This is a genomic window from Evansella sp. AB-P1, assembly GCF_029688925.1.
GTDB lineage: Bacteria > Bacillota > Bacilli > Bacillales > Salisediminibacteriaceae > Evansella.
In genome coordinates this window covers 1-57671 of record NZ_JARUKY010000006.1, presented here as the reverse complement: position 1 = coordinate 57671, position 57671 = coordinate 1, and the positions used below count along the sequence as shown (strand labels likewise).

At 39.3% G+C, this 57671-nt stretch carries 49 protein-coding genes and 1 riboswitch (1 of these 50 running past the window's edge); of the genes, 43 read left to right on the top strand and 6 right to left on the bottom strand.

Annotated elements, in window-relative coordinates:
- Window positions 1-44 carry the 5' end (the start) of a hypothetical protein gene (locus QA612_RS07410; RefSeq protein ID WP_278283154.1) on the bottom strand. The gene continues 238 nt to the left of window position 1, outside the view, so 44 of the gene's 282 nt are visible here — the first part of the coding sequence; it begins with the start codon at window positions 42-44; the stop codon falls past the left edge of the window.
- Window positions 45-633: 589 nt separating this feature from the next.
- Here QA612_RS07410 and upp point away from each other — a divergent pair.
- From upp to QA612_RS07350, 12 genes are all read left to right on the top strand, one after another.
- Window positions 634-1263 carry a uracil phosphoribosyltransferase gene (gene upp, locus QA612_RS07405; RefSeq protein ID WP_278283153.1) on the top strand — a complete coding sequence of 210 codons (630 nt, stop codon included), beginning with the start codon at window positions 634-636 and terminating at the stop codon, window positions 1261-1263.
- Between the two features lie 412 nt (window positions 1264-1675).
- Window positions 1676-3976, top strand: coding sequence for a S8 family serine peptidase (locus QA612_RS07400; RefSeq protein WP_278283152.1), 2301 nt, complete (start codon window positions 1676-1678; stop codon window positions 3974-3976).
- Window positions 3977-4875: 899 nt separating this feature from the next.
- Window positions 4876-5109, top strand: a complete 234-nt coding sequence (locus tag QA612_RS07395) for an AtpZ/AtpI family protein (protein WP_278283151.1) — start codon at window positions 4876-4878, stop codon at window positions 5107-5109.
- Complete coding sequence (locus QA612_RS07390; RefSeq protein ID WP_278283150.1) at window positions 5106-5486, top strand: ATP synthase subunit I; 381 nt, start codon at window positions 5106-5108, stop codon at window positions 5484-5486. Before QA612_RS07395 ends, QA612_RS07390 begins: the two co-directional genes overlap by 4 nt.
- A 63-nt stretch (window positions 5487-5549) precedes the next feature.
- On the top strand, window positions 5550-6275 hold the full coding sequence (atpB, locus tag QA612_RS07385; protein WP_278283149.1) for a F0F1 ATP synthase subunit A: 726 nt from the start codon (window positions 5550-5552) through the stop codon (window positions 6273-6275).
- A 180-nt stretch (window positions 6276-6455) separates the two neighbouring features.
- Window positions 6456-6671: a F0F1 ATP synthase subunit C gene (gene atpE / locus QA612_RS07380; protein ID WP_013490629.1), complete on the top strand. Its 216-nt coding sequence runs from the start codon at window positions 6456-6458 to the stop codon at window positions 6669-6671.
- Window positions 6672-6898: 227 nt separating this feature from the next.
- Window positions 6899-7396 (top strand): F0F1 ATP synthase subunit B, encoded by a 498-nt coding sequence (gene atpF / locus QA612_RS07375; RefSeq protein WP_278283148.1) that lies wholly within the window; start codon window positions 6899-6901, stop codon window positions 7394-7396.
- The gene (locus tag QA612_RS07370) at window positions 7393-7947 is read left to right on the top strand and encodes a F0F1 ATP synthase subunit delta (protein WP_278283147.1); all 555 of its coding nucleotides are present in this window, start codon (window positions 7393-7395) and stop codon (window positions 7945-7947) included. Before atpF ends, QA612_RS07370 begins: the two co-directional genes overlap by 4 nt.
- Window positions 7948-7958: 11 nt before the next feature.
- Entirely contained in the window at window positions 7959-9464 is a 1506-nt protein-coding gene (gene atpA, locus QA612_RS07365; protein ID WP_278283146.1) for a F0F1 ATP synthase subunit alpha, read from the top strand.
- A 178-nt stretch (window positions 9465-9642) separates the two neighbouring features.
- Window positions 9643-10536 (top strand): ATP synthase F1 subunit gamma, encoded by an 894-nt coding sequence (gene atpG, locus QA612_RS07360; protein WP_278283145.1) that lies wholly within the window; start codon window positions 9643-9645, stop codon window positions 10534-10536.
- A gap of 127 nt (window positions 10537-10663) precedes the next feature.
- Window positions 10664-12076 (top strand): F0F1 ATP synthase subunit beta, encoded by a 1413-nt coding sequence (gene atpD / locus QA612_RS07355; RefSeq protein ID WP_278283144.1) that lies wholly within the window; start codon window positions 10664-10666, stop codon window positions 12074-12076.
- 147 nt (window positions 12077-12223) lie between these two features.
- Window positions 12224-12625 carry a F0F1 ATP synthase subunit epsilon gene (locus QA612_RS07350; RefSeq protein ID WP_481804424.1) on the top strand — a complete coding sequence of 134 codons (402 nt, stop codon included), beginning with the start codon at window positions 12224-12226 and terminating at the stop codon, window positions 12623-12625.
- 963 nt (window positions 12626-13588) lie between these two features.
- Here QA612_RS07350 and QA612_RS22510 read toward each other — a convergent pair.
- Window positions 13589-14134 (bottom strand): transposase, encoded by a 546-nt coding sequence (locus tag QA612_RS22510; protein WP_481804419.1) that lies wholly within the window; start codon window positions 14132-14134, stop codon window positions 13589-13591.
- A gap of 1621 nt (window positions 14135-15755) precedes the next feature.
- Here QA612_RS22510 and QA612_RS07345 point away from each other — a divergent pair.
- The 30 genes from QA612_RS07345 (at window position 15756) to QA612_RS07195 (ending at window position 50725) form a co-directional block, all read left to right on the top strand.
- Window positions 15756-16127 (top strand): NADH-quinone oxidoreductase subunit A, encoded by a 372-nt coding sequence (locus QA612_RS07345; RefSeq protein ID WP_278283142.1) that lies wholly within the window; start codon window positions 15756-15758, stop codon window positions 16125-16127.
- Window positions 16118-16645 (top strand): NuoB/complex I 20 kDa subunit family protein, encoded by a 528-nt coding sequence (locus tag QA612_RS07340; RefSeq protein WP_278283141.1) that lies wholly within the window; start codon window positions 16118-16120, stop codon window positions 16643-16645. The genes QA612_RS07345 and QA612_RS07340 overlap by 10 nt, the downstream gene beginning before the upstream one ends.
- Complete coding sequence (locus tag QA612_RS07335) at window positions 16642-17187, top strand: NADH-quinone oxidoreductase subunit C (protein ID WP_278283140.1); 546 nt, start codon at window positions 16642-16644, stop codon at window positions 17185-17187. Before QA612_RS07340 ends, QA612_RS07335 begins: the two co-directional genes overlap by 4 nt.
- 14 nt (window positions 17188-17201) lie before the next feature.
- Complete coding sequence (locus tag QA612_RS07330) at window positions 17202-18311, top strand: NADH-quinone oxidoreductase subunit D (RefSeq protein ID WP_278283139.1); 1110 nt, start codon at window positions 17202-17204, stop codon at window positions 18309-18311.
- Window positions 18311-19273, top strand: a complete 963-nt coding sequence (gene nuoH / locus QA612_RS07325; RefSeq protein ID WP_278283138.1) for an NADH-quinone oxidoreductase subunit NuoH — start codon at window positions 18311-18313, stop codon at window positions 19271-19273. The genes QA612_RS07330 and nuoH overlap by 1 nt, the downstream gene beginning before the upstream one ends.
- Before the next feature lies 1 nt (window position 19274).
- Window positions 19275-19730, top strand: a complete 456-nt coding sequence (locus QA612_RS07320) for a NuoI/complex I 23 kDa subunit family protein (protein WP_278283137.1) — start codon at window positions 19275-19277, stop codon at window positions 19728-19730.
- The gene (locus QA612_RS07315) at window positions 19727-20233 is read left to right on the top strand and encodes an NADH-quinone oxidoreductase subunit J family protein (protein ID WP_278283136.1); all 507 of its coding nucleotides are present in this window, start codon (window positions 19727-19729) and stop codon (window positions 20231-20233) included. The genes QA612_RS07320 and QA612_RS07315 overlap by 4 nt, the downstream gene beginning before the upstream one ends.
- Before the next feature lies 1 nt (window position 20234).
- Complete coding sequence (gene nuoK / locus QA612_RS07310; RefSeq protein ID WP_278283135.1) at window positions 20235-20543, top strand: NADH-quinone oxidoreductase subunit NuoK; 309 nt, start codon at window positions 20235-20237, stop codon at window positions 20541-20543.
- Window positions 20544-20939: 396 nt separating this feature from the next.
- Window positions 20940-22799, top strand: coding sequence for an NADH-quinone oxidoreductase subunit L (gene nuoL, locus QA612_RS07305; protein ID WP_278283134.1), 1860 nt, complete (start codon window positions 20940-20942; stop codon window positions 22797-22799).
- Window positions 22796-24337: a complex I subunit 4 family protein gene (locus QA612_RS07300; RefSeq protein WP_278283133.1), complete on the top strand. Its 1542-nt coding sequence runs from the start codon at window positions 22796-22798 to the stop codon at window positions 24335-24337. The genes nuoL and QA612_RS07300 overlap by 4 nt, the downstream gene beginning before the upstream one ends.
- Before the next feature lie 5 nt (window positions 24338-24342).
- A complete protein-coding gene (locus QA612_RS07295) occupies window positions 24343-25797 on the top strand; it encodes an NADH-quinone oxidoreductase subunit N (RefSeq protein ID WP_278283132.1) in 1455 nt (484 codons plus the stop codon).
- 2042 nt (window positions 25798-27839) lie between these two features.
- Window positions 27840-28073: a DUF1146 family protein gene (locus tag QA612_RS07290; RefSeq protein ID WP_278283131.1), complete on the top strand. Its 234-nt coding sequence runs from the start codon at window positions 27840-27842 to the stop codon at window positions 28071-28073.
- A 388-nt stretch (window positions 28074-28461) separates the two neighbouring features.
- Window positions 28462-29235, top strand: coding sequence for a YwmB family TATA-box binding protein (locus QA612_RS07285; RefSeq protein WP_278283130.1), 774 nt, complete (start codon window positions 28462-28464; stop codon window positions 29233-29235).
- A gap of 33 nt (window positions 29236-29268) precedes the next feature.
- Window positions 29269-30594 (top strand): UDP-N-acetylglucosamine 1-carboxyvinyltransferase, encoded by a 1326-nt coding sequence (gene murA / locus QA612_RS07280; RefSeq protein WP_278283129.1) that lies wholly within the window; start codon window positions 29269-29271, stop codon window positions 30592-30594.
- Window positions 30595-31538: 944 nt separating this feature from the next.
- Entirely contained in the window at window positions 31539-31730 is a 192-nt protein-coding gene (locus QA612_RS07275) for a hypothetical protein (protein ID WP_278283128.1), read from the top strand.
- A gap of 43 nt (window positions 31731-31773) precedes the next feature.
- Window positions 31774-32859 (top strand): stage II sporulation protein D, encoded by a 1086-nt coding sequence (gene spoIID, locus QA612_RS07270; protein WP_278283127.1) that lies wholly within the window; start codon window positions 31774-31776, stop codon window positions 32857-32859.
- Between the two features lie 1017 nt (window positions 32860-33876).
- On the top strand, window positions 33877-34674 hold the full coding sequence (spoIIQ, locus tag QA612_RS07265) for a stage II sporulation protein SpoIIQ (protein ID WP_278283126.1): 798 nt from the start codon (window positions 33877-33879) through the stop codon (window positions 34672-34674).
- A gap of 1186 nt (window positions 34675-35860) precedes the next feature.
- Window positions 35861-36142: a sporulation transcriptional regulator SpoIIID gene (spoIIID, locus tag QA612_RS07260; RefSeq protein WP_278283125.1), complete on the top strand. Its 282-nt coding sequence runs from the start codon at window positions 35861-35863 to the stop codon at window positions 36140-36142.
- 141 nt (window positions 36143-36283) lie between these two features.
- Window positions 36284-37288 (top strand): rod shape-determining protein, encoded by a 1005-nt coding sequence (gene mreB / locus QA612_RS07255; protein ID WP_278283124.1) that lies wholly within the window; start codon window positions 36284-36286, stop codon window positions 37286-37288.
- A gap of 91 nt (window positions 37289-37379) precedes the next feature.
- Complete coding sequence (locus QA612_RS07250) at window positions 37380-38204, top strand: flagellar hook-basal body protein (RefSeq protein ID WP_278283123.1); 825 nt, start codon at window positions 37380-37382, stop codon at window positions 38202-38204.
- A gap of 292 nt (window positions 38205-38496) precedes the next feature.
- Window positions 38497-39315: a flagellar hook-basal body protein gene (locus QA612_RS07245; protein ID WP_278283122.1), complete on the top strand. Its 819-nt coding sequence runs from the start codon at window positions 38497-38499 to the stop codon at window positions 39313-39315.
- Window positions 39316-39359: 44 nt separating this feature from the next.
- Window positions 39360-39971 (top strand): DNA-directed RNA polymerase subunit beta, encoded by a 612-nt coding sequence (locus QA612_RS07240; RefSeq protein WP_278283121.1) that lies wholly within the window; start codon window positions 39360-39362, stop codon window positions 39969-39971.
- 1053 nt (window positions 39972-41024) lie between these two features.
- Window positions 41025-41459: a 3-hydroxyacyl-ACP dehydratase FabZ gene (fabZ, locus tag QA612_RS07235; protein ID WP_278283120.1), complete on the top strand. Its 435-nt coding sequence runs from the start codon at window positions 41025-41027 to the stop codon at window positions 41457-41459.
- Window positions 41460-41798: 339 nt separating this feature from the next.
- Entirely contained in the window at window positions 41799-43460 is a 1662-nt protein-coding gene (locus QA612_RS07230; RefSeq protein ID WP_278283119.1) for a sensor domain-containing protein, read from the top strand.
- A gap of 923 nt (window positions 43461-44383) precedes the next feature.
- Complete coding sequence (locus tag QA612_RS07225; RefSeq protein WP_278283118.1) at window positions 44384-44512, top strand: hypothetical protein; 129 nt, start codon at window positions 44384-44386, stop codon at window positions 44510-44512.
- 116 nt (window positions 44513-44628) lie between these two features.
- Entirely contained in the window at window positions 44629-44754 is a 126-nt protein-coding gene (locus QA612_RS07220) for a hypothetical protein (RefSeq protein ID WP_278283117.1), read from the top strand.
- 189 nt (window positions 44755-44943) lie between these two features.
- Window positions 44944-45414, top strand: a complete 471-nt coding sequence (locus QA612_RS07215; RefSeq protein WP_278283116.1) for a hypothetical protein — start codon at window positions 44944-44946, stop codon at window positions 45412-45414.
- Between the two features lie 564 nt (window positions 45415-45978).
- A complete protein-coding gene (locus QA612_RS07210) occupies window positions 45979-47748 on the top strand; it encodes a C40 family peptidase (RefSeq protein WP_278283115.1) in 1770 nt (589 codons plus the stop codon).
- Between the two features lie 1099 nt (window positions 47749-48847).
- Window positions 48848-50176, top strand: coding sequence for a hypothetical protein (locus tag QA612_RS07200; protein WP_278283113.1), 1329 nt, complete (start codon window positions 48848-48850; stop codon window positions 50174-50176).
- Between the two features lie 117 nt (window positions 50177-50293).
- On the top strand, window positions 50294-50725 hold the full coding sequence (locus QA612_RS07195; RefSeq protein ID WP_278283112.1) for a VOC family protein: 432 nt from the start codon (window positions 50294-50296) through the stop codon (window positions 50723-50725).
- 150 nt (window positions 50726-50875) lie between these two features.
- Here QA612_RS07195 and QA612_RS07190 read toward each other — a convergent pair whose 3' ends face one another.
- Window positions 50876-52207 carry a TrkH family potassium uptake protein gene (locus QA612_RS07190; protein WP_278283111.1) on the bottom strand — a complete coding sequence of 444 codons (1332 nt, stop codon included), beginning with the start codon at window positions 52205-52207 and terminating at the stop codon, window positions 50876-50878.
- A 2-nt stretch (window positions 52208-52209) separates the two neighbouring features.
- Window positions 52210-52875: a potassium channel family protein gene (locus QA612_RS07185; RefSeq protein ID WP_278283110.1), complete on the bottom strand. Its 666-nt coding sequence runs from the start codon at window positions 52873-52875 to the stop codon at window positions 52210-52212.
- 188 nt (window positions 52876-53063) lie between these two features.
- A riboswitch (cyclic di-AMP (ydaO/yuaA leader) is annotated at window positions 53064-53268 on the bottom strand.
- A gap of 535 nt (window positions 53269-53803) precedes the next feature.
- Between QA612_RS07185 and QA612_RS07180 the strand changes: the two genes are divergently transcribed.
- Window positions 53804-54433 (top strand): NAD(P)/FAD-dependent oxidoreductase, encoded by a 630-nt coding sequence (locus QA612_RS07180; protein ID WP_278283109.1) that lies wholly within the window; start codon window positions 53804-53806, stop codon window positions 54431-54433.
- A 445-nt stretch (window positions 54434-54878) separates the two neighbouring features.
- Here the strand turns inward: QA612_RS07180 and QA612_RS07175 are convergent, their stop codons facing one another.
- Both QA612_RS07175 and QA612_RS07170 read right to left on the bottom strand, forming a co-directional pair.
- A complete protein-coding gene (locus QA612_RS07175; RefSeq protein WP_278283108.1) occupies window positions 54879-56552 on the bottom strand; it encodes a GMC family oxidoreductase in 1674 nt (557 codons plus the stop codon).
- Window positions 56536-57147, bottom strand: a complete 612-nt coding sequence (locus QA612_RS07170; RefSeq protein WP_278283106.1) for a gluconate 2-dehydrogenase subunit 3 family protein — start codon at window positions 57145-57147, stop codon at window positions 56536-56538. The genes QA612_RS07175 and QA612_RS07170 overlap by 17 nt, the downstream gene beginning before the upstream one ends.
- Window positions 57148-57671: the final 524 nt, after the last annotated feature.

Genomic DNA, 57671 nt, shown 5'->3' with positions numbered 1-57671 from the left:
ATAATCGGAAAGATATAAATGGGAAAAAATAATAAAGAGTTCATGTCCTTCGTCCTTTACTGTCCGTATTGTCCCCTTTTAATGAATGGAACTTACCTATGACCAATACTTCTGAGCTAAAAGAAGGTTCAGATAAAAAATAAGCATTAAGTTTATCATTCCCTTGATATTAACAAATTTTTTGTGAAAACTATATGTATGTGTTTGAAAAGAGTTTCACTGAAAGCTTGAATTACGTCCCACCTTCATAATGAAAGCAAAAAAATGTGTCACCTTATCGTCAATTCTTTATATATTATGGCTTGAATCATTACTCCTTTTTATGTAGAATTTTCAAAGGGCATGGATGAAGCCTTTAAAGAAGAGAATATAGATAACTATACAGAAGGACAAGCAGTGAGAAATATTGAATGTTCATCTAAATAGAAGCTTTTAATGCTTTTCCATTCACTTACCCTGCCCATTCGATTAATTACAAAAAATAACAAAGACATCTATGCTAATTAAATGTGTACTATGATAGTGAAAAAGGACATACCACTAAGTTTTTCTTCACTTTTAGTGTTTAATTAGGAAAGACAATGTTTTTCTAGGGTTACCAAAGTACAATAAATGTAAAAAGGAGCGCGAAAAATGAGTAGAGTATATGTGTTCGACCATCCCCTTATTCAACATAAGTTAACGTACATACGTGATAAAAAAACAGGTACAAAGGAATTTCGTGAATTAGTTGATGAGGTAGCAGGTTTAATGGCCTTTGAAATTACGAGAGATCTTCCTTTGCAGGAAGTAGAAGTAGAAACCCCAGTAGGAATGGCGAAAAGCAAGCTATTAGCTGGGAAAAAATTAGGCTTAGTTCCTATTTTAAGAGCTGGTTTAGGTATGGTAGATGGCATTTTAAATTTAATTCCAGCTGCAAAGGTTGGACACGTTGGTCTCTATCGTGATCCTGAAACATTAGAGCCGGTAGAGTATTACGTAAAGCTTCCAAAGGACATTGAAGAAAGAGAGCTTATTGTCATTGACCCGATGCTTGCCACTGGAGGATCTGCTGTGGAAGCAATTAATTCAATAAAAAAACGTGGTGCAAAAAACATTAAGTTAATGTGTCTCGTAGCGGCACCTGAGGGAGTAGCTGCAGTAGAAAAAGCACATCCAGAGGTGGATATTTTCCTTGCAGCAATGGATGAAAAATTAAATGAAAAAGGCTACATCGTCCCTGGCTTAGGAGATGCAGGAGATCGCCTTTTCGGAACAAAATAATTAATTAGTTAATAAAGACTAAATTACTTCGAATAACAGAAGTGATTTGGTCTTTTTTACTTGATAAAGCGAGAGCCACCGCATTTTTGTGAAACCTCATCAATTTCCCCCATCATTGCATGAAATTACTTGAATCATGGAATGATAAGTGAAAACTAAATGTAACAACTCGAAAGTATGTAGTGGAATTGCACATCGTAACCTAAAGGTCTAATTCCGAATCCTAACTATAAACAATTCCTAAAGTACGGGAATCATGTGAACCCTAAAACGTGTTATTTTCCCATAATTAAAGACTGAGTTAAAGAATAGTGTTGATTTGAAGCGTTCTAGACGAACGGAAGGCAGCAAAATCGAGAAAAATAAAATTAGAATCCGTTCGTTCACTACTAAATAGAGGTGATGGGTAAAGATGACCAAAACAACTTGGAAAACAATCTTATTTGTTTTTCTAACGATGACGATAGCCGTTTCACCCATCCATCAAATGGGGTCGGCTGAACCACTCTTAGATACACAATCAACAGACACCGTATTTTATCCAAACCGACCAGACTTACCAGATAGAGAAAATGAGTCGGCTATTTTTATTATAGAAACGAAGGAAAACCATAGTGCATTAGAAGCCATTGAAAGAGTGCAATCGGAAATACCGTCAATGACAGTAAGAAAAACATTTACAACCCTTTATAATGGGTTTTCTGTGGAACTTCTTCGGAAGGATGTCGAAAGACTTAAAAGCCTAGAATGTATTAATCGCATTGATGAAGTAGCTTATTATGAACCTTCATTAGATGAGAGTGTACCGTTTATTGGTGGAGATGAAATCCGCCAAATGCTTGATGAAGAAGGGGAAAACTTAACAGGAAAAGGGGTAAAAGTAGCAGTTATAGATACTGGAATGGATTACGAGCATCCAGATTTAAAGGACAGCTATTATGGCGGTTACGATGTTATAGATGAAGATGATGATCCAATGGAAACGAAACAAGAGCAAGGGATGCCCACTATTCATGGAACACACGTGGCAGGAATAATTGCTGCGAACGGAAAATTAAAGGGCGTCGCACCAGATGCAGAAATCTACGCATATCGAACCCTTGGGCCAACAGGTATGGGAACAACAGAGCAAGTCATTTCCGCTATTGAAAAAGCAGTAGAGGACGGAGTGGATATCCTAAATCTTTCTTTAGGGAACACGGTTAACGGACCTGACTGGCCAACGAGTGTGGCCCTAGATAAGGCAGTGGAAAAGGGAGTAGTAGCCGTTACCTCTAATGGAAATAGTGGGCCAAATTTGTGGACAGTGGGCTCCCCTGGAACTTCAACAAAGGCCATTTCTGTAGGGGCATCCACTCCACCAATGAGAGTACCATATTTAACATTAGGTCCAAACGATGATCATGAAGTTCCAATCCTTCCAATGCAGAGATCTCAAAAATGGGAATTTAAGCGGTCCTATCCGTTAGAATTTGTAGACTTAGGGAAGGAAGAGGATTACGAGGATAAAAATGTGGCAGGGAAAATCGTCCTTGCTGAACGGGGGCAAATTAGTTTTACCTATAAAGCAAAAATAGCAAAAAAAGCTGGAGCTGAAGCTGTCATTGTTTATAACCATTCAGACGGAGAGTTCGCAGGTATGCTTGAGGAGCCAGTAGATATTCCAGTAGTAAGTGTATCAAAGGAAGTAGGCGAACGATTTAAAGAGGAGTTAAACAAGAAAAAGGACGTTTTCATTCAAACGATCTATCGAGAGGAAGAGGATTTCATTGCACCATTTAGCTCTAGAGGTCCCGTGACACATACTTGGGATATTAAGCCGGACTTAGTTGCACCAGGTGTGGCCATTGATAGTACAATTCCGAGAGGCTATCTTGATTTAAATGGAACAAGCATGTCGGCTCCACACGTGGCTGGTGCTGCTGCTTTAATAAAACAAAAGCATCCAGATTGGACACCAGAGCAGATCAAGGCTGCATTAATGAATACTGCAAAACCGATTGTCGATCGTGAAGGCAAAGAATATCCACCTCACGTTCAAGGAACTGGTCGACTGCAGTTGTTGGATGCATTAAATGCAAAAACACTCGTTTATCCGGGATCCCTTACGTTTGGGAAATGGTTAAGGACAGACAGTCGTTTAGAAAAAACAGTAGAAATTACGATAGAAAATAACTCAGGTGAACGGAAGCGATATACAGTAGAGCCACCATTTCAAGTACCAGACGGCATTCAATGGAAGGTACCATTTTCTCTCTACTTATCACCCGGAGAAAAAAAGACTGTTCCTATTACGATGGACGTTTTCCCATCTGTTTTTACAGAAGGAATTTATCACGACGTCATTAAAGTAAAAAGTGGCAGTGAAACAGTTCGAGTTCCATATATGTTTTTTGTGGAGGAGCCAGAGTATCCAAGATTAATGGCCTTTAACTTTGAACAAAAAACAGAACCACAGACATTCCATTATGAAGTTTACTTTCCAGGTGGAGCTGATCAATTTGGTATTGCTTTGTATGACCCTGACACGTTCCAATTTATTAAATATATAGATGTTCAATCAGAAATTGATCGTGGTATGTTTGAGCAGGATGTAAGTGTCGAAGGAATTGAACCTGGTATCTATAAAGCCCTTATCTTTGCTGAAAAAGAAGGACACGAAGATACCATCGTAAAAGACATTTATATCGGTGGTTGGGAGCAGTTGGATTAAAAAAATAAAATCCTGTGAGATGGGGAGGGGAATGATAAAATTCCCTCCCCATCTTAGTTAAGTAATTTCTAACGTATATATTACGGCTGAACTGTGGCGTAATTAATTCATCAGTAACCGATGAACCTTAGTAAGAACATATTCATCCTCTATAGCAAAACGAACCGGGTACAATCGAAGCAGGTACCAAAACCCCCGGTTCAAACCGAGAGCATAACAGAGCCTGAGGTAGTATGAACCAGGGCAAAACGAAGCAGATTAAAATCACCAATATAGAAAAGGAAAAACCCATTAAGCAAATTTCCCCTTCTGCATGTAACGTATGAACACCTTAGAAAGAAAATATCCATCCCCCATGCTGCAAAATCCCCCACTTGCACTCACACTATACAAAAACCAAAACCCCCAGTGAAAATAAAAGCATACAAGAATCCCCTTATCCCCTTAAACCCTCTTCTACAAAAAACTACACTAACCAATACATATTATGACAAAAACATCCATAAAATAGAAAATAGTCCAGAACAACATTTCCAAATCCGAAAGAAAAAAACATCGAATAAAGGGGCATCACACAAATTTTACATTGATTTAACAATGGAAATAGGAATAATAAAAAGACAGAAAATTCAAACTTTATTTTATTGATAAAATAGTAGGACAGTAGTCCATTTTTTATGTATAATATGAATTGTGTCCTTTATGTGAATTATATATCAAATTTTTGTGAACAAGAAAGCGCTTAACATCGTTACATCACTGTTTTTTCTTCGTTTGTATCATTTGAATATAATTGACAGAAGTTAAAATCTATTGGTACGATTACATAGGATATTGCGCATGTAGAATAATATCGTTACATAGTACACATTACTCGCGTCATACTAAGGGTGAGGTTGATGTCAGATTCTACTAAATTTCGCAAGACGATAAAAGGTATTGCGTTAATGACAACAATAAGCTCTTACTTAGTAGGATCCATTTTAGCAGGGGTGTTCCTCGGGAGATGGATTGACGAAAAGTACGATGGAAACGGAATTTTTCTTGCACTAGGGGCTGTACTTGGGATTAGCTCTGCGATTGTTGGAATTTATTTTGCAGTCCGCAAATTTTTAGGAGACGAATCGACATGATGGATTACAGTGCAGTAGCGAAAAGGTACACAATTTTTACCGTCTCAATTATATTACTTTTCCTACTAGTAGCCTTACTATTTCCGAACTCTCCTTTATTTTTAGGAATCGCATTCGGAGCAAGCTTTAGTTTACTAAATTTAATCAATACATATTTACAAGTAAAACGAATCGGTGAAGCAATGGACGGAATGAAAAAACCTGGTTTATTCATTTTCGGAACATTAACGCGAATTATCGCCGCAGTAGCCGCAGTGGCTGTCGCAATGCGTTTTCCAGAATATCTACAGATCGAAGGTGTTCTCATAGGCTTAACAGTAACCTATGTGATTATACTATTAGAACCTATGTTCCACATGAAGCGCCTAAATCAATAAGTGTTCATATTTTTCTAAAATATGCACAAACCTAGAGTATCATAGAAAAGAGGTGAGTCTCGTTTGGATAACAAAAAACCAGTAATAGAACTTTTTGATAACCCTTGGTTGAAGGTAGACCTTACAGGAATCTTTATGACAACAGTCGTCATGCTCATTGTCTTTTTGGTCCTCTTCTTTATGTCAAGGAAGATCAAAATGTATCCTACGGGTGCGCAAAATGCCTTAGAGTATTTAGTCCAATTTATTAAAAACATTATTAGTACAAATATGGATTGGAAGCAAGGTAAGCATTTCGTAGTACTAGGTGTAACATTAATTTTATACGTATTTGTAGCCAACATGGCGGGGTTACCGTTTGAGTTAGCTACAAAAACAGAACACTATGTGTATTGGCACTCGCCAACAGCAGATCCAGTACTAACTATTTCATTAGCAGCTTTCATTATCATATTAACCCATTATTATGGACTAAAATTAAAAGGGCCAAAGGAATACGGGAAGGACTATTTCCGTCCAGTACCATTCTTATTCCCATTTAAAATTATTGAGGACTTTTCCAACACCCTCACGCTTGGAATGCGTTTATATGCAAACGTATTTGCAAAAGAAGTGCTCATGGTTATGTTAGTTGGACTAGGTGCAAGTGCTGCAGCCTGGGGTGTGGCAATGTTCTTACCGCTTGTTGCATTACAAGTATTCGGTTTGTTCATTGGTTCCCTTCAAGCATTCATATTCTGTATGCTAACAATGGTTTATATGTCACATAAAGTGAGTGAAGACCATTAAAGGACAGGTGAAGAATATTCGCCCGTCAATGAGACAAGCTCTGATAGTGTAAAAAGAACACGAAAGAAAAATCAACAATGTTTCAACGTAAATCACGGTAATATTGCTCTTATACATAGGGGCGTTACAAATAAAAAAACTAATTATATTGTATGGGAAACTAAAGGAGGATATTAAATCATGGAATTTCTTTCAGTAGCAATAGTTGCAAGTATCGCTGCGGTGGCAGGTGCATTTGGTGTAGCAATCGTAGTACGTAGTGTAGTTCAAGGAGTAACTCGTCAACCAGAAATGAGAGGGCCACTTCAATTACTATTATTCATTGGTGCTCCATTAGTAGAGGCGATTCCTATCTTTGCTATCGTTATTGCCTTCATGTTATTAGGTAATATTTAAGATACCCCTTTTTGAAATGATGCTAATTTGGCGGAGAACGTTATACATACACTCTTCGCCATTCCTTTTATCCTTTAAAACTCTAACTAGATAATGAGAGGAAATAGGAAAAGAGGAATGCTGTCTGTAGGAACTAGGCTTAAGCTTAGTTATCATCAAACACATAATTAATACATCAGACACTGATGTTTTTCTTACCATTATTGTAGATGAAGGGGGCGAAATCGTTGTTTGATCTTCAAGATATTGCATGGATTAACGCTGGTTATCAGCTTTTAGCTTTTTTATTCCTTATGTTCTTATTGAAAAAGTTTGCACTTGGACCAATTATTAACATGATGGAAAAACGTGAAAATCATATCGCTGATCAAATAGCTTCTGCGGAAAAAAACCGTAAAGAAGCAGAAAAATATTTAGCAGAACAACGGGAAGCTATTCAAGACGCCCGTCGTGAAGCAAAGGAAATTATCGAAAATACAACTAAATTAAGTCAGCAACAAGCGGAGGAAGTCATTGCAGATGCAAGAAAAGAAGCAGACCGCTTGAAGCGATCAGCACTAGCTGAAATTAACCAAGAAAAAGAACAAGCCATCTCTGCGCTTCGTGAGCAAGTTTCTACTTTATCAATTCTTGTAGCAACAAAAGTGATTGAAAAAGAGTTAGACGAGAAGGAGCAGGATAAGCTCATTCAAGAAACTCTTAAAGAAGTGGGCGAAGAACTATGAGAAGGCATCCAATAGGTTTTCGTTATGCCAGTGCTCTTTTTGAGTGCGCACAGGAAAAAAATCTTCTAGATCAAATGGAACAAGAGCTAGAAGCTGTGTTACGAGTTTTTAAAGATACGAACCTTCTTGACGAAGTGTTTAGACATCCGAAAATCACAAACGAAGAAAAAAAGAAGATGGTTACAGATCACTTTTCTGGTCATGTTAGCCCATACGTATTAAATTTGTTGCTTCTTCTCATCGATAAAAAACGTGAAGATATTTTTCCAGCTATCGTGAAAGACTTTAAAGGTCTAGTAAACGATGCAAAAGGTATCGCAGAGGCAACCGTTTTTACGGCTAAGGCTATGTCAGATGAACAAAAAGCAGCCGTAAGCCAGATCTTTTCTATTAAAACTGGAAAGCAAACGCTTCTCATTAATAATATTGTAGACAAAGATATTATCGGCGGACTAAAAGTTAGAATCGGTGATAGTGTTTATGATGCAAGCGTATCCAGCCAATTGGAACGCTTACAACAGCGTATGATTTATGGGAACGTTAGTAGATAGGGGTGAACGTAATGAGCATCAGAGCCGATGAAATCAGCTCTTTAATAAAAAAGCAGATTGAAGGATATCAATCTGAAATGGAAGTCAGCGATGTTGGTACCGTCATCCGTGTTGGTGATGGAATCGCAGTTGCTCACGGTCTCGAAAACGTTATGGCTGGTGAGCTATTAGAATTTACAAACGGTGTTATGGGGATGGCACAAAACCTCGAAGAAAACACTGTAGGTATCATTATCCTTGGACCTTACACAGAAATTCGTGAAGGAGACGAGGTTCGCCGAACTGGACGTATTATGGAGGTTCCAGTAGGAGAACAACTTTTAGGACGTGTAGTTAATCCATTAGGTCAACCATTAGATGGACAAGGACCAATTGAAACGTCCAAAACTAGACCGATTGAAAGCGAAGCACCAGGAGTTATGGATCGTAAATCTGTACACGAACCACTACAAACAGGTATTAAATCTATCGACGCTTTAATTCCTATCGGTCGTGGTCAACGTGAGTTAATTATCGGTGACCGTCAAACAGGTAAAACGGCTATCGCCATCGATACAATTTTAAATCAAAAAAACGAAGACATGATTTGTATTTACGTTGCAATCGGACAAAAAGAATCTACGGTAGCCGGTGTAGTTGAAACATTACGCAAACACGGCGCTTTAGATTACACAATCGTTGTAACAGCAAGTGCATCTCAGCCTGCACCATTATTATTCCTAGCACCATACGCAGGGGTAACAATGGGAGAAGAATTCATGTATAACGGAAAGCACGTACTGGTAATTTACGATGACTTAACAAAACAAGCATCAGCATACCGTGAGCTTTCCCTATTATTACGCCGTCCTCCAGGTCGTGAAGCATATCCAGGGGATGTATTCTATCTTCACTCCCGTTTACTTGAACGTGCAGCGAAGCTAAGTGATGCAAAAGGAGCAGGTTCATTAACAGCCCTTCCTTTTATTGAAACACAAGCTGGGGATATCTCTGCATATATTCCTACGAATGTAATTTCCATCACAGATGGTCAAATTTTCTTGCAGTCAAACCTTTTCTTCGCGGGTATTCGTCCTGCCATTGACGCAGGTTTATCCGTATCTCGAGTTGGTGGATCTGCACAAATAAAAGCAATGAAAAAGGTTGCCGGTACTTTACGTCTTGACTTAGCTTCTTATCGTGAATTAGAGGCATTTACACAGTTCGGTTCTGACTTAGACAAAGCAACACAGGCTAAATTAAACCGTGGTGCCCGTACCGTTGAAGTATTAAAGCAAGGACTTCACCAACCACTTGCTGTAGAAAAACAAGTAGTTATCCTTTTCGCATTAACAAAAGGTCATTTAGATGATATTAATGTAGAAGACATTCAACGCTTTGAATCAGAATTATTTACTTTCTTAGAGCACAACAACCGTGAGCTTCTAGATGTAATTAAGAATACTGGAAATCTTCCTGATGCAGGAGATTTATCGAAAGCGATTGATACATTTAAACAAACATTCACTGAAGCTTAAAACCTTCGGATAATAGATAATAGTAAACGAACGGCAAGCGATAATGACAGAAAAGCTTAGACTGTGAGAAAAGGAATACGAGCTTCAAAGTACGAACAAAGTACCAACCTGAAGATCGTCCTTTCTCCTCCCTTTTCTATCATTTAATGGAGTTTGTAAGTAAAGGTGGTGAACAACGGTGGCATCATTAAGAGATATAAAGTCAAGAATTGGGTCCACGAAGAAAACGAAGCAGATCACAAAGGCCATGCAAATGGTTTCAGCTGCAAAGTTGAATCGTGCTCAAACAAAGGCTACATCCTTTGTCCCGTATACGGAGAAAATTCGCGAAGTAGTATCTAGTATTGCTTCAGGAACAGAAACAGCAATCTCCCACCCTATGCTGGAGTCACGGGATGAAGTGAAGAAAACTGCATACATTGTCATCACGTCCGATCGTGGACTATGTGGTGCGTATAACAGTGGACTTCTACGTAAAACGTTGCAAATTATAAACGAAAGACACGAATCTCCTGAAGAGTACGGTTTGATCGTCATGGGAAGAATCGGGCGAGATTTTTTCAAAAAACGAGGTATGCCAATTTTTCAGGAAATTGTGGGCTTACACGATCAACCAGAATATGCAGACATTAAAAACATTGCATCTACAACGATCGACATGTTTTCAGACGGCATATTCGATGAAATCTATCTCCATTATAACCACTTTATTAGTGCCATCAGTCAGCAAGTAACGGAAACGAAGCTTCTACCACTGAACGAATTTGGTGGCAATGGAGAAGACAACGATAGCGAAAACACAAATGCGAACGTAATGGAATATATTTATGAACCGAATCCAGAAGAAATTCTGGAGCAAATGCTACCGCATTATGCTGAAAGCTTAATTTACGGGGCATTACTTGATGCAAAGGCAAGTGAGTTCGGAGCTCGAATGACTGCCATGAGTGCTGCAACAGATAACGCATCGGATCGCATTGATGAATTAACATTAATCTATAACCGTGCGAGACAAGCAGCCATCACACAAGAAATCAACGAAATCGTTGGTGGAGCATCAGCCCTCGAATAATAAAGTATTTCAATCAATTGGATATTAGTGGAATTTCTGCACTGCCTTTGTGGATTTTGTGTAGCTAGTATTAACACCCATTCATGCCATAAAAACAGTGTTATTTAGGAAGTAAGGAGGAACGAAGATGAATAAAGGAAGCGTCACTCAAGTAATGGGTCCGGTTGTAGACATTCGTTTTAACCGTGGCGAATTACCTGAGATCTATAATGCATTAACTGTAAAACACCAAGCTAAATCTTCAGGTGAAGTTGACGTTGACCTTACGTTAGAAGTAGCACTACACCTAGGTGATGACTCTGTTCGTGCCATCGCAATGGCATCTACAGACGGTCTTGTAAGGGGAATGGAAGTAGTGGACACAGGAAGTCCTATTTCTGTTCCAGTTGGGGACGTCACTCTTGGTCGTGTATTCAACGTATTAGGTGAAAATATTGATTTAGATGAACCATTAAGTGCTGACGCAAAGCGTGATCCAATTCACCGCCAAGCACCAGTATACGAAGAGCTTTCAACTGAAACAGAAATCCTTGAAACTGGAATCAAGGTTGTAGACTTACTTGCCCCTTATATTAAAGGTGGTAAAATTGGTCTCTTCGGTGGTGCCGGTGTAGGTAAAACCGTATTAATTCAGGAGTTAATCAACAACATCGCCCAAGAGCACGGTGGTATCTCCGTATTCGCAGGTGTTGGAGAACGTACTCGTGAAGGTAACGACCTTTACTTTGAGATGAAGGATTCAGGCGTTATTAACAAAACAGCAATGGTATTCGGTCAAATGAACGAACCACCAGGAGCACGTATGCGTGTTGCCTTATCTGGTTTAACAATGGCTGAGCATTTCCGTGATGAAAAAGGGGCTGACGTACTTCTTTTCATCGATAACATTTTCCGTTTCACTCAAGCAGGTGGTGAGGTTTCCGCACTATTAGGTCGTATGCCTTCTGCCGTAGGTTACCAGCCAACACTTGCTACGGAAATGGGTATGCTGCAAGAACGTATTACATCAACGAAAAAAGGTTCCGTAACATCGATCCAAGCGATTTACGTTCCTGCCGATGACTATACTGACCCAGCACCAGCAACAACATTTGCTCACTTAGATGCAACGACAAACCTTGAACGTAAGCTATCAGAAATGGGTATCTACCCTGCGGTGGATCCACTAGCTTCCACTTCTCGCGCATTGTCACCGGAAATTGTTGGAGACGAACACTACAATGTTGCACGTGAAGTTCAAACGACACTGCAAAAATATAAAGAACTTCAAGATATTATCGCCATCCTTGGTATGGACGAACTATCGGAAGAAGATAAATTAACAGTACACCGTGCCCGTCGCATTCAGTTCTTCCTTTCTCAAAATTTCCACGTGGCGGAGCAATTTACAGGACAAAAAGGGTCTTATGTACCGGTTAAAGAAACTATCAAAGGCTTTAAAGAAATCATCGAAGGTAAGCACGATGATATACCAGAAGATGCATTCCGCCTCGTAGGTCGTATTGAAGAAGTAGTAGAGAAAGCGAAGCAAATGCAATAAGAAGCGTCTAGTAGTTAGTATTTAGTGATTAGCAGTTAGGCTAAGGGTGTGCCTTTGGCAACGTATTGAATGTCTCCTAACAACTAACCATCTAACCCCTAACCAACTATGTTACGCTTCGTTAAAGGAGGGTGAACCGTGAAGACGATGCAAGCAAATGTCGTCACTCCTGATGGCAGCGTATATGAAGCGCAAGTTGAAATGGTCAGTGTTAAAACGACAGAAGGTGAACTTGGTATTTTGCCAATGCATTTACCGTTAGTGACTCTTTTAACAGTTGGCGCTGTCCGCGTTAAAAAGGATTCTAAGGTTCAGCTCATTGCTGTCAGTGGCGGTTTTATGGAAGTTCGCCCTGACGAAGTAAATATTCTTGCTGAATCTGCAGAATTACCGTCAGAAATCGACGTAGCAAGAGCTCGCGCTGCGAAGGAACGAGCTGAAAGACGCCTAGAACAAGCAAAAAAAGATAACCTAGACTTCCGAAGAGCAGAACTTGCACTAAAACGTGCAATCAATCGCCTCGACGTAGCTGGCGGCAGTGGCAGGTAACAAGGAACGATAACTATCTTTCCTCAACCATACCTCTAGCTCCTTAAGTACACTTCTGCGGGATAAAATGTGTACGTAGTACTTGTACGGTGTCGCGTGCCACAAATCTTCAATGAAGTTCATTAGACACAATTACCTAGCCGTTCAGAGAAAACCACTCTGAACGGTTTTTAATTATGGGTTTGGGTAAGATACGTCGCTTCCCGGTTCTGGCTAGACCCGGTACAAAAGTATCTAGATCAATCCGGGAGTATGACAGAGCAAGAGGTAGATTGAACCAGGGGAAAATGAAGCAGGTACAGGTGAAGCGGGTACAAAAACCCCCGGTTCAATCCGGGAGTATGACAGAGCAAGAGGTAGATTGAACCAGGGGAAAATGAAGCAGGTACAGGTGAAGCAGGTACAAAAACCCCCGGTTCAATCCGCGAGCATGACAGAGCAAGAGAGAGATTGAACCAGGGGAAAACGAAGCAGGTACAGGCGAAGCAGGTACAAAAACCCCCGGTTCAATCCGCGAGCATGACAGAGCAAGAGAGAGATTGAACCAGGGGAAAACGAAGCAGGTACAGGTGAAGCAGGTACAAAAACCCCCGGTTCAATCCGGGAGCATGACAGAGCAAGAGGTAGATTGAACCAGGGGAAAACGAAGCAGGTACAGGTGAAGCGGGTACAAAAACCCCCGGTTCAATCCGCGAGCAAGAAGGAGCAAGAGAGAGATTGAACCAGGGGAAAACGAAGCAGGTACAGGTGAAGCAGGTACAAAAACCCCCGGTTCAATCCGCGAGCAAGAAGGAGCAAGAGGTAGATTGAACCAGGGGAAAACGAAGCAGGTACAGGTGAAGCAGGTACAAAAACCCCCGGTTCAATCCGCGAGCATGACAGAGATCCGAGAGTATTATCCTCCCCCGAAATCAGACCAGGACTAATTTACAGTCCCCCTCCAAACCTATTACATGATTTAAACTACATACACCACTCCTTAAATTTTACTTTCTGTTCAAAAACGGAACCCTTGAATTGGTTGAGGACGGGTGAAAGATTCATATATGGAGGTAGAGGTAATTGGGAAGATGGAGAAAAATAAGCAGAACTACTCCATTTGTACGACTCTGGATTTGAAACAATATTTGCGTGAACAGGATTAAAGTGAATATACCGACTTACGTGAAGGGTACCTCGCGAATTATCAACTTCTTTAGAGACATATTTACGCTGGAAAAGTGATCCTTTCATTTTATAGGTGCGATTATAGTATCTACAATAGAGCATATTAATGAAATGCATAACGGAAGGGATTATAGGGTGATCTGATCTTATAAGGATGTGGTAATGATTAGACATGAGACAATAGGAGAATATTTCGAATGGATATTTTCTATGGGCTTTTTCTATCAGACTCAAAAAAAATAAGTAGTCTTTTTCCTGTTTGAACAACTTGTCCTTTCGAATGGCATGATTGATAATGTGATAATGTTTAGTGGGACTCCATGATCTTTTGGTCGATGGCATAAATGAGTATCACTCCTTTAAGTGGGGATTGGGAAGGTTGGAAGGTTATCTGTGGGATCAGGAAGAATAGGAATTTATAGCTTTATTATACGACAAAGTTCTAAAAAATCTACTATTAATTGTCAAAATTAGAACATATTTGAGTGTGCTTAAATCCAATTGAATAATTTGAGTGCCACTTGAGTGCAACTTGAGTACTGCTTGCGTACTATTTGAGCACCATTTCACTACAACTTCAGTACAATTTAGGCTTGCAATCCTCAGTGTCGTTGATTTTAAACAGAACCATAAATATATTTTTTTGAAAACGCATAAACTAAATCCCTTTAACAACCAAAGTTAATTCGATAGATTTATAATAAATTTGTAACTTCCCGACTCATCGATGCGCCTTTATACTACTAAACCAAAATTATTTTAGAAAAAACCTATAAATCGTCAAATAATATTTGTGAAATAGCCAACAATTTTATAAAATTATATAGTATAATGCATATTTTTATAATGCAGTGAATGGACTATAGAGAATGGACTTGAAAATTGTTATTTTAGTAAACGAACGAAGGAGAGTTCCTATCGTAATGGGTGTTGAGTTATTAGTTAATTTCATGCAGGGTCAGGGTTAATAAAAAGACTTTAGTTGAAAACGTTACCCAATATTAGTTAGACTGTAATTAGTTGAAGGGGGGATGGATATATAGGAATGAATATGGAAGCTCCTATTTTTAGGGTTGATAAGTGAAAAAGCGAACAAAGTGAAATAGTTTCTTTTCATAAAAGGAACCTAAGCTGTTAGTCACATAGCTTATCGTGACGTAAAAACTTTTAGATCATGTCATCACTATTTAAATCGTCCATTTTTTGTTTCCAAACCTGCAGATGAAAATGCAATTATTTCTTAAACATCAAAATGATTTTTAATTCCTCTATACAAATCAGTAATTTGACAATCAATCTTAGTTTTAACATCAAATTATCTTCTACATCGTAAGCATGAAAGTGTTTACCTGCAATAAGCATCACGATAATCAACTTATATACCAACAAAAACTACTTTTTTTAATACAAATTCGTCAAAGCAGTATTTTCCATTATTCAAACCACAAAAAACGACAAATTTTTTCGTAATATCATACTTAAATGTTGAATATGTGTAGATATTGAACTGTTATAATGTTATACGGGAAACTGTTATACTTTTGTTTTGCCAAAACAGTTATCTGTTAAAAAAGTGAAATATAGGAAAGTGTGCTGAAAAGTATAGCTTATTTCTGTATCAGAAATATCTTCATTGAAAGTAAAAATACGGTAATATCAAAGGTTACTATAAAACAGAATAGATTTTCAATGATAACACATTTAGTTTCCTGTAAAAGTTTTAATTTTAAGAAATTATAGTCATTATAATTTGATTCTACTGGGTTTATGTCGTATAAACATTGATCTACCAGTGTTTATTGGAGATTGTATAATTTTATCAACTAGGATAACACTATTAACATCGTTATTACACTGTCAACCTGATAATTCAGAATAATATGGACAATAAATTAGCCGCTTTGTTATAATTTGAATGGGTGATGTATTAAAACAGAATCACTACATGGAGGGGAGTGAATGTATGGGACTGGGAGTTTATTTTGACAACTACATTTTTGTGTTACTATTTATGTTTTTAGGTGTTGCACTTCCAGTAGGGGCTCTCACGTTTGGTCGTTTAGTTAGACCAAATAACCCGTATCCTACTAAGTTAACAACTTATGAGAGTGGGATTGAACCAACGGGAGATGCTCAGGTTAGGTATCACGTAGCCTACTATATTGTAGCGCTGGAGTTCGTCATTTTTGACGTTGAAACCGTTTTCTTATACCCGTGGGCTGTAGCACTTGGTGAGCTCGGTTGGGTAGGTCTTAACGCAGGATTAATCTTTATTGCTATATTAGGGTTAGGACTTGCATATTCTTGGAAAAAGAAGGTGCTAGAATGGAACTAAAAGGATTTAGAGAAACGGAAGAATATGATCCGCGTATTCTTGAAGATGTAAAAAGAAGTGTATTTTTTACAAAGGTCGAACAGCTAAAGGCATGGTCTCGAACAAGATCTCTTTGGCCATTAAGTTTCGGTCTTGCTTGCTGTGCCATCGAAATGATGGGTACTGGAGCAGCTAGATATGACTTTGATAGATTTGGAGTTATTTTCCGGGCTTCACCACGTCATTCAGACGTCATGATTGTAGCAGGAACAGTAACCTCTAAAATGGCACCTGTTCTTCGTAGACTATACGATCAAATGCCAGAACCAAAGTACGTGATTTCAATGGGCTCCTGTGCAACATGTGGTGGTCCTTATAAAGAAGCATACAGTGTTGTAAATGGTGTTGATAAAGTTGTTCCTGTTGATGTTTATGTACCTGGTTGTCCTCCAACACCACCAGCTTTACTAGATGGTGTTGAGTTGCTTCGTGAAAAGATTCGACGTGAAGCAAAAGGAGAGAAGGTGGGACAGGAATGAGTCAAGAAACATTGGACTTAATTATATCGAAGGTGAACAATGCTTTAGATGAAGAAGTTCTAGTAGTTAAACCGCCAGAAACAGATGAGGAAGCAGAGGGTGAAAAGGAAGAAAAAGAAGAGATTGAGGAAACGGCTAAGCTTAATTTTGGTAAACCGATGATCATTTTAGATAGTGAAAAATGGTCAATGGATCTAGCAAAAATGCTTCGTGATGATCCTCAGCTACACTTTGATTTCCTACAATGTGTTACTGGCGTTGATTATGATGAACATATGGAGGTAGTTTACAACTTATACTCCACAGAGAAAAAGCATTACTTATACGTGAAAGTAAAAACGCCTAGGGAAACCCCATCTGTAGTGTCTGTAACTCCTGTATGGAGGGCAGCAGATTATATGGAACGAGAAATCTTTGATTTGCTCGGTATTGAATTCCCTGGTCATTGGAACTTAAAGCGAATATTATTACAAGACGAGTGGGAAGGTCATCCACTCAGAAAAGATTATATAACAGATAAAAAAGCTCTTGGACTGGATTAGGGGGTGCTGAACGGATGGCGATAAAAACGGAAACGATGACCTTAAATATGGGTCCACAACACCCTAGTACTCATGGAGTATTTAGATTAGTAGTTGATGTAGATGGTGAAACAATTAAAAGAGTGGAGCCTGTAATGGGGTATTTACATCGTGGATCTGAGAAGCTAGCAGAACGATTTGTTTATACACAATTCATTCCTTATACGGATCGACTAGACTATATGAACGCAATGACGAACAACTATGTTTATTGCGCTGCAGTTGAAAAGCTATTAGAATGGGAGATTCCTGAAAGGGCTGAATATTTACGAGTCATTACGATGGAACTAAACCGAATTGCTAGTCACCTCGTTTGGTGGGGAACGTACTTACTTGACATTGGTGCACTAAGCCCATTCCTTTATGCTTTCCGCGATCGTGACCATTGTTTAGATTTATTAAACGAAATCAGTGGTGCTAGAATGACATTTAACTACATGCGAATTGGTGGAGTGAAATGGGATTCACCAGATGGTTGGATTGACAGAGTAAAGGAAAAGGTTAAAGTTTTACGTGAAAATATTAACGAATACGACACACTTGTAACAGGAAATGAAATCTTCCAATCACGTACGATTGGAGTAGGTAAATTAACAAAAGAACAAATCCTAGATTGGGGAATTTCAGGTCCATTAGCTAGAGCAAGTGGTTTGAAAATGGATATAAGAAAAGACGAACCATATTCTATTTATGATCGTTTTGATTTTGATATCCCAACTCAAGAGGAAGGGGACGTATACGCACGCTATAAAGTAAGAATTGCAGAGCTATATGAGTCCTTGAAGATTATTGAGCAAGCATGTGAACAAATTCCTGAAGGGGACATTATTACAAAAAAAGGTAAGCGTATTATGATGATTAAGCCACCAGCGGGAGAAGCTTACACTCGTGCAGAGGCTTCAAAAGGTGAAATTGGCGTATATGCAATCAGTAACGGAAAGAATAAGCCATACCGAATCAAACTACGACGTCCTTCCTTTGTAAACGTTGCAATACTACAGGAATTGTTAATCGGTAAAAACATTCAAGACCTAGTTGCAATCTTCGGTAGCTTAGATATTGTACTCGGGGAGGTTGATGCGTAATGGATCTCCTATTTATGGCCATTTATGCGGTGGCAGTTCTTGGAGGACTATTAGGGGCTGTAACCTATGCCATTCTCTTTGAACGGAAGGTCATTGGGTATATGCAAATTCGTACTGGTCCAAACAGATATGGACCGTGGGGAATGTTCCAAACGATCGCAGATGTTATGAAGCTATTAATGAAAGAGGATATCATTCCTGCACAAGCAGATAGAAAGATATTCGTATTAGCTCCAGTCGTTGCCTTTGCTCCAGCCTTTATGGTATTTGCTGTTATTTCTTGGAGTGAAAATTTATACGCAGCTGATTTAAACATTGGTGTTCTTTATTTCTTAGGGGTATCCTCTATGACGATGCTAGGTGTTTTAATGGGTGGTTGGAGTTCAAACAATAAGTATTCCCTACTTGGAGCAATTCGTGGGGTTTCACAAATGATCAGTTATGAGCTTCCACTTGTTCTATCTGTCCTAGGTATTGTTATTTTAGTAGGATCATTGAATTTAAGAGATATTGTATTCTTTCAACAAGATGTAGGATTGTGGTTCATTATTCTTCAATTCCCTGCATTTATCATTTATATGATTTCAGCAATTGCAGAATTAAACCGATCTCCATTTGACTTACCTGAGGCAGAATCAGAGCTTGTATCAGGTTATCATACGGAATATTCAGGTTTCCGCTATGCTTTTTACATGCTAGCAGAATATACTTACGCAATTGCCATTGCAGCCTTTGCTACAACACTATTTTTCGGCGGATGGTTAGGACCAGCCTTTTTACCAGGCATCGTTTGGTTCCTCCTGAAAATGTGTTTGTTTATGTTCGTTTGGTTCTGGCTTCGCGCTACGTTACCGAGAGCACGTGTAGAAAACTTGATGCAGTTTTGCTGGAAGGTGCTCATTCCGTTAGCGTTACTAAACATTGTAGTTACAGCGATTATTAAAGTGTGGATGGGGTGGTAAAATGTTTCGATTATTAAAAGGATTCGGCGTAACCTTTAATTACTTTAGGAAAAAGAAAATAACCATCCAATACCCTGATGAAAGAGTAGTTATGCCGGAACGTTTTCGTGGAATCCATCGATTTTTCCCAGATAAATGTATCGTCTGTAATTTATGTGTAACAGCATGTCCGACAGATGTAATTACGTTAACAGGGAAAAAATCAGAGGAAAATCCTAAGAAAAAGATTATAGATACGTACAATATCGACTTCCAAGGCTGTATCCTTTGTGACTTCTGTACAGAGGTTTGTCCAACGGATGCAATCGTTATGACAGCTCGCTATAATAACCTAAGCTCCTTTAACCGTTCAGAGCAATTTAAAGATATTGAATGGCTTTCTGACAACCATGTTTACGGTTATTATGAAGAATCGGATCGAGTTCCAGAAATGGGAGAAAGAGGTGAACAGAAGTGAATCCACAAATGATCTTCTTTCTCGTTTTAGCAGTATTAGCCATAGCGTGTGCTGTTCTCGTTCTCCAACTTAAACGGATCTCTCACCGAGTTGTTTCTATGGCATTCTGTTTCTTTGCTATTGCTGGTCTTTACTTTCTGTTAGGTGCTGAATTTATCGGTATTATTCAAATCATCGTTTATGCTGGAGCTGTTACGATCCTATTTATCTTCGGTATGATGATGACAGAACATCGTAATATTACATTTAGTGCCCATCCTAGAAAACTACACCGTGTACTTAGTTTCGTAGGTGTTGGGACACTATTAGGCTTTATGTTATATGGTATTTTAAATATGGATCTACCTCAAAATGGCAGTCCAAGAGTGTATGAAGAGGGAACAGCACATGAAATAGGTCTCGTACTTTATGGACACTATGTAATTGCTGTCATCGGAATGGCATTCTTACTAACGGCAGCCCTCATTGGAGCTATCGTAATAGCTCGAAAGGAGGCGAAATAATATGGTGCCAATTACGCTATATTTATCTCTAGCAGCCATTTTATTTTGTGTCGGACTTTATGGGGTGTTAACGAGACGACACCTCGTTATCGTTCTTGCCTCTGTTGAGTTAATGTTAAATGCAGTAAACATCAACCTAGTTGCATTCTCCAGTATTGGGCCATATGCAGATATAACAGGTCAAGTGTTTACACTGTTTATCATCTCAGTAGCAGCAGCGGAAGTAGCAGTCGGTTTAGCAATATTAATAGCTCTTTATCGTAACCGAGAGTCTATCGACGTTATCAAACACGATTTATTACGATGGTAAACCACTACTAAAAGCACAACCTTTAAAGCAACAGGAGTTGGCCATACATATAAGCCACCCTGTGGCATATGACAGGTACAAAGATTCAAAGATACAAGATAAGAGAACGGAACGTCTTCTGCTGTTTTAGAAAAACAGATGTGAAAGTGTTGCGGCATAAGACAAATAACCAAATTAAAAGAAAGGGCCTCAAATGAAATAAGGGCTTTTCTTATAAAAAGCATTAATAAATTTTTTAGCAAAAAAAGGTGTCTAGCAACAGACGCCCTACGTTTTCTGATAAAACAGCACATTCGAAAGTAAAAATACTTTTAATCTTAAAACAGGAGATTGAATTATGTATAGCAGAACCCACATTCTATCTGTAAACAGATTAATAGAGGAAAAGGTGATGGTATGATACAAAATGCCTGGTTAATCCCGGTTTTTCCGCTAATCGCCTTCATCATCCTGTTATTCTTCGGGAGATTCCTTAAGGAAAAAGCATCCTATGTTGGAATAACAGCCTTGGCACTATCGTTCATATTATCAGTAATCGTTCTGATTGAACGTATTGGTGGAGAAACTTATTCATTTGTAATTGAATGGCTTACTTTCGGTGAAAGCACAATCACAATGGGTTATGAAGTTACCCCATTGAACGCAATGATGCTAATCGTTGTAACCGTAGTAAGTTTACTAGTACATGTTTTTTCAAAGGAATATATGCGAGAAGATGCTAGAATTCACGTATTCTATTCCTATTTAGGACTTTTCTCATTTTCTATGCTCGGATTGGTCCTTGCACCAAATATTTTACAGCTATTCATTTTCTGGGAGCTTGTAGGTCTTTGTTCCTTCCTACTCGTAGGCTTCTGGTACTTTAAGCCTGAAGCAGCTGCAGCAGCGAAAAAAGCATTCTTAACAACTCGTATTGGGGATGTTGGTCTACTAATCGGTTTAGTCCTTCTATTCAATGCAACAGGAAGCTTCGATTACGCTGACATTTTTGCAGCAGTTCAAGCAGGTTTAGTAAATGACACAATGATTACGATCATTGCTATCTGTATTTTCTTAGGCGCAGTTGGTAAATCAGCACAATTTCCACTACATGTGTGGTTACCAGATGCAATGGAAGGTCCAACACCAGTTTCAGCATTAATCCATGCTGCAACGATGGTTGCTGCAGGGGTATACTTAGTTGGTGTTATGTACCCATTATTCCTAGCATCAAGCACAGCGATGACAGTTGTAGCTTACACAGGTGCAATTACAGCGATCTTCGCTGCAACGATTGCCCTTGTTAACACAGATATTAAACGAATTTTAGCTTATTCAACCATCAGTCAACTCGGTTTTATGATGCTAGCATTAGGTACTGGTGGGTATGTGGCAGGTTTATTCCACTTAATGACGCACGCATTCTTTAAAGCACTTCTCTTCTTAGGAGCAGGTAGTGTCATTTATGCAGTGCATCACCGTCAAGATATTCGTGAAATGGGCGGCCTTTGGAAACGTATGAAGCTTACCTCCATTACTTTCTTAATCGGTGCCTTAGCAATTGCGGGGATTTTCCCATTAGCTGGTTTCTGGAGTAAAGAAGGAGTTTTAGCAGCTGCGTGGGAAGGTGGAGATATCTTCTTATTCACCATTGCCGTAATCACTGCCTTTATGACAGCATTCTATATGTTCCGCTTATTCTTCACAGCCTTCACTGGCACATTCCGTGGAGATCATGAACCGCATGAAAACACAAAGCTTATGACGATTCCATTAGCAGTGTTAGCCTTTTTGGCTATCGTAGCAGGTTTCGTGAATACACCATTAGGATTTGTTCTTGAAGACTTCTTAACACAAGGTCTCAATGTGGGCTACCAAGCACACGGAGAATTATGGCTTGCTATTTTATCTTTAGCTGTTGCCATTGGTGGTATCGCACTTGCGTGGGCTATGTATTACAAAGGGGCTATTGCAAAGGATGCATTCTCCAGCAAATTACCTGCAGTTCATAAGCTTCTATTAAACAAATATTATATGGATGAACTATATGCAAAGGTCTTTGTTCAGCCTACAGTGGCTATTGGAAAATTCCTATGGGATATCGATCGGAACATTGTCGATGGTATCGTAAATTTAGTAGGGCGTTCTTCGAAAATAACAGGACGTACTTTTGCCAAGCGTCATGACGGGCAACTTCAAACATACGGCCTTGTGACCATCATCGGAGGACTTGCGATCATCGCATTAGCCTTCGTGCTAAGGGGGTATTTCGGATGATCCCAAACCTACTATCATGGCTTATCTTTTTACCATTAGCAGGGGCATTGCTCATCTTGACAGTTCCGAAAGAAAATAAAAATGTTATCCGTTCCATTGCGATTGGAACATCAGGAGTAACGTTAATTGTCTCTCTCATTCTTTGGGGAGCATTTGATCGAGCATTTTCAGGCTTACAATTTTACCAAGCTGCACCTTGGATCGATCTTGGTCTTGTACGATTAAACTATGAAATTGGTATTGATGGTCTATCATTACCACTTATTATCTTAACGACAATAGTAACAACGTTATCCCTATTCGCTTCATTAAACATTAGTGAACGAGTAAAAGAGTTTTATATTTGGACGCTTGTACTACTTACAGGGATGCTAGGGGTTTTTGTTGCTCAAGATTTATTCCTTTTCTTCCTGTTCTTCGAATTAACACTCATTCCAATGTTTTTCATTATTGGAATTTGGGGTGGAAAAGAAAAAACATATGCAGCATTTAAGTTCCTTGTTTATACAGGACTAGGAAGTGCCATTATGTTCTTATCATTCCTAGGAATGTACTACTATGCATTCCAGGCAACTGGTCTACAAATGCTTGGAGGATCTGGATTCAGTATTCCGATCCTGACACAAATCTTTGCTGAACCAGCATTTGCTGAAGTTTTAACAACAGGCGTTAGAGGAGCTTTATTCTTAGGCTTGTTCGTGGCATTTGCCATTAAATTACCGGTTTTCCCATTCCATACGTGGTTACCGAATGCCCACGTAGAAGCACCAACTGCTGCAAGTATGATTCTTGCAGGTGTCCTTCTAAAAATGGGTGGTTACGGTTTAATTCGAATCGGTGTAGGCATCTTACCAGACCAAGCTAGTCGCTTCGCATTGTTAATTGCTATTCTCGGTGTCATTAACATCATATATGGTGCCTTATTAGCACTCGTACAAACAGATTTAAAACGACTTGTTGCTTTCTCAAGTATCAGTCACATGGGTATCGTTTTATTAGGAATTGCATCCTTCACCGCTTCAGGAATGCAAGGAGCAATATTCCAGCTTGTATCTCACGGGTTTATCTCAGCTCTACTGTTCTTCATGGTTGGAGCAATCTATGAACGTACAAAAACGAGAACCATTTCCGAGCTTGGAGGACTATCTAAGTCCGTACCAGTGTTAGCTGGGTTTACACTAGCAGCAGCCATGGCTTCTGTTGGGTTACCAGGCCTTTCTGGATTCGTAAGTGAATTGCTCGCATTTATCGGTATTTTTGGAGCAGACGCTTCCATTCTTCCAGCAGCAAAAACACTTGGTGTTATTGCCGGTATCGGTATTATCCTTACAGCTGCATATCTACTTTGGGCTATGCAACGTACAACGTTCGGTCAATTGGATGATAAATATAAAGAATTATCGGATGCCCGTCCATTAGAATACGTCCCAATGATTGGGTTGCTAGGATTCAGTATTCTTATTGGAGTATATCCGAACATCTTAAGTGACGTTATCAACATTACAGTAATCGACATCTTGTCAAGGATAGGGGGTTAAAGACAATGTCAGCTTATAATGCAAACTGGTCTTTAATGACTCCGGAAATCGTTTTAGGAATCCTAGCACTAGTGATTTTCACGATCGACTTTATGACAGGGGTTAAAGGAAAAAAGCCTTTCCTCGGACGAATGAGTATTATTGCTTTACTTGTAACAGCCGTTCTTGTGTACATTAATCGAGGGGCTGGAACCATCGCAGACATCTTCATCGTCGATCACTTTTCAACGATGTTCAAGATCATCCTACTTGTAGGTGTTGCCATCGTTATTGCAATTAGCATGCACTATCTCGACAAAAACGATGACGTGTATCAAGGGGAATTTTATTCCTTAATGCTATTTGCTGCACTAGGTGCTATGCTGATGGTTTCCTCAGCTGATTTAATTACGCTATATATTGGTCTTGAGCTTCTCAGTATTTCTTCCTACTGTTTAGCTGGCTTTAAAAAGCATAATCGTAAATCCACAGAAGGTGCAATTAAATATGTTGTCCTTGGTGGAACAGCGTCAGCCTTTATTTTATACGGTATGTCATTCCTATACGGTTTGACTGGAACGACGAGCATCATCGATATTTCACAAGTCATTAGCAGCTTGTATGTAGATTATCCATTTATCGTTGTCATGAGTATTCTATTCATGCTTGCAGGTTTTGGTTTCAAAATTTCTATCGTTCCATTCCATATGTGGGCACCAGACGTATATGAAGGTTCACCAACACCAGTTACGGCATTTCTATCTGTCGTTTCTAAAATAGCTGGTTTTGCTATTGTCCTACGAGTGTTCTTCACTACCTTCCTTGGTTCTGAAGGTGTATTATACGATGAGTGGACATGGATAATCGCTATTATTGCAACAGTTACAATGATAGTAGGTAATCTAATTGCACTGACGCAGAAAAATATTAAGCGTCTAATGGCATACTCTGGAGTGGCGCAAGCAGGTTACTTACTTGTTCCAATTGCAGCCATCTTTATTCCGAGTTACTCCATTGGTGTCATCATTTTCTATAGTATCGTCTATGTATTTATGACACTTGGAGCATTTGCAATCATCACATTAGTAACAGAGGATTCCGGTCGAGATGACTTCTCTAGCTTTTCCGGTCTGTATAAACGATCTCCATACATGGCGATTGCAATGAGTGTTTTCCTACTCGGTTTAGCTGGACTTCCATTAACAGCAGGTTTTGTAGGGAAAGCATGGATCTTTATTAGTGCAGCACAAGCAGGCATGCTTTGGTTAGCCGGTGTCATGTTTGTAACAAGTGTTATTTCTTTCTACTACTACTTCGGTGTCATTAAGCAAATGTTCATGAATGAACCAAACCCGAATGACGTAGAATTAAAAGCACCACTCAGTATTTCTGTCGTAGTTACAATTGCCCTTGCAGTAACGATCATCCTAGGTGTTTTACCTGGCTTGATGATCGACTGGATCGCATATATTCAGTGGTAAGCATTAGCCAAACACCTTTGTTGTAAAAAACGAAAGTGGAAGCTATGCGAACTAAGTGAACCCCTTTCATCGTTTCCAGCTTACAATTAAGTAAGTTGGCCACGGTGGAAGGGGTTTTTTATATTTAGTTCCTCAAAAAGATCGGCTGCAATCAAATGCAGTGGAAATACGTACATCCCAATAATTGGGGAAGTCTGCGCAAAGTTGCGGCAAAAACAATGGCAAAAAAAATTGGAAGTTGACGGTAAAGGCATGTCACGGTGCAATTACAACAAAAGTACATGCTATTAAAGAAAATGATAAGGAAAAACATAGATTCAAACTTCAAATCAGAAAACAAACTTCTATTGTATTCAAAAAAAGAAAAAATAGAACAATTACCGATCTTTTTAAAATAATTGTTAAGAAACTGTAATTAAATGTGTGTCCTAGTTAATATAATAAGGTAAACAGTAACGAAGTTTGTATGTAGAAACGAAAATGTGGAGTTGACGACTCGAAGATATAAACCTCAGTCAATTGCTTAGTAATGGATAGTTATGAAAATTGTCATTTCAAAAAATGGTAAATAACGGCTATTTATTTTTTGATCCTTCCCTGGTTTAATGAAAAAGTAAATTCCCTCATCTAAGGCTACATGTAACCTATATTACTTTTTATACTAAATTTATTTAAATAGTGTTGTTTTATTGGAGCATGAAAATACAGCATGCAGGAAGAAAATACTCATCAAGAAGTTCATCCGAATCTTTTCCTCAGGAGTCGTCGCATGTCACTCCTGAACCTGTGTATTTTCAGGGTAGACGAAAGAAAGAGTCGTCCAATGAGCCTGCAAAAGGATAAAAATAAATTTGCAGGCACATAGAAGGCGCCAATGAACCTGCAAAAGGGAAAAAGCAAATTTGCGGGTTCATAGAAGGTCGCCAATAAACCTGCAAAAGGGAAAAAGCAAATTTGCGGGTTCATAGAAGGTCGCCAATAAACCTGCAAAAGGGAAAAAGCAAATTTGCAGGCACATAGAAGACGCCAATGAACCTGCAAACCAACAATGCGCAGGATCTCGATCGTTCAGCCGTCTTCTTCACTATCATATATCTTGAATTTTTAGAATTGCCAGTTGTCGTGCACACTTTATTATCTACCTATGTATAGTGTTGCTCTGTAGCTTCATCCGTCGAGACAACCGATAGTGGATTTGAAGTTTCATCGATTGAGTCGTTACCCTTCTCTACTGAACCGTTTTCTATTTTCAGGGTAGACCTCACATGCAAGTGATTATTTTGCACCATGAGGTATGAAAATTAATTTTAATCCAATAGCAACAAAGTTCCCGAAAACAGCCTACTTATAAGTTTGATAACGGCTATTTTCAGGGTAGATTTGCAAGTCGTATAGACTACCGTATTTATCGTTTTCACTGCTTTCCGTTCGTCTAGAACGCATCTTTCTCTACTTCTGTAAAGTGTTGTTCTGTATCTTCATCAGTCGAGACAACTCCTAGTGAATTCCCGAGGAGAGGATACTCATCACTGGGGTTGGCGTCTTTCACTTCCTGATCTATTTTTGCACAATATGTTCTCTAATATTGGCCATTCAAATTTTTAGGGGTGACTTTTTCACAAATTTGTAAGAATTTTTAAAAAAATAGTGCCAATTTATCCCATGAAACCACTTAAAAGTTAATTAGCTTTAAAGTAAAATATTTGAAGCTTTAATATTAAAAAATAATATAATTACTATTTTATTAATAGAAATCCCTATAATAAAGGGTTTTGGAGAGATGATGAAATTATATAAAGAAACAAAAGTAGGGATTTGTGTGTGGTAAATTTCCACATATTTCTACAAGTTGTTCAAAAATAAGGACAATTTTCGTGAAAAATTAAATAGCATTTTTATCAAAAATTAGCTATTATAAAAAATGTGGCCTTTTATTAAAGGTTTGGACTATAATTTTTAAATATTTACAGAAAATGAAGTTGATTAGATAAAATAATAAAAGTCATATGGACGTCGTACAGTGTTACATGGAGGGAATGTCAATGTTAGAATCGCTAGGACAACAAGGCCTATTTAATATCATTATTAACTTAATGGTATTAACAATAGTTTGGTGGTCTGTTCAGTCTTTTAAAATAGACTTATTTGTCAAAAATCCGCATGGACCAAAAGCGAAAGCATTACTCGTTCTCATTACCATTGCAATAACACACTTGGTTACTAGTTTTTTATTAAATTATTTAAATTGGTCTTTAATGCTCAGGCATTTATTTTAAAACATGATATGTACTAAAAAAATATTTTGATACTAAAAGGTTTCATTTACCACGAAAAAGTAAAAACACTATATATACTTAAGTAGCTTTTAAAGTATACCCAATATGAATGACTACATTCATTATTTTTTGGTGAAGCTGGATTTTTTATACTGAATTGCAAAAGTTTTACGTGTATAAAATTCATTTTCCATATCAAAAAAGGTGTACCAACCAAGAGGCAACATACATCCAATTTGTCTTTAAAAGAACTGGGTGAATTATGCAAAAAATAGCACGATATGTCGGCTTTTAGTGGATACTTCCATGTATGCCTCATCTCCCAAAAGGCAACAATGCTAATAAGAGATGATCGTTCTTTTGAACGGAAAAAAGGGAGAGTTTTTACATGGGGAATAAATGGCAGTTTTTAGCTATCATTACAGGAATTTTAGTATGTTTCACGTTTGTTATTGAGGGAAGTATTACTCGTTCTGAGGAAAATGAATTGCTCCAACCACATGACATATTTCTTCTAATGGAAGAACGTTTGAATGAAGTGGAAGTGGAATCAAAGGAATTTCATATTTATGCAAGGAATCACCAAGAGTCGATTCATTCATATAATGAAGTGATGAAATATTTGGAGCAATGGAAACAGTCAAATGAACGACAGGAATGGGAAGCAGAGTACACTAATAATCAAACAAAATGGATAGGTACATTTTCTGATCATAACGGAATGTATAAAGAAAAGCACACTATTTTTATTACACCAAGAGCAAATGATCAATATGATGTATATACCATTTTTGAAGCTTCCTTTTCAGCCGACACTCAATGGCAAGAAAATCTATCCGAGCTGCTGCCAGTATCACAAATGTCTATGTTCCATCCAGAAGACATATTTTTGCGAATGGAAGGGACAGTTACAGGGGATGAAGCAGACAACGTGAAGCAATGGGGTCAAGTGATCATAGATGCTTTATCCGCTGATGTTGTAGAAGACCTTCAAGAAGAAACGTTTGTCTCATTGTCTGCCCACACACCATTATGGGAACAAGAGATTGTTACCAACGGAGAAAAAATGAATGTTCAAATAGCATTACGAAGCATAAACAATGGATTGGGCGGAGAAACAATCGTAACAATTGGAACGCCACTTATAACCACTGAATATTAATAATATAGAAAACTGGACGCGGAGGGGAATACTTTGGAAAAAATCATCGTCCGCGGTGGCAGGAGTCTAAACGGCACTGTCCGAGTCGAAGGAGCTAAGAACGCCGTTTTGCCGGTCATCGCTGCATCCATCTTGGCCAGCAAAGGTAAGAGTACAATTTATGATGTACCAGCACTTGCTGATGTATACACAATTAACGAAGTATTAAGAAACTTGAATGCAGATGTAACGTATGAAGATGGTAATATATCAGTCAATGCTGAGGGAACGCTGAGTACCGAAGCACCTTTTGAATATGTTCGAAAAATGCGAGCATCGTTTCTTGTTATGGGACCATTATTGGCCCGGGTAGGGCACGCGAGAATCGCATTACCAGGAGGATGTGCCATAGGATCTCGTCCTATTGATCAACATCTAAAAGGTTTTGAAGCAATGGGTGCGGAAGTGGAAATTGGTAATGGTTTTATTGAAGCAAAGGTAGACGGTCAACTTGTTGGAACGAAGATCTATTTAGACTTCCCAAGTGTTGGCGCTACGGAAAACATTATGATGGCAGCGTCAATGGCAAAAGGAACTACAATCATTGAAAATGCTGCAGAAGAGCCTGAGATTGTTTGTCTTGCAACTTATCTGAACTCCATGGGAGCAAAGGTAATCGGTGCAGGAACAGGTACGATTCGCATTGAAGGCGTAAATGAATTAGTTGGTGCAGAGCACACGATTATTCCTGATCGAATTGAAGCAGGTACATTCATGGTAGCAGCAGCTATTTCTCGTGGTAATGTTCTTGTAGATAATGTCTTGCCAGAACACCTTCGCCCACTCATTGCAAAAATGACGGAAATGGGCGTCGAAATTACAGAAGAGGGCAATGGCCTCCGTGTTATTGGTCCTGAAAAGCTAAAATCTGTTGATATTAAAACGATGCCACATCCTGGTTTTCCAACAGATATGCAAGCACAAATGATGTCCCTACTCCTCTGCTCAGAGGGCACTGGCGTCATTACAGAAACTGTGTTTGAAAATCGTTTCATGCACGTGGAAGAGTTCCGTCGCATGAACGGCAATATCAAAATCGAAGGTCGAGCTGCAATCGTATCAGGACCAACTGACCTACAAGGGGCAGAAGTAGCCGCAACTGACCTACGTGCAGGTGCAGCCCTCGTATTAGCAGGTCTCGTAGCAGAAGGCTATACACGTGTCACAGAGCTCAAGCACATTGATCGAGGATACGTGGATTTTGCTGAAAAACTAAAAAATCTAGGCGCTGATATTGAACGGGTCTACGAAATTGATGAAAGTGAGCTAGAAAATCTCGAAGCTCCAGCACCATTAAAAATGGATCCAAACTTTGCCTAAAACACAAAACAAACCTAAACAGCCATCACAAAAAATTTGTATCAATTTTTTGTGATGGTTTTGCTTTTGCACTTGCTCTTGCACCGTGTTATTGCCAATTCGCTTGCTCTTTCTCTATCTCTTTACATATTTGCTTAAACGTATCCATTACTATGCTGCACATTAGCTGCGGCGCATGCGAATGCAACTAGCGCAAAAGGTGTTGGCGCGATTCAAGATCAGATCGGCGCGATTAATGTGGAAAGTAGCGCGATTCCAGTAAAGATTGACGCAATTAATAAGAAAAATGGCGCGATTCCAGTAAAGATCGGCGAAATTAAATCATATTTGGTGCAATGAAAGGGAGATCCAACGCAATTAATATGATAACTAGCGTAATTAAACGAATGAATAGTGCATTCAAAGGAAAATTAAGCATAAATTTTATGAAAGCTAGCAGCCATCTTGAGTCAAAAGTTAAATCCTAATAAATTTAGTGTGATAATAAAAGCGTATGTTACAAAATTCATCCTTATGATACATAAAACGGAATTTTTTCTTATATAATCAGTCCTTCACAATGCCACCAGTTGTGAAGGGCTATTTTTGTTTAGCTCTGATGAAGAATAGTGCTATGTTGAAGAACCATAATTGCAAACATAAATATGCATAGGAATCTCCAATGACATAACATAGACATATCTATTGAACAGTTCCATGAAGTTTAAGACAACTTCACATTTTGGAATTTTGACTACTGCATTATTGCTGCTTTTAAGTGATGTAGAAAGCGCCTTGGTTACTGCATACCCTGTTGTTATTGACATATTGTTTTTGCTTTGGGGGATTACGGCATTGCCTATATTGTGGTGCGTCCTGGTGTAGTGAATGATGTCTTGTGATGGTTTTCTGGTTGAGGTGCGGAGTCTTCGCCACTAGGGAAGTGGGTGGCTGGGGGCTTTCTATTGAATCGGGAGCTGTTTGGACGTGGTTGGTATAGGAATGCTTGGGAATTAGTAGAGTTTGTTGTTAACCCGAAGTGGTGTTGTTTGTTGGGGCGTTGTGGTTATTGGGGGTTGTGGGTTTCTAGTAGGGATTGTGAAATTTTTGGTAGTGATAGAAATAATCTAGTATATTATTTGGTATTTTTGTTCTAACTAGTAAGGTGGATTCATAGATATGTGGTGTGAGGATAAGTTGATGGTGATTTTGATGTGGAGAGGTGTGTTGGTTATGAAGGGTGTTGTTGGGGTTGGTTTAATTTTGGTGACGTTGATTTTGGTTATTCCGTCTGTTCTTGTTGTTGGGTTTTCTAATGATGAGGCTGGGCTTACGTCATATGATTCTAGTGAGAAGGCTCCTTCTCTGCTTAAGGGTGATGGGGCTGGGATGTTAGATGAGGATGAGGCGGTTGTTCGTGTGTTTCGTTCGGAGACGGAGACGGTAGAGGAAGTTAATTTTGAGGATTATATTGTTGGTGTTGTTGCGCGGGAGATGCCGGCTACGTATGAGGTGGAGGCGTTGAAGGCGCAGGCGTTAACTGCTAGGACATATATTATACAGATGATGACTTCAGGTAGTGATATTCAAATTCCTTCTGGTGCTGATATTACGGATACGGTGCAGCACCAAGTGTACTCCAATGAAGAAGAGCTTCTGGAAAGGTGGGGAGAAGAGGATTTTGAGTGGAAGCTGGCGCGGGTTAAGCAGGCTGTGTACGAGACGTCGGGTCAGGTGATTACGTATAATGGTTCTCCGATTACGGCGACGTATTTTTCTACGAGTAATGGCTATACGGAGAACTCGGAGGATTATTGGCAGAGTGAGATTCCCTATTTGCGTAGTGTGGAGAGTCCGTGGGATGTGAATTCTCCTCGTTATTTAGGGGAAAAAACAATAGAAGTGTCTGTGTTTGAAAGTATTCTTGGTGTAACGTTGTCAGGTGAAACGGTTGGGCAAGTGGTAAATCGTACGCCAGGTGGTCGTGTTGCGTTAGTGAATATTGGGGGCAAAGAATTTACAGGTCGTGAAATTCGGGAGTTATTGGATCTAGATTCTACTGACTTTAGTCTGACGCGGAGGGGGAACTCCGTCATTATTGAAACTCGTGGATGGGGCCACGGTGTTGGTATGAGTCAGTTTGGTGCTGACGGAATGGCGAAGGATGGCTACACTTACGAAGACATCATCGACCACTATTATTATAATGTAAAAATTGAGGAGGTCGACCAGGTACTTGGTGCCATGATGGCTGCAGAAAGTGTAGAAGAGTCGGATGGGACGTGAGGGGAAGTTGGGGGAATGATAAGAGTAGGGGTAGTTGACTGTGGATGAAATATCCGGGGTCAGCTGCCCTTATTTAGTTTTTGGAGGAGGGAGAGGGGGAGGATGAGGAGTTAATTGGATGGATTAGTGGCTTTGGAGTAGAGGTGGGGGCTGGACTGGATTGGACTGGACGGGACTGGACGGGACGAAGCAGGTGCAGGTGAAGTAGGTACAAAAACTCCTGGTTCAAACCGCGAGCATGGATGAGTGCGAGGGAGATTGAACTAGGGGGAAACGAAGCAGGTACAGCCGAAGCAGGTACAAAAACCCCCGGTTCAATCCGCGAGCATGGATGAGTGCGAGGGAGGTTGAACTAGGGGGAAACGAAGCAGGTACAGTTGAAGCAGGTACAAAAACCCCCGGTTCAATCCGCGAGCATGGATGAGTGCGAGGGAGGTTGAACTAGGGGGAAACGAAGGAGGTACAGTTGAAGCAGGTACAAAAACCCCCGGTTCAATCCGCGCGCATGGGGGAGAATGAAAGAGATTGAACTAGGGGGAAACGAAGCAGGTACAGTTGAAGCAGGTACAAAAACCCCCGGTTCAATCCGCGAGCATGGGGGAGAATGAAAGAGATTGAACTAGGGTAAAATGAAGCAGGTACAGTTGAAGCAGGTACAAAAACCCCTGGTTCAAACCGAGAGCATAACAGAGTGTAACAGAGCTTTAAGCAGGATAAACGCCCCCTCAGCCTCAGCCTAGCTCCTAACCCAAATAAAACAAACAAATCAATCTCGACATTCCGCATTGAATAAGACTCTCTGTGTTGTAGTTAGCCTAAATCTAAAAGCATACGGTGAATCTTCCTACGTAGCTAAAATCTCCCAATGCCTCACCTAAAATTCCTTATGCTAGACTGAAAAATTCCAATGAATATCTATGAATATCACTTTCGAAAAAGTCGTGATCGAAAAAATTTTCAGAAATATGTATAAAGTTTAATCAATTTGATCAGAATGGTTGCTGAGGTGGTGATCAAATGAGTAATCATGAGGAGAAACATGGTTCCAAAAACGAAACGATGCAGGCTAAAATGAAGCGCCTAATGAAAAAGCGTTGGGCAGTACCTGCATTATACTTAGGAATGGCAGCTGTAGTTTTGACGACATTCATTTGGGTAGCTGGTACAGGTGAAGACGTGACAGAGGATCAACGAGACTCAGAGTTTGATATTGCAGATCCTGATGGTCTTGATGAACCAATGGCAAATGATGATGAAGACGCTGTACCTGTAACAGCAACGAATGAAGTCTTTCAGCTTCCAGTGTTAGATGAAAATGAAGTTGCAGTTGTTGGTACATTTTATGATTATGAATCTTCTACAGAAGAGCAAGAAGCAAGTTTAGTCCGTTACAACAACTATTTTTACACAAACAAAGGGATTGACTTATCTTCTGAAGAAGGTGAAAGCTTTGATGTAAGTGCTGCTATGAGTGGTACTGTCGTGAAAGCGGAGGAAGATGCTTTATTCGGTCAAGTTGTTCATATTGAGCACGACGAAGATATTGTCACAATCTACCAAAGTCTTGATGGTGTTCTAGTAGAAGTTGGACAAACAGTGAAACAGGGCGACGTAATTGGTAGAGCTGGTAGAAACCTCTATAATAGCGATGCTGGTGTACATGTACACTTTGAAATTCGCAAAGAAGGGGTTGCGGTGAATCCACTAGATTATATGGAGCAGCCAATGAACTCTTTGCCAGAAATGGACCCTGAAAGAGTAGCTAACGAAACGGAAGCGGAAGAGTTGCCAAATCCAAATGTTGAAATAGAATAGACAACTTCATAATCTAAAAAAATATGAAGCTAATCTAATCTATGAAGTGGACACTGATCTATTGAATGTAAAAAAGAATTATAAGTCTCTGCTAGAATTTGAAGCCATTACTAGAATGGGAAATTTGAGAGAATTCACGTCTAAATTAATGGCGAAAGGTACAGCTACTACATTCTAAGTTGAAAAATAGCATTCGCAATTTGCTACAAAAGTATCTTGAACCATTTGTAAAAAACAAGTAGAAGGTTTTCAAAATTAGGTTTTTATACTGAATGAAATGGATAGTGGAGATCAGTTAGCTGATCAAACCTATCGTCATAGTGAAAAACGAAACAGGCTTGTATAGTATATGGAAGTATCGTAGATGTTTAAGATCAAGGTGTAAAAAATAGAGTTGATAGCTTGTGAAACATGAATAAAAAATTAATCTGCTGTTGACATAAAACAACTCTAAACTTGACTAAACATATGTGAGTAGACTGTATACTTGAACGAACACAAAGACCTAATATTACATACTAATGTGTATAATGTGTATGTAATAGTTGGATGAAATCTTAATTTGTAAAACAAATGGTCAAGATGAGGAAAAAGTAAATGTGACTATTCTTTCAGGAATGTAGTAGAAAGTCCATTTGTATCTTAAAATAACCTTCGATAGATAAAGGGAAGCTTCAGAAGTGTAACTCGAAGTTGAAGAATCAATACTTGTTTCATTAACACAGGAAGCAAAGAGCACATTCGCCAAAAAAACTCAAGTCAATTAACAAAAAGTTCAGGGACCATGTCCCTGAACTTTTTGTGTCGTGAACAAAGTAAATAAAAATATTTTTAATCTTAGGTAAATGTTGGGTGGTTGTTCTGGGGGAGGGGTTGGTGAATGAGACTGTCATTGTGGTGATGGCTTTTTACATAATATTATTATGGATTATTTTTATCGGAATTTTTAAATTATTTTATAGTTGGATGAGCTTTGTTCGTTGAAAGTATGCATATATGTGAACCTCCCTTAATACTATTTAACAAACCTTACCATAATCTTAGGTCGTTCAAGAAGAATGAGGAGGGTGGCAGACAACCTGCAACCACCGGGGATCGCAGCTGAGACATCATGAGAATCAAGTAAGGGGTGCTGTCTTTTCTTTATCTTTTTGGACTCCAGAAACACTCTAGGGAGGCGAGAGGTGTGCACGATTACATCAAGGAGAGAACAATCAAGATTGGAAGGTACATCGTTGAGACGAGGAAAACTGTTCGTACAATTGCAAAAGAGTTTGGCGTGTCAAAAAGTACTGTGCATAAAGACCTAACAGAAAGGCTTCCAGAAATTAATGCTGAACTTGCGACTGAAGTAAAGGAAATCCTCGATTACCACAAGTCAATTAGACACTTGCGAGGTGGCGAAGCGACTAAGGTGAAGTACCGAAAATCTGATGGAAAAAAAGAAGAAGAGGTAGTAGAAACATAAAGTTTAAAAAATGTTTATTCCTTCCACTAAAATGCGCCATTATATGATAAAATAGTACAATGGACATAAGTATGATGTAGAATCGGAGTAATTATAAAAAAAAGTGGACGATATCCATATCGCATCAGGGAGGAAAAAGGTATGTTTGGAAGGGACATAGGTATTGATTTAGGCACCGCAAATGTGTTGATTCATGTAAGAGGAAAAGGCATTGTTCTAAACGAACCATCCGTCGTGGCTATTGATACGAACACTAATCGAGTCCTTGCTGTAGGGGATGAGGCATTTCGGATGGTTGGTCGAACGCCGGGGAATATTGTTGCAATACGTCCATTGAGGGACGGAGTCATCGCTGATTTTGACACAACGGAATCTATGTTAAAGCACTTTCTTAACAAGATACGAGTAAAAGGTTTCTTAGTTAAGCCAAGAATTTTAATTTGCTGTCCTACAAACATTACATCGGTAGAACAAAAAGCCATTAGAGAAGCGGCAGAAAAAAGTGGCGGTAAAAATATTTATTTAGAAGAGGAGCCGAAAGTTGCTGCTGTTGGTGCTGGTATGGATATTTATCAACCAAGTGGAAACATGGTCGTTGACATAGGCGGTGGAACAACGGATGTAGCCGTTCTTTCCATGGGAGACATCGTCACCGCCTCATCAATCAAGGTTGCAGGAGACCGCTTTGATAGCGATATCCTCAACTACATTAAGAAAAAGTACAAGCTGTTAATTGGAGAACGTACGGCAGAACAAATAAAAATTAACGTAGGAACGGTTTTTCCAAACGCCCGGAATGAATCCATGGATATTCGTGGACGAGATATGGTAAGCGGTTTGCCACGAACAGTTGAAGTAACTTCAGAAGAAGTGCGAGAAGCTTTAGAGGAAGCAATCTTCCACGTTGTACAAGCTTCAAAAAATGTATTAGAAAAAACACCACCTGAGTTATCGGCAGATATTATTGACAGAGGAATTATACTGACCGGTGGTGGTGCTTATTTACATGGTATAGAGCAGCTACTTGCAGATGAATTAAAGGTTCCTGTATTTATTGCTGAAGACCCAATGGGTTGTGTGGCTAAAGGGACAGGAATGCTGTTGGAAAACTTAGATCGTGTTACAAGAGAAAAGATAAAATTCTAAACTTTAATGTTAAGAATCTAGTAGGAATACTATTCCCAGAAATACAATTTTAAAACATACATACATATTTTTATAAAAAGAGGTGGAGAAAATGCTCCGAGGTTTATATACGGCAGGTGCGGGTATGATTGCCCAACAGCGTCGACAGGAGATGCTAACAAATAATATGGCGAATGCTGATACGCCAGGCTTTAAAGCAGATAAAGCTTCTTTAAGGTCTTTTCCGAATCAGTTACTACAAGCGATGGGGACAAATCATACGCAAAAGTATGGAACAAACCGTATTGGGGAGCTTTCCACAGGTGTTTATTTGCAAGAAAAGACACCAAATTTTCGCCAAGGTGACATTCAGGAAACATTTAATACGACAGATATGGCACTACTTCAAAGTGTGGTTCCGCAAGATGAGGAAACTGGACAAGATGCCATGCTTGCCTTTGTCGTGCAAAATAGTGATGGGGAAACTCGATACACTAGGAACGGGAACTTTACCTTTGATGGACAAGGCTTCTTAACAACATCACATGGACATTATGTCCTTGATATAAATGGAGAACCAATCAATGTAGGATCTGAGGACTTCCGTGTTAGCAGAAACGGTGAAGTTTTTGATATAAATGATGAGGTTATTGGTCAAATGAATGTATCTGTGATTCCAGACCCTACACAGCTAGTGAAAGAGGGGAATGGACTCCTCCGTTACGATGGGGAGAATGATATTGTCACGGCTTTGGGGAATGAAGAGGTAACATTTCAAATTGCTCAAGGATTTGTGGAACGATCGAATGTTGATGCATCCCAAACGATGACCGAAATGATGAATGCCTTACGTTCCTTCGAAGCAAATCAACGAGTGCTACAGGCGTACGATCGAAGCCTTGAACGGGCAGTGAACGATGTTGGACGTATTGGCTAAATAAAAGAATTACCTTTAAAAACATGAAGGAAAAAACTTATACGATATACAGCTAAGAGTAACCAAAAGTAATATCTAAAGAATATCTAATCTAAAGGATTTCTAATTTAGTGAATTTCTAATTTTAAGGATAACTAATTTAGTGGATATCTAATTTAAAGGGTTTTGTAATTTAGAGGATTTAGAATATAGAGGATATTTGGTTTAAGGTATTTCTAATATTAAGGAATTCCAATGTAACGGGAAAATTTCGTTTGTGAGAATAGGGTAGGTGATAGGAATGAACCAGTCAATGATTTCGTCTGCCGTAACAATGGGGCAGCTACAGCAAAAGTTAGATACAATTGGTCACAATCTAGCAAATTCCAATACAACAGGATACAAGCGTCGGGAAACGTCGTTTTCTGATCTTCTTGTGCAACAAATTAATAACCAATTTGTGAATCATCATGAGGTAGGACGGGATACGCCATACGGCATTCGTCGTGGTTCAGGTGCTGCTATTGCACAAACGGCAGTGCGCTTTGAGCAGGGCTCCATCCAAAATACGGACCGCCTTCTCGATTTGGCTTTTACAGAAAAGGGATACTTTTTTGAATTGTCACCTACGGAGGATGGGGATCGTCGTTTTACGAGAGACGGTGCGTTTTATTTTGCTCCTAACCCTGATAATGAAGAAGAGAATTTTATTGTTAATCAAAACGGTGATTATTTATTGAATGTTAATGGGGAACGAATCGGGTTGCCTGCCGTTTATGATGATATATTGATTCGTGATAATGGTATAATAGAAGCAACGGTAAACGGGGATGAGAATGTTGTGGTGGGGCAAATAAACATTGTTCAGGTAACGAAGCCGCAGCTTTTGACTATGTTCGGGGAGAATACTTTTGTTTTCCCAAATCTAGAAGATCTTGATCTTGAAATGGCTGATGTGTTAAATGAGGCTGCTGGGGCGGAGGTTATTCAGCAGCGGGCGTTGGAGATGTCGAATGTGGATATGGGTCGTGAGATGACGGAAATGTTGTTGGCGCAGCGGCATTATCAGTTTAATACGCGGGCTATTTCGATTGCGGATGAGATGAGGGGACTTGTCAATAATCTTCGTTAAGGATAAAATTGTGACGTAGGTCGTATTTTATTGAGGAGTTTATCATGTATAATGACTATAGACGTAGTGATAAATATAAAAATCTGAATGATAGTAGGCAGAATAAGAATGAGGATTCTTTACCGGGGGATGAATCTAAGCTTAAGGATGATTCTAGCTCTGACAAGGGTCGTGATGCTAATTATTCAGATGGAAATTCGTCTTTGGATGGTTCTAATGGATCGGTTAAGGTTCAGAAGCGGACTAGGGCTAAGGTTGTGGATTTACAAAGCGAGGCTGATATTGGGGAAGATCAGCGTCGAAGAGGAACGGAGAATAGTGAAGTGGAACAGAAGGATTATAGTTTAGAGGAGTCGGCGAAAACGGTTTCGAAGACTGGTATGTCGAGGAAACAAATTAGACTTGAGAAGGAAAAGGCGAAAGAGAAAGAGGCTTCTGTGAAAAAAGTGAAGCGGGGCCGAATTCGCATAATCCCAGTTTGGATTAGGGTTGTTTTTGTACTTGCTCTTTTTGCTGGTAGTCTTATTGTTGGGGTGATGGTCGGTTTTGGTATTGTTGGTGAAGGTGAACCTATGGACGTGTTGAATCGGGATACATGGTACCAGCTGTACGATTTAATATATTTAGATACAGAGCTAGATCGGAGCAATCGTTAAGCTTCGTTAGTTTGTGCCCAAAGTGGTGAGTGGTGAAGAATTTGGTATTTGTGATAATGGTTTTACATAAATCATGTCAAAATATTATTTGTGGACGGAATGGAATGGTTGAGACATTGATGGGAAATATGGATGAAAAAATATAGCTGTGTTCTCGGGGGAATCGAGGATATGGCTTTTTTGTTTATGGGTAGGAACCTATCCTGAAAATAGGTATGGTTCAGGAGTGGAATGCGACGAATCCAGCGACGTGCATTTACATCATGAGTTGTCTTGACTGGTAAAGCTTCTGAGCAATACTTGGCAAAGGTAGAGAAATAAGCGTTTTAGACACCCGGAAAGGGAACTTCTATCTTCCCGGAAAGCATGGTTTGTGTCATTTGCGGTAGAATGGGGAGCTTCTAGATGACTCCAAAGCTACCATGAAAATACAACAGTTCAGTAGTGAAGGGTGACGACTCCAGTGGGATCAGCACAAGTCCGAAAATCCCCTAGCACTTACCGAGTAAGTGGTAGGGAGTTGAGGCCGTGCCCACGCAGCCAGGATGGCAGGATTACACCGTTGCCCACAGGACGTGGGCTGCCCTTAGACGTAATTGATTCACCAGTAACGGATGATCCAACTTGATGAGTATTTTCATCCTCCATGGTGCAAGTTTAACTTGCATGGGTGGTCTACCCTGAAAATACACAGGTTCAGTAGTGGAGGGCGACGACTCCTGCGGGAAAAGCAATAGGTGAAGACCCGACAATTCGGCACGTTAGTGCGAAGTGTGGAGGCTGAGGCATTGCCCGAGGAAAGCTGTCGCCAGTAACGAATGAACTCACTATGAAATAATTTCCATCCCTCAAGATGCAAATCTCCACTTGCATGATGGTCTAACATAAAGGAAGAATAGTACCAGCCAATAAGGATCAAGAAAGACTTATTAGTCAAAGAAAGAAACATTTATAATGAAACAAAGGTAAATTCCACTTGTAACAAGCTTCGAAAAAAAGTAAACTAATGATGAATAGGGGATTGTAACCTACATATATGAGGAGGTCATAAATATGACACTTTCAATTGATGAAATAAAAGAAATTATTCCACATCGATATCCTTTTTTATTAGTGGATCGTATTTTAGAAGTGGAGGAAGGGCAACGAGCTGTAGGGTTGAAAAATGTAACAGCTAACGAAGAATTTTTTAACGGCCACTTTCCAGATTACCCGGTAATGCCAGGAGTATTAATCATTGAAGCGTTAGCACAGGTTGGTGCAGTTGCTATGCTGAAGAAGGAAGAAAATAGAGGTAAGCTAGCTTTTTTTGCAGGAATTGATGGGTGTCGTTTTAAAGGACAGGTGAAGCCAGGGGATCAATTACGTTTAGAGGTTGAAATGACAAGGCTTCGCGGGAAAATTGGAAAAGGGAAGGCAGTTGCATCTGTGGATGGAAAAACTGTTGCTGAAGCGGAGCTAATGTTTGCCTTGGACGACAAAAAGTAAAACTGACACAAAATTGTACGGGACCATGTGTGTGAAAATTTGTTCACATTTGGTCCTTGTTTTTTTTTTTGGCATATCGTCAGTAGGTCTTTTATAATTATACAATTATTAAACATTGGTAATACATACTTCTGTACATAGAATTTATACCTGTTATAATGTTTCTGACAACAAAGTACATGAAAAATCGACAAATACGCTTATTAAATTTATTGTTTAGGGGGGATGGAAAGGAAGGTATATTGATGTTCTTATGGTTTTTATCATATATCATTCCTTACCACGTAAATGAATCAAGAGTTTAAAAATTTCATAAGCGACTACGATAATGTAATACAAATGTTTTATCAAACAAATGATGGGTTAATTGTTACGAACAGTAATAGGGAGATCATCTTTGCCAATCCTGCATTTGAAAAAATGACGGGATATACAATGGAAGAATTACATTTAAGAAACCCCAATTATTTAAGCTCTGGAAACACTGAAAAGCATATATATGAGGAAATGTGGAGCAATATTAAAGATCATGGATCTTGGTCAGGGGAGTTAGTCAATCGCAAGAAAAATGGAGAACTTATTTATTCCTATACAACCATCACTCAAATAAATGAAAACAAGGAGCACGATTCCTTTTATATTGGTGCAGTAAGAGATATGACAGATCAGAGGGAAGCGGAACAGAAGCTTGACTATCTTGCCCACTATGACTTGTTAACGAACTTACCTAATAGGACAAAATTTAAAGAGATCTTAACGACAAAGTTAAAGGATGCCGAACATCATAATAGATTTGCTTTACTTTTTTTAGACTTAGATCGATTCAAGCTAATTAACGACACATTAGGACACCATGCAGGCGATATTCTGTTAAAGGATTTTGGGAACCGATTACGATATATTTTTGGTGAAAAAAATATTGTGTCACGTTTTGGTGGTGATGAATTTCTCATTTTATTAGAAGATGGGAGCACAGAGAAAAAAGTAATTCAATATATCGAACAATTTTTTAGATACCAACGAGAAAACCCTATTTTTATCGAAAAAAGAGAGTATTATATTACGGCAAGTGTTGGAATTAGTTTTTATCCGGATCACGGAATTCATTCTGATATTCTCATTCAAAATGCCGATACTGCAATGTATTCATCTAAAGATGAAGGGAAAAATAATTTTCATTTTTTTCATGACAGCATTAAAGAGAATGCATTTAAGCAACTGGTCTTAGGCAATCACTTAAGACTTGCTTTGGAAAAGTGTCAATTTGATGTTCATTATCAGCTAATGGTGAATACAAATACGATGAAGCCCTATGGTCTTGAGGCATTAATTCGTTGGAACCACCCCGTTAAAGGAGTATTAGGACCAAACGAATTTCTTCATGAAGCAGAAGAATTGGGTCTCATTGTAGAGATGGATTATTTCGTTATGAAAAAAGCTATTGAGCAATTGAAGCAGTGGAATGAGAAAGGTTATAATGATATGGTCATTTCTATTAATGTTTCAAAAAAACAGTTTGACGATGCCGAATTTGCAAGTCGAGTTATTCACATTATAAATAACACTGGAATAAACCCTCACCAAGTCAGTCTTGAAATTACGGAAAATTATGCTTTAAATGATGTGGATGACGCGTTAGAAAAATTAATAGCACTAAAAAATAAAGGTGTCAGAATAGCATTAGATGATTTTGGGATTGGCTATTCTTCATTAAGTCAGCTCATTCAATTTCCAATTGATACTGTAAAAATAGATAAAGCCTTTTTGAAAAATATCGAAGGTGAAGAATTAGGAAAAGATGTAGCCTTAGTAAAGGCTATTGTACAAATGGCAAAGCAGTTAGGGTTTTCTGTTATATGTGAAGGAGTTGAAAAGGAATCGCAGCTTTTGTTTGTAAAAGAACAAGGAAGTGATATCGCACAAGGCTACTTCTTTAATAAACCTCTACCTGCAAGGGAAGTTGAACAACTTTTTGATATATGTAATGAATGCCCTGTATAATGACAAAAAATTTTTAACGCATAAGGATCACCATTAATTTGGCGGTCCTTATTTTATTTTTGCAAAAAATGTAATGAGAGTTTATGAAGAGATTATCAGTCATTGTCATAATATTGTTGAATTGAGGTGGAAAGTTGTCTAACTGTACCTTAAATAAACGTTTGTTTAACATTTATTTTGCAAAACAACATGTGATTTCTACTTTAAAGACCATATTTCCTAGGAAATATGGTTTTTCCCTAAAATAATACAACTTGTGGTGTCGAATTAAAACTTTAATTTGAATGAGATATTGAGATGAAAGGCGAAATTCGGAAATTATAGTTAGCAGAAGATAAGACATTTGAGATTCGAATCAAGCTTAACCTGCTTCGACTAGACCAGATTCAATCTGCCCCGATTCAACGATCGAATAGGGGGGAGAATGGAGATTGAACTAGGGTAAAAGGAACCGGGTACAGCTAGATCGGGTACAAAAACCCTCGGTTAAACGGCGGAGTATGTTGGAGAACGATGGAGCCCCTACTAGGTAGAGTTCCACCTGTTTTATAGTAAAAGCTTTCTAACGATTATAGTTAAATCATTCTTGGGTTTTTACGACAATAAAGATAAAAAACGACAATATCAAAATGTGTGTAATGATTGTGAGATAATCTATAAAAGAATAAAAAGAGGTTTAAAACCATTGTTTAGGTGAAATAAGGCTGTTAGAATCACTGTTGAAACTAAAGGTGACTAAGCAGGGGCCAGACACTACGAAATAATCTACTGTGGTTCGCGTCAACAAGGGTGAATATTCTTTGCAGAAAGAATAATTCCCCTTTTCATATAGATGATTTTTCTCTTCTTATGAGGCGGGAAATTAGGTGTCAGGCACCAAAAAAAGCACCAAAAGCTGGCACCGAAAAAAGGAGGCTTGTTGTATGAAGAAAAAATTAATGTTGATTCTGATGTCTAGTCTTTTCGCGTTAGGAATGGTTACTGCATGTGGTGACATTGAAAATGACCCTGGTCAACAGCCTAACATTAATGATGGAGGCATTGGAGGCTAAAGCTTAAGTGTTTCTAGCTAAAGGTCTCAACCACCGTCAAATTTTGTTTAATTTGTGTATCATAGCTATTTGAATGAATAATTCTAACCAAACGTTATGTTAAGGAGGAAAATTTCATGAAGAAGAAGCTATTTCTAATATTACTATCTAGTGCATTTGCCTTTGGAATGGTTACTGCATGTGGGGACTATGACGATCCGCCACAACAGCCTAACATTGATGATGGAGGAATTGGAGGTTAAGCCATTCGCTTAAGCAGCTAGCGTGATCATCTCTTTTTCTATATCCAATAAATGGTCATCGTTTTCTTACATGAATTTTGACAAAAAATAATAAAAGCTTCCTCTTTGGGTCATGATAAGTCATAAGAATTCAGCTTAATGGATTCCGCAAAATGATAAATGACTATCAAACAACAGGAGGAAGAGCAGATGAAGAAAAAGATGTATTTATCATTGCTTTCGGGTGTTCTTGCGGCTGGGGTATTGTCTGGTTGTGGAACAACGAATGATGATAACATTGTTGATCCGATGTTTGATCCAACAGAAAATAATCGCGAATTAAATCGTGGTTATGACACTGGCGATGACTTCAATGGAAGAGGCTTAAATCGCGATGGTATTGATACCCATGGCAATCGCGGTGGATTAGGCAATGATGGGTTTAATGGAAGAGGCATGAACGGTGATCTTGACGGAAGAGACCAGAACAGAGGTCTAGATAATGACATTGATCGAGAAGAGCAACAACGTTATCGAAATAGCCGTCAAAATAATAACAATAATAATGGATTCACCGAAGAAATGGGATATGGTCATAACTTAGTTGACGAAGATGGTCTTGGTGATGTGTTAGTAAATCGTGAGCATTATGAAATGGTAAGACAACGAGACAATCGTTAATAATGTTCATTAAATATTGAAAACGCAGTTCCAAAAGGTAAGTTCATTCATATAATGGTTATGTGGAGAGAGAGAGTGAAATGGTTAATTACCAATGGCTCTCTTTCGATGAAGCAATGTTATACTAGGTCCATGGTCTATTAGCCACAGGCCATGTTGACTCTATATATAGGAGGAAAGCTTGGCTGCCACCACCTTTCCTCCATTCACAAAATTGTCAGGGAACAGGTTCCTGACAATTTTGTGACAATCATTTACTCCCCTAATATAAATGATGAAAAAGCTAGTGAGATATTCACTAGCTTTTTTGCGTGGATCAATTCTGCTATTTAACGATCTACCTCAACATTCCTTTCGTCCACATTCTTTAATTGGTAATAAAAAGAAAATATATACAAAATCATACAAACGTATAGAATAGTCCCTCTTTGTTTTTATATAAACTTGATAAAATAAACTATAATAAATTGTTCTTTTTAGTGAACAACAAATTACAGATAAATCAATCAACCAATAAATATAAAAACATCCAACAACAACAGAATAATTGAAAGAGGTGGAGACATGGTTTTTCAATCAAAAATTGGAACAGCAATTGTCACAACTGCTGCAGCTACAGGTGTTTTTCTAGGAGCACCGACCATATCGGAGGCGGCTTTTGGAGATCAAACCTTATATTTTGGAATGAAAAATGAAGATGTCGTTATTTTACAAGAACAGTTAAAAGGAAAGGGGTACTTCCACTTTCACACAGCAACCGGTTACTTTGGGGATATTACAAAAAAGGCCGTTCAAGATTTTCAACGGGATAACAATCTAAAACAAGACGGCATTGTTGGGCCAACCACCTTTGCTGCATTAAAAAATAGCACCATCTCTACATCGACAAATACATCAGGGACAGCTGCTCCCTCTACATCTAATGGGAACAGCACAGCAACTGCTTCCGCAAGCAGTCAAAGTCAATCTTTGCAGCAATTAAAAACAAGTGGAGCTTTGCGAATTGGGTCAAGGGGAGAAGAAGTAGTTAAATTGCAAATGTACCTGAAAAAAGCAGGCTTTTTCGACTACCATGAAGCAACAGGCTATTACGGGACTATAACAGAGGCTGGCGTACGTCGCTTTCAGCAGGCGCGTGGCTTAAAGGTTGATGGTGTAGCTAGTAAGACGACACTGGAGGCAATAAATAAAGACATTCAGGCAACATCAACTACAGTAAAAACGAATAGCGGTTCAAGCACTACCACTACCAATACTGGCTCGAAAGGATCGGCGAATACGTCAAATTCTACAACTACTGCTACTTCCAGTGTGAATGTTGGGAGCCAATTGTCTGCGTCTGCACCTGCATCCTTAGTGACAGCAGCATCAAATTTGGCAAAAAGCAGTGTTACTCTCCGGGAGGGGAACCGAGGTAACAGCGTGAAAACATTACAGCAAATGCTCATGCATGTTGGTCATTTCAATTATCATGAAGCAACCGGTTATTATGGAACAATCACACGAGATGGGATTCGTAGTTTTCAGCGTAGCACAGGGTTAAAAGTGGATGGAATTGCGAATCCACAAACAATAAAAGCACTAGAAGGAGCTATTACAAGGGAATCCAACAAGGAGACAACGACAAAGCAAACGACAACGAACAGTAAGTCGACCAATTCCAATTCCACATCTTCGTCCACCTCTAGTTCGAATTCATCGGTGAAAGCTGTATCCAATGTTCCAATATTACAGGTTGGTAGCAGAGGGAATGAGGTAACGGAGCTGCAATATCGTTTGCAGATTTTAGGGCATTTTCACGTTCAGCCAACAGGATACTTTGGCGATATTACGAAAAATTCCGTGATTCAGTTTCAGAGGCAGTGGGGATTAGTTGCAGATGGCTTTGTGAGTCAAGCAACGTGGAACAAGCTAGACGAGGTGTCATCCATTCATTTATCAGATGCCCAAACGAAGGCTTCCTCAAGTTCAGCTTTTAATGCCATCAATTTAATCGCTGACGCTGGCAGTTATATAGGGACCCCGTATCTTTGGGGTGGAACGACTAGTCGTGGCTTTGACTGTAGCGGGTACGTGCAATATCTTTTCAAAAAAAATGGTGTTCATCTTCCCCGAACAGTAGCTGACCAATGGAACGCAACCGTCTCTGTATCAAAACCGAAAGTAGGGGATATCGTCTACTTTGAAACGTATAAAGCAGGTCCGTCTCATAACGGAATTTACATTGGAAATAACCAATTCATCCATACGGACTCCACGAGGGGAGTAACCATTACAAGCCTAAGCAACACGTATTGGAGCCAAAGGTACCTAGGGGCAAGAAGAATTAAATAACAAGTACAGCACATTAGCACACTTGAAGGGATTTTCCGTAAACGTTGGCGAAAAAAATAAATCATAAATCGAAAGTATAGCGAATTTACCAACTATTTTTGCACCCTAATTTTGGACATATAAAACATAAAGAAAATGGCTCCGATTTAATTGGGCCATTTTTATTTATTGACTAACAGACCTAAGTATAGCAAAACTTTTACAGCCAAAATTAAAAATAATTATAGCTTTATTGATATTGGAGAATCATCTGATATATCGCTATGCTAAGTCCTAAACTACTCGCTTTCATTTTTGATGGATGGTTTCTTGGATTACGGAACAAATGAAAGAAAACAATAATAAATCCCAGGGGTATCCATAACTCAAATAAACCATTTTTTGTAATGGTGGAAAAAAGTGGAACGATGATAGTGCAAATCAGAAAGTAGAAGAAGATTGTAAAGCGTCTTGTTTCTAGTTGTTTACTCCATCTTACTAACAAGAAAATAATGACTATTGCGATTATTGTCATGTGTAAAGGGGGAAGTGAGATTCCAAAATTTCCAAATTCGAAATGCACGTGAAACACCTCTCTTTATGATGAAATTAAGACTCTTTCTGTACATAACCACTTAAAGCCTTCTTTCTGTATATACCCATTTAATAGTTTCGTTTTATACACCCATACTTTTTTGTTTGTGGAAAAAAATGTGCTAACGATTTCTTAAACAATGATCCTAGTTTGTTTAACTCGCTTTGTTCGCAAATCCATATACATATTTTAACATTATTTCGTTAGATTCCGTTCAAAAACTCGTAAAAGTATATATATAAGGTTAAATCTGTTTGACTGGAATAAAAAAATAAGCCTTGATTCTTAAAAAAAACTCCGTCTCTATTTGATTTGATTGCTGATTGTGGAAAAAAATGAGAAGCTTCCTTTACAATATAAAGAATGAAGCAAAACTATTTTAAAAAAAATTCATCAAAGGTGTATTTTCAAAAAAACTTAGTCGGGACAACTAACACAATATGGTCGTTGTTGTGTCTAAGAAAAAAGTTTCAAAATGGGTTTAGAAATTTGTTTTCAAACATGAATGAAAATGGGGAACGGCTTATGGGTGAAAAGGATAAAGCAAATAGTAAAAACGAAGGCGAACGTGATACGAGTACGCATAGTGGGTTGAAGAGTGGTACTTACCAGTTTGGTAAAGGATTGCTGGCTGCAAAAAAGTTTGTCTATAGTTTTACTAAAGAGGAAGTTAAAAAGGGGTTGCCGTTCTTTATCGGGACGTTGGTGGTGTTGTTTGTGGTGGTGGGCCTCCTCCAACAGCGCAATGTTAGCAAGGACTCACATTATATAATGGAGGTGCTGGCGCCAATCAGTTCATTCACGTTAATAAATGAGATTTTGGGTTGGTTTACGTTCGTGGATAACTTGTTAATGGTGTTTGGTGTTTTCCCTTCGGTGCAGCTTGCGGATTTATATTTTTATGATCAAACTGGGATGTCGATGGAATTTACAAATTGGGTGTATTTTATGTTAGTGGTTGCTATCATCTCCGTTGCTGGTTGGATTAGTCAACAGAAAAATGGCTGGGGTTTACTGGAGCAAGTGCGGCAATCGATCTTATTTGGAGGTCTGTTAGGTGTCATTCTTTTGTTGTTTGCCTTGGACCAAAGCGCCACGGGGACCATTTCTATTTGGGGTTATCAATATGAATTGATTAAAACATATTCTGCTTTAGAGGCGTTTATCGTTGGTTTTTTGACTGGATTTATGAGTTATGTTTCTGGCATGTGGACGAGATCAAAGGAGTGGCGTGCAGGGTCCAGGCTTCGGTCGGTGAACGACTATACGAATGGGGCGGTGCCAGGTGTGCTGGCGGCAATTAGCACCTTGGTTATTGTGATTATCGTCTTTGTGATTGGAACGATGTTCAATGGCGGTGTTCCGTTACAGGCTAGGGGGGCGGAGCTTCTATATGATTCTCCAACTGTCCTTCTTGGGGTTCAGCTAGGGATTCATTATTTTGCCGCTGTTCATTTTATTCCGATCACCTTAATGGGCGAGGTAGCTATGATTTTTTCTGGTGGTTTTGGGGAAAAATTTGGTGTACATCCTGTTGTATCCATGATTTGTGTAGTGGTAGTCTTTGGGGGGCATTATTATTGGGGACGGAGACTGGCAAGTGTGGTGAAGGATAGTGGTCATCTGAAATGGAGGCTTTTGTTGGCCTATGCTGTTAGCTATGGGCTTGTTTCGGCGGTTGTCGTTCATCATTTTAAAACTATATTGGTTCACAATAACGTTGAGATCCTTACCATAAGTGCGAACTTCTTTACAACTTTCTTTCTAATGACGTTGCTCGCCGCCGGGATTTCCGGTTTGACCATGTGGATTATTCTTAGGTGCCAGGGAAAAAATAGGGAAAAAAACGTATAGGTATATCATGATATCTGTCTTGATTATATAGCTGAGAATGAGGAATGTAATGGGAAGAACCGGGTTTTGACATTTAAATAGGATATCTATTCTAAGTACAAGGAGACTATTGATTTCATGATGAAAACGTTAGACCATATTGGTGTTGCAGTTAGAAATATAGAAGATAGTATTCAATTTTATACGAATGTTTTAGGTGGCAAGCTGATTGATCGTTACAAAAGTGAGGCAGTTGGGGTGGAAAGTGAGATTGCGGTCATGGATGTGAATGGGGCACGAACGGAATTGCTTGCACCTACAAACAACACGACCTCTCCTATTGCGAGATTTTTAAAGCAAAAAGGAAAAGGTGTCCATCATTTAGCCTATCGAGTGGATGATTTAGATGAAGCGTTACAAGAGTTAAAGTTCAAAGGAATTGGTGTGCTGGAAGATACATTACGGACAAACAAGCACGGTCGACGGTTAATCTACTTAAATCCTGCTGATACGAATGGTACGATAATTGAATATTGTGATTACCCAAATGTGGGGACCAAAAATTTCTAGGATAGTACAAAGACGGAGGTGGAGAAAGGTAGGGGGCATTTGTTAATTATATCGAAGCGAGGAGGGGGCTGCTTGCCCCCAGTTGCCCCCAATGCAACTTTCTAATCATCTTCTGCTGTATTTTAACAAAGTGATATGGTAGTTGCTAGATTACCCAGTAAACACGTCGCCCTTTGGATAGGATATACGTGACTTTGATGATTTGGCTAAAGCAAAGGCTAATGTGAGTGGACCAATTCTGCCAACAAACATTAAGACGATAATGATTTGTTTTCCGTAAAAAGAAAGCTCACCCGTTAATCCCATGGATAATCCAACCGTTCCGAAAGCGGAGAATGCTTCAAATACAATTAAGATAAATGGGGCGTTTTCCGTAATACTTAGGCCTAAAATAGAAATAAAGATCATGGCCATGCTTATGACCACAATGGCGAGAGCCCGATTGATGATGTCATGGTGAATTTGTCGTTCAAAAATAACAGGCTCCTGTTTTCCCCGTAAATATGTGATGACAGCTAACATAATGATAAGAAATGTGGTGAGCTTCACGCCACTTCCCGTTGAAGCACTTCCAGCCCCAATGAACATAAGAAGAAGGGTAAAAACGATGGATCCTGTTGTCATATCGGCAGTTTCAATTGTATTAAACCCGGCGGTTCTTGGTGTAACAGCTTGAAAATAGGATGCCCACAATTGCTCTACCGTGGTTAGCTGTCCAAAAGTTAACGGATTAGAAAACTCTAATGCGAAAATCACAAGCATTGCAACCACATTCACGAAGAGAGTGCCGACTAACATTATTTTAGTGTGAAGGGCTAGGTGGCGAAATTTCCTTGTTGTCATAACATCATATAGTACGGTAAATCCGATTCCGCCGATAATGAATAATAGCGTAATCGTTACGTTCACTATTGGATCGCTAACATAGGCAGATAAACTATCATCCCACAAGCTGAATCCTGCGTTATTGAAGGCGGAGATAGAATGAAATAGACTTGTATAAAGGCCATAGCTCCAGCCATACTCAGGTACCCACTTGAAGGCGAGGATCCCAGCTGCAATGAATTCTATTGTGATGGAAAAAATAAATAGTATTTTTACTAAATTAACAACGCCTCCGATGGAATGTTGATTAAGTGCCTCCTGAATCAAAACACGTTCTCGCAATCCAATTCGTTTTCCTAAAATTAAAATAGTAATAATAGCAAAGGTCATGAGCCCTAATCCACCAATTTTAATCAAGATCATAATGATGGTTTGCCCAAAGATGGTGAATTCTGTGCCAGTACTTACTACAACTAATCCAGTTACGGTTGTAGCTGATGCTGCAGTAAAAAGGGCATCGATCCATGAAACTCCACCTGTTGTACTCCAAGGGAGCTTCAATAGGAGCATCCCAATGATAATCGCTGCTGCAAAACCAAGTGCTAAAATTTGTGGTGGAGTAAACCGCCAGCGTTGAAATGGATTTATTAGCTTCATCGTTACATTGCCTGATCTTCAAAGCGTTTTATGTCTTTGTTATGGCCGATGACGATGAGTAAATCCCCCTTGGAAATTTCATACATTGGTTCTGGAGAAATATCGATATTATCACCATTCTTCACAGCTAGTATCGTTACTCCATATTTTGATCGAATGTCGAGCTCAATCAAGGAGTTTCCTTCTAATTTACTTGTTGCTACGAGCTCAACAATGCTGTATTCCTCGGAAAGCTCAATAAAATCTATTATTTTATCATCAGAAAGCTGCTGTGCAATACGTTTTCCCATATCTTTTTCTGGATGGATAATATGGTCTGCATCGATTTTCGCGAGAACCCTATGATGATAGTCATTTTTTGCTTTTACCCAAACGTTCGCAATGCCCATTTCTTTCAGTAACAACGTTGTTAAAATGCTTTCTTGTATATTGTCCCCAATAGCTACGACTACAAAATCAAAGTTACGGACGCCTAACGATTTTAGAGTGGCTTCGTCTGTAGAGTTCGCTACAACGGCGTGAGTTGCAATATTTGAAAACTCATTTACTTTTGCCTCATCTTTATCCATAACTAAAACTTCGTGTCCGATCCTTACTAGCTCGCGACAAATACTTCCCCCAAATCTCCCTAAACCAATAACGACAAATTGCTTTCTACTTCCTGCCATTCGTTTCATCTCCCTCAAACATAAAAACTAGCCAATTGATTCGCTAAAAATGAAAAATAGTCGTAGTTGAATAATATACAGTCGGTTTTATAAATCAGCTTCGCACACCACCTCAGTGATTGTACGAAGCAAACTTTATAAATGAACGTATAAAAAAGACCTCTTCAAAGAAGGGTCCAGTAACTAGACCTTTCTCCCTGCACGCTTGCGAAGTTAGCTGTCGGGTTAGGGGATGAGAGTACCCCTTCTTCTAATAAGATTCACCCCAAGACGAAATGTATTCGTTAAAAACAAAGCTAAAACGAATAATATCGAATAAAATGATTCCTTTCATTCGATTATTCCGCCAAATTTGGTTCCTCCACTCTAAAAAAGATTCAGCGATCAAAAGGTAAATTATTTATTTGTTTTTTTATTTCTAATCGTAATTTACTCCTAACTTTCGAAGTTGTCAAGATGGGGGTGAGGTAGCTCATAGAACGTGTGAGAAATGATGAAAAGGGGGGGATGCTCATAGAAGGTGTGAAAGATGATGAAAAAAGGGGGGACTCATAGAAGTTGTGAAGTGGCTCATAGAACGGCAAAACCTGCTCATAGAAAAAGTAAATGCGGAAAAATAGTAGTCTGGTCGTGCAAATAATTGTTATTTAGAGGAGCTGGCGCTACCTTCTGACAGAAAAGACATCATAAACACGACTAACGACCACCTCATTACCGTGAGTAAACACAAAAATCCCCTATTGAAACAAACGCCTGCTTAAAATCTTAACAAATATTCACTATATCATCAGCTATATTTCGATCACACAACACTTGAATACTATACCGGGGTATCATATAATAATAAAACAAGAAGACTTAAATGAGTAGAGGAGCAACATTTAGCAGTTTCAGCTTAGTTTTTAACAAAAAAGGGGGATTTCGGAGGATGGAAACATCAAAAATGATACCATTAGCAGTAAACGGTGGTGTAGGCTTTGGCGCAAAACTAACACCGAAGCAGCTCATTACGTTGGGAACATATTTAGACGAGGATTCGGAAATAGAGCTCACAACATTTCAACAAATGATCATAAGGGTGGAGGAATCGAAGCTGGAGGAAGCAACGGCCGAATTAGAGGCGGTAGGGTTTTCCGTTTATAAGGTGGGGAATTATGTGAAAAGCCTTCGTACATGTAACTTTTGTAAAGGTGCAGAGGAAGAAGGGATGCCCGTTGCAATTGAATTAAATAAACGAATTGCGGGGCAAGAAGTGCCATTTACCCTTCGTCCTGCCTATACAGGGTGTCCGAATGCGTGCGGTGAGCCGCTGATCAATGACATTGGCGTTATCAAGCGGGATGATCACTACGAACTGTATGTAGGAGGAAAAGCGGTTGGGGAGGATGCTAGAACGGGGATTCTTCTCCAGGATAAACTGTCACCTGATGAGTTGTTTGAATTAGTTGATCGGGTCCTAGCAATTTACCGAAATAACGGGAGAAAACGTGAAAGAATAGCCAAATTCATTGATCGTTTTGGCTTTGAAAACTTGAAGCGGGAAGTAATCGTGTCGTAGATGTAATCCATGCACCACAATGAGATTGAACGGTAGACAACAAGTAGAATGCACAAATAAAACCCAGTAGCAAACATATGAAAACTCATGGGAAAAGAACCTTGAACTGTGCCATCTCAACCTAACAACGTGGAGAGGAAGTTCAATAAGCTTCCCATGAGTTTTTCCAAAATCACCATTTTCACTTCAGCAAGCTAACCAAAAATAATGAAGCTTATAAGTTGAGAGACTTTTCAGCTTCAATACAAATACTAATTTGCTAAAAACATCAGCAGCCGGTCGCCCCAGCCAACCAAAATTAACCAGCGACCTTCGCCGAGTACCTAGTCACCTCCAATCAACCTATCAACCGACCACCCCCTTTCAACCTAACAATCCCCCATACGAACTGATGAACCTGCAAATTAACCCAACGAACCAACGAACAAATCTAACAATTATCAAATCACCCTATCACCTTACCGACCTTCGCTTCATGCTTGATGAACGCTGCTACCCAATAGGCTAAGGCTCCTACTGTCTCCCCTGGATTGTAAGCACCGATAATTGGGAAAGAAGAGCTGCCAACGACGAAGAGGTTATCCACCTCGTGTGTTTGGCAAAAATGATTCACAACGGATTCAGCTGGGTTTTCTCCCATTCTCGTGGTTCCACCAGCGTGACTGTTCAGTGCCCAAGGATTTCCTAGCTCAGCCCCCCATATGTGGAGTGCTCCTGCCTCTTCATAAATTTCATAGGCCCGCTGACGTAAAAAGGCGAGCTGTTTTGCCGTTTGTGGGTGCCAATCGAAGGTAACACGAGGGACTGGCAAGCCGAATGAATCCTTTATTTTAGGGTCTAAATCAATGTGCTTATCGTCCTGAGGAGGTTCTGTTAAATAGATTCGACTATTGTAATGGTGTGTATATGCTTTTTTTATAAAACGTTTATATTTTTCGCCCCAGTTAGGAATGCCATCTGGAGTTGGCGCCCCTGTAAATTCGATAGGCTGACCTGCAAGGCCATGCTGATCGGCACCAGTAATATTGCCACCCATGACGAAATCCTCTCCAAACTCCCTTGGAGAAAAATTATCGTCGGCGAATCTATTCACAGCCCATCTTGGTGTAGGACCAATAAAGGAATTCATCGGTTCATCGAAGACCCCAATCAATTGGGTAATGTCACGCATATGGAAGTATCGGCCAACCTGCCCTCCGTTGTTGGCTATTCCATTAGGAAATTTTTTCGATTTTGATAAAAGCATCAAATGGGTAGATTCCAAATAATTTGCTGCAATGATCACAAGGCGACCTGTAACATGCTGTACCTCTCTATTTTTATCAAAATACTTCACCCCTTCCGCACGGCCATGCTCGTCAACCGTCACCTCGAATGCTCGACTATGAAAGCGAATTTCAAAGTTTTGATTCCTCCTAGCTTTCCGTATTTCTGTAAGTCCGACATCCCCTTTCGCTTCCACAGTACAACCGTAGCTTTGGCAAAAACCACAATAGCCACATGCATGGCGACCATCATAATCAACGGAATTAATGGCGCCCGGAACTGGAAATGGATCGTAGCCTAAGGAACGGGAAGCTTCAACAAAGTGTCTCGTTGCATAGCTAGGTGTTGTGGGAGGCATAGGATAGCCCTTTGGACGGGGTGGATGAAATGGATCCTTCGTATGATCGCCACTTACACCGATCCGTTCTTCAAACTTTTGATAATGTGGCTCCAAGTCATAATAGGAGATTGGCCAATCTGCCATCGCCCCATTCTCTACTTGCCCGAAAACACTTCTCGCTTTAAAGGTAGCGGGCTGAAACCGCCAAGATTGGGCACCCCAATGGAGGTGATCTCCACCAGGTCCCCAACCATTCCAGCCTGTTACAACTCTTTCTCTTGTTTTCCTATCGTCTGACCGCCATGTAAAACGAGGTTCATCCTGCGGCCCCCATAGTACTTTATTCCTTATGGGGAATTTTAACTCATCCATGGCGTATTGTTTGGAGCTAATGTCTGGTCCCCGTTCTAATGAGATAACATGAAGTCTAGCGTCTGTTAGCTCTCTAGCAATAATTCCTCCTGCACAACCACAACCAACAATCACAACATCTGCATCATATTTTTTTACCATTGTTCTTTCTGACATCTCCTCTCAAGCTAACAATATCGTCTGTGACCCAGCCTCGGCTCATGTGGGTAATAGGGTGAAATCTAGCTCCTGGATAATCGATTAAATTCCATCCAATCATATTACGATTCCCACCATACTTCGGATCAGCAAACATCCCCTGCATCGTATGCTCTCTAAGTAATTCAAAAAACTCTGTCCCCTCTAGCTTTTGGAGAATAGCTGTTCTATCTGTCTGGGGTAAATTAAGAAATGATTTACCAAACGCGGATCTTGCTAATTTTTCAACTTGTTCGATCCCATCTTCATACGTCTCAATGTCCTCCTGGTTGGCCGTTCGTAATGCTTGAAGAATAAAGCGTCCCACTCCGGCCTGTTTTGCACCAGGAAAAATCGTGTCTACAGCTTCACGGAGAACACCGACAAAAATTCCCTTAAACTCACGAGGAGAACCGGTTGTTGTAGCTGTTTCTTTCGTTTTGCCACGTTGGCGATTCCGTTCCCGTTCCTCCCATTCCTCCTCGGTAAAACACATTTGACCTCTACCATCTAACGGCCGTGCGCGCATAGCGGCAGGCTTTACTTTTTTTCGACTCATTGACTCTATCTCCTCTCTACGGGACAGGGGGGACAGGGACTTTGTCCCGTTTTGTAATACGACGCTAACATACTATTCGAGCATTAATTAAAGGATATTTTTTTCCGAATGAGAAAAACTTGGCATATTGGGGCCAAGTAAGGAAGTTGCGTTTTTTCCAATAAGTATTACAAACAAATATGAAAGGATAGTTGAGTGAAGCTTTAACGGAATAAAGAAAGTGAACGTTTTGTTCAAATGAAAATAAACACTTCCAAATTGAAGTGAAGTTAAACAAAAAGTGCAAAATTGTTTACATTAAAGTTTATTTTCAAAAGCATTACCGTATTCCTAGTAATGCAATGCTAACAGTTTATTCTATCGTCATATAAAGGTAACGGCGGGGGACAGAGGGACAGGACCTTGTCCCGTTAGGATCGTCGCCAATTATCCTGCAAATATTGAAATAAAAGAGTGGCATTAATATAGTGGAGTCCAATGAACCTGTAATAAAATAGGTATTTGAGGTAGGGGAGGGGACAGTG

Bases quoted from the DNA above. Each gene is read 5' to 3' on its own strand.
- nuoH (WP_278283138.1), top strand. From the start codon at position 18,311: ATGGATCTCCTATTTATGGCCATTTATGCGGTGGCAGTTCTTGGAGGA.
- atpA (WP_278283146.1), top strand. From the start codon at position 7,959: ATGAGCATCAGAGCCGATGAAATCAGCTCTTTAATAAAAAAGCAGATT.
- spoIIQ (WP_278283126.1), top strand. From the start codon at position 33,877: ATGAGTAATCATGAGGAGAAACATGGTTCCAAAAACGAAACGATGCAG.
- QA612_RS07340 (WP_278283141.1), top strand. From the start codon at position 16,118: ATGGAACTAAAAGGATTTAGAGAAACGGAAGAATATGATCCGCGTATT.
- QA612_RS07185 (WP_278283110.1), bottom strand. From the start codon at position 52,875: ATGGCAGGAAGTAGAAAGCAATTTGTCGTTATTGGTTTAGGGAGATTT.
- QA612_RS07180 (WP_278283109.1), top strand. From the start codon at position 53,804: ATGGAAACATCAAAAATGATACCATTAGCAGTAAACGGTGGTGTAGGC.
- QA612_RS07350 (WP_481804424.1), top strand. From the start codon at position 12,224: ATGCAAGCAAATGTCGTCACTCCTGATGGCAGCGTATATGAAGCGCAA.
- QA612_RS07390 (WP_278283150.1), top strand. From the start codon at position 5,106: ATGATGGATTACAGTGCAGTAGCGAAAAGGTACACAATTTTTACCGTC.
- QA612_RS07395 (WP_278283151.1), top strand. From the start codon at position 4,876: ATGTCAGATTCTACTAAATTTCGCAAGACGATAAAAGGTATTGCGTTA.
- QA612_RS07295 (WP_278283132.1), top strand. From the start codon at position 24,343: ATGTCAGCTTATAATGCAAACTGGTCTTTAATGACTCCGGAAATCGTT.
- QA612_RS07300 (WP_278283133.1), top strand. From the start codon at position 22,796: ATGATCCCAAACCTACTATCATGGCTTATCTTTTTACCATTAGCAGGG.
- mreB (WP_278283124.1), top strand. From the start codon at position 36,284: ATGTTTGGAAGGGACATAGGTATTGATTTAGGCACCGCAAATGTGTTG.
- QA612_RS07330 (WP_278283139.1), top strand. From the start codon at position 17,202: ATGGCGATAAAAACGGAAACGATGACCTTAAATATGGGTCCACAACAC.
- upp (WP_278283153.1), top strand. From the start codon at position 634: ATGAGTAGAGTATATGTGTTCGACCATCCCCTTATTCAACATAAGTTA.
- QA612_RS07320 (WP_278283137.1), top strand. From the start codon at position 19,275: ATGTTTCGATTATTAAAAGGATTCGGCGTAACCTTTAATTACTTTAGG.
- QA612_RS07250 (WP_278283123.1), top strand. From the start codon at position 37,380: ATGCTCCGAGGTTTATATACGGCAGGTGCGGGTATGATTGCCCAACAG.
- spoIID (WP_278283127.1), top strand. From the start codon at position 31,774: ATGGTGATTTTGATGTGGAGAGGTGTGTTGGTTATGAAGGGTGTTGTT.
- nuoK (WP_278283135.1), top strand. From the start codon at position 20,235: ATGGTGCCAATTACGCTATATTTATCTCTAGCAGCCATTTTATTTTGT.
- QA612_RS07170 (WP_278283106.1), bottom strand. From the start codon at position 57,147: ATGAGTCGAAAAAAAGTAAAGCCTGCCGCTATGCGCGCACGGCCGTTA.
- QA612_RS07215 (WP_278283116.1), top strand. From the start codon at position 44,944: ATGAAGAAAAAGATGTATTTATCATTGCTTTCGGGTGTTCTTGCGGCT.
- QA612_RS07225 (WP_278283118.1), top strand. From the start codon at position 44,384: ATGAAGAAAAAATTAATGTTGATTCTGATGTCTAGTCTTTTCGCGTTA.
- atpD (WP_278283144.1), top strand. From the start codon at position 10,664: ATGAATAAAGGAAGCGTCACTCAAGTAATGGGTCCGGTTGTAGACATT.
- atpE (WP_013490629.1), top strand. From the start codon at position 6,456: ATGGAATTTCTTTCAGTAGCAATAGTTGCAAGTATCGCTGCGGTGGCA.
- QA612_RS07230 (WP_278283119.1), top strand. From the start codon at position 41,799: ATGTTTTATCAAACAAATGATGGGTTAATTGTTACGAACAGTAATAGG.
- nuoL (WP_278283134.1), top strand. From the start codon at position 20,940: ATGATACAAAATGCCTGGTTAATCCCGGTTTTTCCGCTAATCGCCTTC.
- QA612_RS07210 (WP_278283115.1), top strand. From the start codon at position 45,979: ATGGTTTTTCAATCAAAAATTGGAACAGCAATTGTCACAACTGCTGCA.
- QA612_RS07285 (WP_278283130.1), top strand. From the start codon at position 28,462: ATGGGGAATAAATGGCAGTTTTTAGCTATCATTACAGGAATTTTAGTA.
- QA612_RS07345 (WP_278283142.1), top strand. From the start codon at position 15,756: ATGGGACTGGGAGTTTATTTTGACAACTACATTTTTGTGTTACTATTT.
- QA612_RS07220 (WP_278283117.1), top strand. From the start codon at position 44,629: ATGAAGAAGAAGCTATTTCTAATATTACTATCTAGTGCATTTGCCTTT.
- QA612_RS07400 (WP_278283152.1), top strand. From the start codon at position 1,676: ATGACCAAAACAACTTGGAAAACAATCTTATTTGTTTTTCTAACGATG.
- QA612_RS07290 (WP_278283131.1), top strand. From the start codon at position 27,840: ATGTTAGAATCGCTAGGACAACAAGGCCTATTTAATATCATTATTAAC.
- fabZ (WP_278283120.1), top strand. From the start codon at position 41,025: ATGACACTTTCAATTGATGAAATAAAAGAAATTATTCCACATCGATAT.
- QA612_RS07245 (WP_278283122.1), top strand. From the start codon at position 38,497: ATGATTTCGTCTGCCGTAACAATGGGGCAGCTACAGCAAAAGTTAGAT.
- QA612_RS07335 (WP_278283140.1), top strand. From the start codon at position 16,642: ATGAGTCAAGAAACATTGGACTTAATTATATCGAAGGTGAACAATGCT.
- QA612_RS07195 (WP_278283112.1), top strand. From the start codon at position 50,294: ATGATGAAAACGTTAGACCATATTGGTGTTGCAGTTAGAAATATAGAA.
- QA612_RS07200 (WP_278283113.1), top strand. From the start codon at position 48,848: ATGGGTGAAAAGGATAAAGCAAATAGTAAAAACGAAGGCGAACGTGAT.
- QA612_RS07190 (WP_278283111.1), bottom strand. From the start codon at position 52,207: ATGAAGCTAATAAATCCATTTCAACGCTGGCGGTTTACTCCACCACAA.
- QA612_RS07370 (WP_278283147.1), top strand. From the start codon at position 7,393: ATGAGAAGGCATCCAATAGGTTTTCGTTATGCCAGTGCTCTTTTTGAG.
- QA612_RS07240 (WP_278283121.1), top strand. From the start codon at position 39,360: ATGTATAATGACTATAGACGTAGTGATAAATATAAAAATCTGAATGAT.
- QA612_RS22510 (WP_481804419.1), bottom strand. From the start codon at position 14,134: ATGCCATCGACCAAAAGATCATGGAGTCCCACTAAACATTATCACATT.
- QA612_RS07175 (WP_278283108.1), bottom strand. From the start codon at position 56,552: ATGGTAAAAAAATATGATGCAGATGTTGTGATTGTTGGTTGTGGTTGT.